Below are 56,405 nucleotides of genomic sequence, written 5' to 3'. Positions count from 1 at the left end.
TCCCTGCCGGGAGAAGTCTCGCCACGCAGCACGGCCAGATGCGCGGCGGCGAGTTCCGGCCCCGGATCCGCGCCGAGTTCGTCGGCGAGCACGCGCCGGGCGTCCTCGAACGCGGTGAGCGCGTCGGCCTGACGGCCCGCCCGGTGCAGTGCGCGGATCAGCAACGCGCGTGGTCGTTCCCGCAGTGGCTGGTCGGCGACGATCTCGCGAAGCTCGGCGAGGACGTCTTCGTGCCGCCCCAGCTTGAGGTCCGCTTCGACGTGGTCCTCGCTCGCCGACGTCTTCAGTTCGGTGAGCCTGGTGACCTGCGGATCCCGGAACGGCGCGTCGGTGATGTCCGCGAACGCCGGACCTCGCCAGAGCGCGAGCGCCTCGCGAAGCAGTTCAGCCGCCTTCGCGGCGTCTCCCGCCGCGAGAGTGCGACGGCCCTCGGCGGCGAGCCGCTCGAACCGGTGCACGTCGACGTCGTCGCGGTCCACGGCCAGCCGGTAACCCGCCGGGCTGAACTCGACGGGTGCGAGGTCCTTCAGCGCGCCGCGCAGCCGCGAGACCTGCGACTGGAGCGCGTTCGCCACGCCTTCCGGCGGCTGCTCGCCGTAAAGACCGTCGATGAGCCGCTCGGCCGGGACGACCCGGCCCGCCTCCAGCGCGAGCAACGCGAGCAGCGTCCGCACCCTCGGCCCGCCGACCGGGACGAGGGTGCCGTCTTCGCGGCGTACCTCAGTCGCACCCAGAACGCCGAATCGCATAAAGGCACCCTAACGGGGTACGCGTATTGACCTGGGCGGATCCAGCCCGCCCGAGATCCGCCGAACGGCGTCTATACACTTCGGCCGGTCCCCACGCAATGGGAGTGGTATGTCTACGCAGGAACCCGTCGTCCTCGGTCAGCCGACCGTCGGCGACGAAGAGCTCGCCGCGGTGGCGGAGGTCTTCCGGTCCGGTTGGCTGGCCGGTGCCGGCCCCGCGTGCCGCCGTTTCGAGGAACGCTTCGCGAAGACCGTCGGCACCGCACACGCCCTGACCACCAGCAACTGTGGCTCCGCACTCTTCCTCGGCCTCCGTGTACTCGGTGTGAAGCCGGGTGACGAGGTCATCGTCGGCGACTACACGTTCCCCGCCACCGGCCACGCCGTGCTCCAGGCGGGCGCGACGCCGGTGTTCGCCGACATTCGCCCGGACGTGTGGAGCGCCGACCCCGCGTCGATCGAAGCGCTGATCACCCCGCGCACCGTCGGAATCCTCGCCGTCGACGTCGCCGGGCAGCCGGGTGACTTCGACGAGTACCGCGCGATCGCCGACAAGCACGGCCTGTGGCTGTTCGAAGACGCCGCCTGCGCCGCGGGCGCGACCTACAAGACCCGTCCGGCGGGCAGCCTCGCCGACCTGGCCGCGTTCTCCTTCCACGGCCGCAAGGGCATCACCGCGGGCGAGGGTGGCGCGCTGGTCTCGGACCGCGAAGACCTCATCGCGCACGCGCGCAAGCTGCACACCTACGGCATCGAGCCCGCCATCACCCGTGAGGGTTCGGGCGCGCTGCCGATCCCGGAGTTCCACGAACTGGGCTACAACTTCCGGCTCTCGGACATCCAGGCCGCGATCATGAACGTCCAGCTGGACCGCCTCCCGGACCTGCTCTCGGCCCGTCGTTCGGTGGCCAAGCGCTACCACGAGGCCTTCGAGAACCTGCCCGGCCTCGACGTCCCCGTGGAACTGCCCGATCGCGAGCACCCGTGGCAGGCCTACATCCTCACGGTGGCCCCGGAGATCGACCGTGACGCGCTCGCGTTGCGGATCCGCGAGCAGGGCGTGCAGTGCAACTTCGGCACCTACGCCTCGCATCTTCAGCCCATCTACGGCAAGACGCAGACCTTGCCGGTTTCGGCGGACCTCTTCGCCCGTCACCTCGCCATCCCCATGCACGCCAACCTCACCGATGCCCAAGTCGACCGGGTCATCGAGACCGTCAGCGTCGCGTGGGCGAGCTAGGAGAGAAATGCCCGACAAGAAGGTCCTCTTCACCGGGGGCGGCGGTTTCATCGCCGCGCACGTCATCCCGATGCTGATCGAAGGCGGCTACACCGTCCGCATCCTCGACAACATGACGCGTGGCGACCGCGCCAGGGTGAACGAGTTCATCGCCACCGGCAAGGTCGAACTCGTCGAGAAGGACGTGCGCTACGGCGGCGCCGTGCGTGAGGCCATGCGTGGCTGCACGCACGTGATCCACTTCGCCACCGTGTCGATCAACAAGTCGGTCGCGGATCCGCACGAGTCCATCGACATCAACATGGTCGGCAACCACAACGTCTTCGCCGCCGCGGCGGACGAGGGTGTCGAGCGGATCGTGTTCGCCTCGACCGCGTCCGTCTACGGCGAACCGAAGCGGCTGCCGATGCACGAGGACGACGAGCTCAAGCCGCTCACGCCGTACTGCATCTCGAAGCGCGCGGGCGAGGACATGCTCGGCTTCTACGAGCGCACCAAGGGCCTTTCCTGGAACGCGCTGCGGTTCTTCAACGTGTACGGCCCCGGCCAGAAGATCGAGGCCTACTACACGTCGGTGATCAACCACTTCATCCAGCGCCTGCGCGCCGGCCAGCCGCCGGTCATCGACGGCCGCGGCGACCAGTCGATGGACTTCGTGCACGTCACCGACCTCGCCCGCTCGGTCGTCGCGGCGCTCGAGTCCGAGCAGGCAGGAGTGCCGATCAACATCGGCACCGGCATCGACACCTCGATCGCCACGCTGGCGAAGATCCTCATCGACGCCGTCGGGGTCGACGTCGAGCCGCTGTTCAACGAGCGTGACGTGCTCGTTTCCCGCCGCGCGGCGGACATCACCCGCGCCCGCGAGATCCTCGGCTGGGAGCCGAAGATCTCGGTGGAAGAGGGCATGCGCGAACTGGTGAAGGCCTCGGAGTGACTGCCGGGCCGGGGGAGAGCCGCGTCATGCGCATCGCGGTCGTGAACAACTTCTTCCCGCCGAGGGTGGGCGGAAGCGCGCATATGGCGGCGTCCCTGGCCGAGCAGTACGCCGCGAGCGGGCACGAGGTGCTCGCGATCACCGCGGCCTACGCCGACGCCCCGGCCGACGAGACGAAGGACGGCTACCGCGTCGTCCGCCTGCCCGCGGTGAAGATGCCGCAGGTGGGCCTGTCGATCGACTTCGACATGAGCTTCGCCTCGCTGCGGCCGGGGAACTGGCGGCGGCTGTGGAAGCTGCTGGACGAGTTCAAACCGGACGCCGTCCACCTGCACGGGCAGTTCTTCGACCTGTCCTGGCTGGCCGGGCTCTACGCGCGGCGGCGGAAGCTGCCGATGCTGCTGACCATCCACACGCTGCTGATCAGCGACAACAAGCTGTACGGCGGGGTCTTCCGGTTCCTGGACACCGTGCTGGTGAACCCGATCCTGCGTTACCTCAAGCCGCGGTACGTCATCCTCGACAAGCTCGGCGTGGACTACTGCGTCGAGCGCTACGGCACGAGCGACGACAACTCGGACTACTTCCCGATCGCCGTCGACACCGGGAATTTCGACAAGCCGTTGACCCTCGACGTACGCGCGGAGCACGAACTGGGTGACGGTCCGGTGATCGTCTCGCTCGGGCACGTGATCCCGCTGCGCAACCGGCTCCCGCTTGTCGAGGCGCTGCCGTCCATTTTGGACAAACATCCCGGTGTGAAGGTGGTCGTCGTCGGCCGCGTGTATCACGACGTCTTCCTGAAGCGGGCGGAAGAACTCGGCGTCGCGGACGCCATCATCGTCACCGGCGCCGTGCCGAAGGCGGACGTCCCCGCGTACTTCGCCGCGGCCGACATCGTCACGCACGACCTCAACGGCGGCTGCGGCACCGCGTCGCTGGAAGCGATGCTCTCGGGGACCGCGACCATCGCTTCGGTAACCGAGGACAACTACCCGGGCATCGAACTGCGCAACGGCGAGAACATCCTGCTGGTGCGGCCGGACGACAGCGAGGCGGTGGCGAACACCGTCATCGAACTGCTTGACAACCCCGAGAAGCGGGCTTTGGTGGCACAGCGGGAAAGCACGATGGTGCGGGCCAACTTCGGCCTCGACGTCGTCGCCGACGAACACCTGCGCACCTTCGAGAAACTGGTGACCGAGGCCGATGTTCTTCGATGACGAGCGTAGCAACCGGCTGCGCCCGCAGATCCTGACCGAACTCGTCTCGCAGTACATGAACGACGCCGAGCGCGCCAAGTTCTACGGACTGCCCGAGTCGACGCGAGTCCGCGAACGGGTCAAGATCATCAGTCCGGAAAATCTGACGATCGGCGAACACTGCTGGATCGGCGAAGGCGCCGCGCTCGACGCGAGCGGCGGGCTGGAGATCGGCGAGCACACCAGCATCGGCCTGAACACGCTGATCTTCACCCATTCCAGCTGGCTCGCGAACATGACACTGCAAAACCATTCCGGCAGCGACCTCATCGAGCGCAAGCCGGTGAAGATCGGCAAGGGCTGCTTCATCGGCGGCCTCGTGGTGATCATGGCGGGGGTGACGATCGGCGATTTCGCCACCGTGCAGCCGAATTCCGTGGTCGCCAAGGACGTCCCGCCGCGCACACTGGTCGCGGGCAACCCGGCACGCGTGTTCCAGCGTTACGACGACGAGTACATCCAGTCCGAAGTGGAGCGGGTGCGCGGCGAGAACGCGCGGCGGCGTGCTTTGGCGGAGGAACGCGGCGAGGCCCCGGGGTCCTGGGGCGCTCCGGCCGGCGATTTCACGGAATGACGAGTCCGCACTACCGATGAGCCAGGTGACCCTCGCCGACTGGGCGTCCATGCCCCGGAACCGAGCCGAAGTGGCCGACGGCGTGCTGGTCATGCCGCCCTCTTTGGGCGCCCGGCACCAATTGGCCGTGACGCGACTCGCGTACTGGCTGGACGGGCGGCTCCCGGCTCTGGCCGCCGTCGAGTTGCTGATCGCCGAGGAACCGTTGACCCTTCGTGTGCCGGACGTCGTCGTCACGAGCCTGACCGACCTGAACGTTCCGAGGGTGTCTCCCGAGGACGTGCGGCTCGTGATCGAGGTGCTCTCCGAAGGCACCGTCCGCACCGACCGGGTCACCAAGTTCTCCGAGTACGCCGAGGTCGGTATCGAGCACTACTGGATCGTCGACCTCGACGCTCCGGTCAGCATGGTCACCTACCGCCTGGTCGACGGCGAGTACGAGAACTTCGGTGAGCACACCGGCAAGGTGTCACTCGACTTCGACGGCGTCCCGCTCACCCTCGATCTCAACGCCCTCACCACCCGCTACGCGCAGCGCCCCTGATCACGCGGTGACGGCGAGGAGCAGGCAGGCGAATCCCCCAGGATCTGTTCATCAGCCGAACCTGGTCCGGCCAGGCCACGGCGTTGTACCGCCGATGAACCGGCACTGAACCACCTCGGCGCACCGTGATTGTCCAGGCCGTGGCCGATCCACGGCCACCGACGAGGGCGGTCAGATGGCAAGCACGGTTTCCAGCGTCCCGCGTGTTCTCGGTCAGGTGACGACCGGCGCGGCGTTCGCTGTTTTCTTCGGGTTGACAGGGGCGGCTGTCGCGCAGGCGAAAGAGAGTCCCGGCGCCGACGTGTGCAAAGCGAGTACGGCGGGGTGCGAAGGCGGTGGCAAGGGCGGCGGTAAGGGGTCGACGGGGGATCGTCCGCTCGGCCTCGCGCCGCAGAACAAGACCCAGCGTATTCCGCAGATCATCAAGCCTGAGGGAAAGAGCGACCTGCAGAAGAAGGGTGAGCAGCTGAAGCCGGTGGAACCGTCGAAGAAACAGGCGGTAAAGCCGCGTAGCCAGGACAAAGACAACGGGAAGAAGACCGGCAAGCCTGAGCAGAAGGACCGCGACGACAACGACGACGGCAAGAAGGACAACAAGGGCAACGACAAGAAGCCTTGGCAGCGGGACCACGACAACGACGACGACGGCAAGAAGGACAACAAGGGCAACGACAAGAAGCCCCGGCAGCGGGACCATGACAACAACGACGACGGCAAGAAGGACAACAAGGGCAACGACAAGAAGCCCCGGCAGCGGGACCACGACAACAACGACGACGGCAACGATCGCAAGTCCGAAAAGGACTATGAATACAGCGAAGGCCGCAAGTCCGGGCATCGCGATCACGACGATGACGAGGGCCGGGAGTCCAAAAAGGACCAGTGGGACCACACTGAGGACTGGAAGAACCGCAAGGCCGAAAAGCCCCGCGACGACCACGACGATGACGACCACGACGATGACGACCACGACGATGACGACAATGACGACAAGGCCGAGAAGCGGGACAAGAAGCCATCCAGGGTGGAGCGGCCCTCGAACATCCGCGCCCGATCCGTCCCCGCGACGTCCGTGCCGACCACTCGCCTGGCGAGCCTGACGGCACCCGCGGATGGCGACGGCGGCATTCCTTGGGGCGACGATGACGACTGGGTCACTCCAGGCTGCAAGCAGGACAACGACGGTTGTGAACTGATAGTGGAAAAGCTGGCCCGGATCGGCAAACCCATCCAGGACGCCATCGGTCGCCTGCTGAAGGTCGAGTCGACCGGTCCTGACGCGGGCTTCAAACCGGAGGGGCCGAACAGGAAGGGGCGCATCTTCTCCGTCGAGGGGTACGCCTACGCCGACCAGGGGCACTGGAGCGCGTTAAACGGGTTGGTCGAGGGGGACTACTCGTTCGGCATCGACGGCAAACTGGAGCTGACCATCACCAAGGAGGGCCCGCAGATCGACCTCGAAGCCTTGCTCGGCGCGAAGGTCACCGGGCCGGAGATGGAGCTGCCGCTCGGGCCGCTGCTGGTCAAGGCCAAGCCCGAGCTGTCGGCGGGGGTGGGCGCGAAGTTCGGGGTGGGTGTCGAATCCGGTGAAGACGGCAAGCGCCGGGTCAAGGTCAAAGGCGGGCTGACCGGGCCGTTCGGCGTCAGCCCGGGGCTGGAGACCGACCTGAACGACGACTACTTCGGCCAGCTACCGGACGGGGGCTACTGACCGGGCCCGAGGAAGGGTACTTGGGGAACCGCGAAGCCCAGGTGACCGACTACTGTCATGCCAGCGAGGAGTGGGGGTATGTCCAGATGAGGTTCAAGCGGTTCGGCGCGTCGCTGCTGGTCACCGGGTTGGCGTTGCTGGGTGCGGCGACGCCGGCGATGGCTCACTCGGAGTTGAAGAGCAGCGACCCGGAGAGGGGCGCTTCGCTGGCGACGCCGCCGACGCAGATCAAGCTGACCTTCACCGGTCCGGTCACTCTCAACGCGGACCCGATCCAGATCACCGGGCCCGAGAACGCGAAGTGGACCGTCGGCCGCGCGGAGGTCGCCGGGGCCGTGATCACCGCGCCGGTCCAGGCCGTGGGGCCCGCGGGTGAGTACACCTTGCGCTACAAGGTGACCTTCGAGGACTCGCACGAGTCCGGCGGAACGGTGAAGTTCAACCTGTCCGCCCCGGTCGCGGCGCCGTCGTCCAGCAATGCCGCGCCCGCTTCACAACCGGCGACCAGCGCGACGCCTGCTCCGCGGGCGGAGGAGACCACTCTCGAAGGCCTGCTGCCGACCTGGGTGTGGATCGTGCTCGCGGTCGCCGTGGTCCTCGCCGGACTCGTCGTCGCGCTCCGCTTCCTTCGCCGCAAGAGCTGAACGGCGCTTTCCCCGCATCGCGGGCGGGGAAAGCGCCCACGTTTTACGCGGGCAAAGTGCCCATCAGCCGTGGCCGACGCCGGTGTTGCCCGCGGGCAGCTGCGTGCCCGAGGCGTCGAAGGCGGCCAGGTCCAGCGGGTCGGAGTCCGAGTCGAACCAGAACACGACGACGTTCGGGTCCACGCTCCACGCGGCCTGGTGCGCGGTCACGGCCTTGTCGTTCACCTTCGCGGTGATCTTCACGGCCGGTCCGGCGTAGTAGCCGAAGGCCGGGATGCCGTTCAGCCCGCCGGACACCGCGTGGAAGCCGGGCGACTTGTCGGAGCCCTCGGACTCGTTGGTCGTGAGGGCCGCGCTGACCTTGCCGTCGGCCGACCGGTGCCCCGCCATGATCCCGAACGTCGTCTGCGGAAGCTGCTCGACGTCGACCTTGACGCCGTAGAACACCAGCTCACCGGCGGCGCTCTGGACGCCGGTGCCGATGACGTCACCCCACGGCGTGTGGTCCGGCTCCTCGGCCTGCTTTGCCGGAGCGGCGAGCGCCTCGACCTGGGCGGCGGGGTCGGGCGCGGGTACCGGAGCGGGGGCCGCGCTGGCGGTCAGCGCACTCGAGACCACGACCGCGAGCCCGGCGGCCACGATTCCGCCGCCCGCCAGCAGTGTCCGCTTCCTGGGTGATTTCATGTGCGGTTCCTCCCAGTGGTCGAAGATCATTCAGAGACTTTTACGAGGAACCGGTAGAAAAGGTTGAAGCAACCTTTCAAGTGGCCAACCGTCGAAGAAATGTGGGAATCAAGGTGGCTCGCGGCGATGACGAGTTCGTCGAGTTCGTGCGGAACTCGTCGAGCCGTCTGCAGCATGCCGCCTACCTGCTGACCAGCGACCGGCACCAGGCCGAGGACGCCGCGCAGACGGCGCTCGCCAAGACGTACGCCGCCTGGTCGCGGGTCCGCCGCAAGGACGCCTACGCGTACGCGCGGCAGGTACTGGTGAACCACATCATCGACGGCTGGCGGCGCCCGATCCGCGAGAACGCCACCGAGCAGATCCCCGAGCGGCCGAGCGGCACGGACGTCGCCGGGGCCGTTGTCCAGCGGAAATGGCTGCTTGACGCGTTGCGTACGCTCACAGACCGGGAGCGGGCCGTCATCGTGCTCCGGCACTTCTTCGACCTGAAGGAGTCCGACGTGGCGGGTGAACTGGGTGTTTCGGTTGGCACCGTGAAGAGCACCAACTCCCGTGCACTGACCAAGCTGCGGATCACCGCGGAGGACGGAACGGAACTGATCGGCGGACTGGGACGATGACCGACCTCGAAACGCTGCGCTCGGCACTGCGCGAAGAGCCTGCCGAGGAGTTCGCCGCGCCCGACATCGCCGCGATCATGACCAAGGGCAAGCGCATCCGGCGGCGTCGCCGTCTGGTGACCGGCGCGGGCGGTGTCGCCGCGACCGTGGTGACGGTGCTGGTCATCGTCGGTGCGGTAGCCCTCCGCGAGCCCGCGCGGCAGCCTGAGGCCCTCCCGCCCGCGGCGAGCGCTTCGTCGCCTTCGCCTTCGTTGTCGCCTTCGTCGTTTCCCGCGTCGACGGCCACCACGGCGCCGCCGTATCCGCGGGCCCAGCCGCTGGGCGACGTGATCCCGCTCGACGTCGAGGGTGAGGGCGACCGGAAGATGGTGCTCTACGCCACCGCGTTCGACGAGCCGACCCTGCAGGACATCCAGTTCGGCCTGAATGTCGCCTACCAGAACGACGACGGAACCTTCGACGGTCTTTACATGACCAACGAGACCCGGGGCTCCGACCGCTCGTTCGGCTTCCACGCCACCGGCGGCGGCACGCTCGTCCGGAACACGTTCATCCCGGTGTTCGGCTATTTCGCCGGTCCGGCGGTGCGGATCACCAGCACCGTCCGGGGAAAGCCGGTCGAGGCGAGGACGGCCGTCTGGAGCGAAGACCCGTCGGTCGTGATCTTCTGGTTCGAAGGCTCCCAGGTGCAGTCTTCGAACGTCCTGACCCCGCTGACCGCCTACGACGCCAAAGGCCAGCGCCTCACCAAATAACGCGATTAGTCCTCTGGTTGCGGTCCTTGCGTGTGCAAGTACCGCAACCAGAGGACTAATTGAGGGCTAGAAGGTCAGGCCGCCTGCGTGAGCACCTGGTCGACGACGACATGCGACGGCAGGATCAGGTCGCGCTCGGTGTCGGCGTCGACCTTGCCTTCGAGCAGTTCAAGGAACCGGTCGAGCTGGGTGGCCAGTGGCTCGCGCGCGGTCACCAGTTCCGGGATCTCGATGACGGTCTGCTGCCGGTAGCCGAGGCCGTCCTCGGTGACAGAGTCGTGCGAGACGTGCCGGTAGATGGTGACGTCGCGGCGGAGCAGGTCGATCTCGATCATCCGGTCCAGTTCGGACACCCAGAGCGAACGGACCTTGCGCTGCCCGAGGCGGGACGCGGAAACCGTGGCGAGCCCGGTCTCGAACGAAAGCACCGTCTCAATGGTGTCTTCGGCGCCCTCGACCGAGTTCGGGTGGAAGTAGCCGGCACCGGAGGCGACCCGCGCCGGGGTCGCGCCGCCGAAGAACTGGATCGCCAGGTCGACGTCGTGCACCAGCAGGTCCCACGCGACACCGGTCTTGATACGCGGCGCGTACGGGCCGTGGCGGCGGGCCATCAGGTGGACCGGCTCGTTGACCAGCGCCCGCGCGGTCATCACGGCCGGGTTGTAGCGCTCCAGGAGCCCGCACATCAGCGGGACGTCCTGCTTCGCCGAAAGCCTGACGATCTCCTTCGAGAATTCGAGGCTGTTGCACACCGGCTTCTCGACCAGCATCGGTTTGCCCTGGCCCAGGACTTCCTGCGCCAGCTCGTAATGTGCCTCGGTGGCCGAAGCGAGCACGACGGCGTCCACATCGGACAGTGAGCCGATTTCGGGCGTCCACTGGGTTTCGTAGCGTTCGGCGACCTTGCGGCCTGCCTCTTCACGCGGGTCGATCACGCGGACGAGGTTCACGTTCTCGTTCGCGGCGAGCACACGGGCGTGCAGTGAACCCATGTTGCCCGTGCCGATGAGGGCGATCTTGTGCGTGGTCATGCGCCGAGCACCTCGCGAACCGTTTCGATGATGGTGTCCAGGTCGGACTCGGAAAGGTGCGGGTGCACCGGCAGCGAAAGCGCCTGCGCGGCGACGGAAGCGGCCACCGGGAAGTCCTCGGCCTTCGCGTCGGGGATCAGCGGGTTGTTCCGGTAGCAGTCGTAGTCGAAGACGATCTTCGGGTAGTAGATCCCGTTGCCGATACCGCGTTCGGTGAGCGCGGCGGCGAGTTCGTCACGCGAGAGGAAGGCGTGCGGTCCGACCAGCACGGTGTACTGGTGCCACACGTGTTCGCGGCCCGGCAGGACCTGCGGGAGGTCGAGACCGGGAGTGCCGGCGAGGCCTTCGGTGAGGCGCTTCGCGTTGGCCTGGCGCGCGGCGGTGAGCTGGTCCAGCTTCTCCAGCTGCGGGATGCCGACGGCGGCGTGCAGATCGGTCATCCGGTAGTTGTGCCCGGCGACCTCGTACTGGTAGCGGGCGCGCATGCCCTGGTTGCGCAGGACGCGCAGCGCGTCGGCCAGCTTGTCGTCATCCGTGGTGATGACGCCGCCCTCGGCGGTGGTGATGTTCTTGGTGGCGTACAAGGAGAAGCAGCCGATCCCGAAGGATCCGGCCTGCCTGCCCTCGAACGACGCGCCGACGGCCTGCGCGGAGTCCTCGATGACCTTGAGGCCGTGCTCGGCCGCCAGCGGCGCGAGCTTGCCCATGTCCGCGGTCTGCCCGTAGAGGTGGACCGGCATGAGGACCTTGGTGCGATCGGTGATCACGGCGCCGACGGCGTCGGAGTCGATCGCGAAGTCGTCGCGCCGGATGTCGGCGAAGCGGACGGTCGCGCCGGCTTCCAGGATCGCGTTCAGCGTCGCCACGAAGGTGAACGGCGAGGTGACGACCTCGTCGCCCGGCTGAAGGTCGAGCGCCTGGATGGCGGCGACCAGCGCGGTGGTGCCGTTGTTGACGGCGATCGCGTGCTTCGTGCCGGAAACGCTCGCGAACGCGTCCTCGAAGCGCTTGACCATCGGTCCCTGTGCGATGGCGCCGGATCGCAGCACCTCGACGACGAGGTCCTCCGCGTCACGGACGTCGACCACGGTAATGGGGATCATCTGCAAGTCTCTCTCGACTGGGCGTTCTGGTGCGTCCGGTACAGTGAGCCGCCGGTTCTGCGCCCGGCCGCCCTCTCTGGCGCGGGCCACACGTTACCGGGACCGCCGAAGCACCCATTACCCCAGGCTGTCTCCCAGCCACGACGAACGGATCTCACGTGGTGAACCGCATCCACCCGACCGCAGTCATCGGTGAGGGTGTCGAGCTCGGTGACGACAACGTCATCGGACCGTTCACCGTCATCGTGGGGCCCACGCGCGTCGGCGACGGCAACTGGATCGGCCCGCACGTGACCATCGGGACCCCGGGTGAGGACCGCGGCCGCGAGCACCCCGCCGCCTGGGAAACCGCGCCGGCCGGTGATCCCGATCACGACGGCCACGGCGTCGTCATCGGCGGCGGCAACCGGATTCGCGAGTACGTCAGCGTCCACCAGGGCACCTGGCGTACGACCACCATCGGTGACGGCGGCTATTTCCTCCGCGGCTCCCACATCGCCCACGACTGCCTGGTCGAAGACGCCGTCACGGTCGCTTCGAACGTCATCACCGGCGGCCACTGCCACATCTGGTCCGGCGCGAACCTCGGCATGGGTGCGATCCTGCACCAGCGGGTCGTGATCGGCCCCGGCGCGATGGTCGGCATGAGCTCCGCGGTCCGCAAGGAAGTGGGCGCGTTCACCATCGCCGTCGGCAACCCCGCGCGGGTGACCGGCGTCAACACCGTGGGCCTGTCCCGCCGGGGGCTGGACGACGCCACCATCGAGGCACTGGGACCGTGGCTGAAGGGTAAGGCCGGTCTCCCTGAGGACGGGCTGGCCGACCGGCTGCCCGGCGACCTCTCTACCTTGGTGAAGGCGTGGGACGCCCGTCCGCGCGAGTGAGTAGGAGTACAACGATGGCGGAAGTCGCCGGCAAGCTGCGTGAGGTCTTCGTCGAGGCGCTGGACCTCGACGGCGAGGTCGATGTCGAGAACCTGAAGTACCGCGACATCGAGGCGTGGGACTCGGTGGGTCACATGGCGCTGGTCGCGGCCATCGAGGACGAGTTCGACGTGGAATTCGACACCGACCAGGTGATCGACATGTCCAGCTTCAAGGTCGCCGTCGACATGGTCACGGACCTCCAGTCCAAATGACGCTGGACGGCAGGGTAGCCCTGGTCACCGGGGGTACGCGGGGCATCGGGCTGGCCACCGCGCGGGTGCTCGCCGAGGCGGGCGCGACCGTGGTGCTGACCGGCCGCGACGAGGCCAAGGCCAAGGAAGCGGCGGCCGCGGCGGGGGCCGCGGACGGCCTCGCGCTCGACGTCACCGACGCCAAGGCCGTGTCGACGCTGGTCCGCGGCGTGGCCAAGGAACACGGCAAACTCGACATCGTGGTCGCCAACGCCGGGATCATGGAGGACGCGCTCCTCGGGATGATCCGCGAGGAACTGGTCGACACCACGCTGAGCACGAACGTCGCCGGCACACTGCACACCGTCCAGGCCGCGGCCAGGGCGATGATGCGCAAGAAAACCGGCGCGATCGTGGTGCTGGCCTCGATCGTCGGCGAGCACGGAAGCGCCGGTCAGACGGTGTACGCGGCCTCGAAGGCGGCGGTGGCGAACATCGCGCGTTCGGCCGCGAAGGAACTCGGCCGCTCCGGGATCCGGGTCAACGCGGTGGCGCCCGGCGTCATCGACACCGACCTCACCTCGGGCCTGAGCGAGGACGCCAAGGCCGAGAACATCGGCAAGACCCCGCTCGGACGGCTCGGGACGCCCGAGGACGTGGCGAACGCGATCCGGTTCCTGGTCAGTGATGACGCCTCGTTCATCACCGGGCAGGTGCTGGGCATCGACGGAGGACTTGTTCTGTAATGACGGCGCGAGGTGCGGCTGCCCACGGCCGGCCGAAGGCCCCGGTGTCGGGGTGGCAGGGCCGCCGGTCGGTGAACCCGGCGGGTGAACGCCCGACCGCCCTGCCGGACCGATCGCGGTCGGAAATCGGTCGGAGGATTGAACTGTAATGACCCTTCTGGGTGTGGGTGCGCGACTGATCGACGTCACGAGCGGTGAAACGCTCGCGGGCGAGGAACTCGGCACCGAGGTCACCCGCGTCGGGGCCGCGTTGTCGCTGCTGCCGCCGGGTGCGTTGTTCGCGCGGATGTCGATGGACCTCGGCAGCGTGCTGAATTACCTCGGCGCGTTCGAGGCCGGCCGCGCGATCGCGCTGATCGACCCGGCGCTCGACGCCGACGTCCTGGCGGGACTCATCGAGCGCTTCCGCCCGGCGGCCGTGCTGTCCGCGCCGGACGCACCCCCACCTGAGGGTTACGGCGTCTCCGATGGACTCGGGTCTGACTGGGTTCGCGAGTCCGCCGAAGGGATCGAGCCGCATCCGCAACTGGCGATCCTCCTGCCGACCAGCGGTTCCACCGGTAACCCGAAGCTGGTCCGGCTCTCGCGTGGCGCGGTGTTCGCCAACGCCGACGCGATCGCCGAAGTGCTTGGCATCGACCGCCACGAGGTCGCGCCGACCAGCCTCCCACTGCACTACAGCTACGGCCTGTCCGTGCTGAATTCGCATCTCGTCCGCGGCGCGACCGTGGTCATCGAGCCCTCCGGCGTGCTCGGGCGCGGGTTCTGGGACGCGGTCAACGAGCACAAGGCGACGTCGCTCGCCGGTGTTCCGTATCACTACGAGATGTTGCGGCGCCTCAAGTTCGACCCGGCGAAGTACCCGACGCTGCGCACGCTGACCCAGGCGGGCGGCAAGCTCCGGGACGACCTCGTCGCCCAGTTCAACGACAAGATCCGCGCGGCCGGCGGCCGGATGTTCGTGATGTACGGGCAGACCGAGGCCGCGCCGCGGATGACCACCGTCCCGGCCGAGCGGCTCGCGGAGAAACTCGGTTCCGCCGGGCCCGCGCTGCCCGGCGGCTCGTTCGCCGTCCGGCGCGAGGACGGCTCCGAGACCACGCACCCGAAGATCGTCGGCGAGGTCATCTACCGCGGGCCCAACGTGATGATGGGCTACGCCGACGACGAGGCCGGGCTGGCCGCGGGCGACGAATGGGGTGGCGTGCTGCCCACCGGCGACCTCGGCTACCTCGACGAAGACGGGTTCCTCTACCTCACCGGACGGCTCAAGCGGATCGGCAAGATCTTCGGAAACCGGGTCAGCCTGGATGATCTGGAGAACGCCGTGCGTTCTGCTTCGGTGGGGATCGACGTCGTGGCCGCCGTCGCGGCCGGGGACAAGGTCGTCCTGTTCGCGGAAGGCGCGGACAAGGATATCTGCAAGGACGCGTCGAAGGCGTTGTCCGAGCGGCTGCACCTGCACACCAGCGGGTTCGACGTCCGCCCTATCGACACCGTGCCGCTGCTGGCCAGCGGCAAGATCGACTACCGGTCGCTGGAGGCCCAGGTATGAGTGTGTTCACGCTTTCGCAGGCGGAGCGCGAGAAGTCGCTGCTGCCGCAGCTGGCCGAGCTGACCGCGCACCACCGGGAGAACTCCGACGGTTACGACCGGATCCTCTCGTCGCTGGGCATCGCGCGGGACGCGTCGTTCGCGTCCATCGCGGATCTGCCGTGGCTGCCGGTGCGGATGTTCAAGACGCACGACCTCAGGTCCATTCCGGAGTCCGAGGTCTTCAAGACGCTGACGTCGTCGGGCACCACCGGCGCGGGCGCGTCGCGGATCTACTTGGACAAGGTCGCCGCGGGCGCGCAGACCAAACAGCTCGGCGCGACGTTGCAGGAGGTCCTCGGCGGCGAGCGGCTGCCGATGCTGATGGTCGACACCGTCGGCATCATCAAGAACCGCCGCTCGTTCTCGGCGCGCGGCGCGGGTGTGCTGGGCATGGCGAACTTCGGCCGCAAGCATACGTACGTGCTGGACGAGAACGACCAGCCGGACGTCGAGGCGGTCAAGACGTTCCTCGCGACCTACGGCGACAAGCCGTTCCTGATCTTCGGCTTCACTTTCATGGTGTGGCAGTACCTCTACGAGGTCGCGCGTGAGCACAAGCTCGATCTGTCCAACGGGATCCTGATCCACTCGGGTGGCTGGAAGAAGCTGATCGACCGCGCGGTCGACAACACCGAGTTCCGCCGTCGCTTCAAAGAGGACACCGGCCTGGAGCGGATCCATAACTACTACGGGATGATCGAGCAGATCGGCACCGTGTTCCTCGAAGGACCGTCCGGGAATTCGTTGTACTGCCCCGATTTCGCCGACGTCGTGATCCGGAACCCGGAGACCTGGGAAGAGCAGCCGGTCGGCGAACCCGGCGTGATCGAGGTCGTCAGCACGCTGCCGCATTCGTATCCGGGCCACGTCCTGCTCACCGAAGACCTCGGTGTCTACAACGGAATCGACGACGGCGACTGGCCGGGCAAGCACTTCTCCGTCATGGGCAGGCTGCCCAAGGCCGAGGCCCGCGGTTGCTCGGACACCTTCCAGGGAGCAGCGGCATGACCCTCAATCAGCGTTTTCCGCTAGCGGACGGCATCGAGGTTTCCTCGTTGGTCGAAGAGCTGCGGGCCGAGCCCGTCGGCGGACGGCTTCGCGTCGGCGACCCGCGTGTCATCGAGTTCCTGACGAAGTTCGCGCGCAAGCTCCTCGCACCCGCGACCGCGCGCCGGTTCCCGGAACTGGCGTCGCTCGGTTTCTTCCTGCGCAAGGGAGAAATCGCCAAAGCACTGTCCACTTTGGAGACTTCGGGTGACGCGCTGCGCTTCCCGCGCGGCCTCGTCTTCCACGTCCCGCCCGCCAACGTCGACACGATCTTCGTGTACTCGTGGGCACTTTCCGCGCTCGCGGGTAATCACAACGTCGTCCGCGTTTCGTCACGTTCGGCCGGTGCCGCCGAGACCGTGCTGGAAGCACTGAACGCCGCACTGTCCGAAGTGGACGCCGATACCGCGGCCGCGATCACCGCGACGCAGCGCATGGTCACCTACGACCGCAGCGACGCGATCAGCGGCGCGCTCTCGGTCGCCGCGGACCTGCGGGTCATCTGGGGTGGCGACGCTTCGGTCGCCGCACTGCGCAAGTACCCGCTGGCGCCGCACGCCCGCGACCTGACCTTCCCGGACCGCTCGTCGTTCGCGGTCGCGTCGGTGCGAGGCTGGCAGAACGCCTCCGATGCCGAGCGCCGCGGTGCGGCCGAGGGCTTCTACAACGACTCGTATTGGTTCGACCAGGCCGCTTGCTCGTCACCGCGTGCGGTGTTCTGGGTCGGCGACGAGGCAGGCGCCAAGGAAGCCGGGCAGGAGTTCCGGAAGCTGCTCGCCGAAGTGCTGGCGACGAAACAGCACGTCACCGAGCCCGCGATGGCCGTCCAGAAGCGGGTTTCGGCCTACGGCGCGGCCGTCGACGGGCTCGTCAACGGGATCGAGTTCCAGGGCAACGGTCTCGCGACACTGGAGCTGGCCGACCCCGCCGTCCTGCCGCGTGAGTGGCTCGGCGCGGGTACCTTCGCCAACGCGCGGGTCGACACGCTTTCCGACCTCGTGCCGATCGTGCTCCGCAAAGATCAAACCGTCGGTCAATTCGGCTTCAGCAAAGACGAATTGACCGAATTCGTGACGGAATTGGCGGGCCGCGGTGTCGACCGTGTCGTTCCGTTCGGATCGGCCCTGACGTTCTCCACGATTTGGGACGGCTACGATCTGCTGACCGAGTTCAGCCGCCTCGTCACCGTACAGGCCTGACCTGCGGCGACAGAGTTTTGTGCGAGGAGGTTCAGTGACGACCGTCGAAACGCCCGAAGGGGAGTCTCCGGTTGCGGTAAAGCAGCCGAAATCCACCAAGGCGAAGATCCTCGACGTCGTCCGCTGGATCGCCATCCTCGCGGTCGTCGGTTTCGCCGCGAAGACCCTGGTCGCCAATTGGGGTGAATTCTGGCGGACGTTGTCCGACGTCGCCTGGGAATCCTCCACGTTGAGCCTGCTCGCGCTGATCGCCGCGATCATGGTGTCGACCCACGGCTGGCAGGTCATGGTCGACGACCTCGGCAAGCCGATCGGCTACGCCAGGGGCGCGCAGATCTGTCTCGTCGGCTCGCTCGGCAAGTACGTGCCGGGTTCGGTGTGGGCGTACCTGCTGCAAATGGAGCTGGGCCGCAAAGCCGGGCTCGCGAGGGCCCGGATCTTCACCGGTTCGCTGATCCAGCTCGGCGTCGGTGTGGTGTCGGCGCTGGTCGTCTCGCTGCTCGCGGCCCCCGCCGTGTTCAGCAACAGCCCGCGCGCGATGTGGTTGTTCGTGCTCATCCCGGTCGGGCTGGCGATGCTGCACCCGCGCGTCCTCACCTGGGGTACGTCGCTGGTGCTGCGGACCCTGCGCCGCCCGCCGCTGGACCACCGGCTGAGCTGGTCGGTCGTCGGCAAGGTGTTCGGCTCGTCGACAGCGGCGTGGGCGCTGCAGGGCGTGCACCTGTGGCTGCTGGCGAACTCCGTCGGCACGCCCGGCTTCAGCGGGTTCGTGCTGTGCGTCGGCGCGATGGCCGTCGCCATGACCGTCGGGACGTTCGCGTTCATCCTGCCCAGCGGGGTCGGTGTCCGCGAGGTCGCGCAGGTCGCCGTCCTCACCGCGTCCGGCCTCACCGTCGGCCAGGCGACGGCTTTCGCCATCGCTTCGCGGGTCATGTTCACCGTCGCCGACCTGATCACCGCCGGCGCGGCCGCCCTCTCCGCGCGCCTCGCCGCTCCCCGCAATTAGTCCTCTAGTTGCGGTAGTTGCACGCGCAAGGACCGCAACCAGAGGACGAAACGCGGTCAGGGCCGTCACGCCGGACGAGAGGGTTACCCGAACGGGTCACATCCCGACGGGGAAAACGGCGGAGTGCTGCCTACTCCGAGCGCATTCGACTCACCCATTCGTGTCAAGTAACTGCGCCGAAAGAAACACCTTAGGGCGGTGATCGATACTTGACCGTAGTCTTTTCGTCAGGGGAGAGGCTCGGCCCGGGAGGGTGGGGATCAGGTGGTGATCGCGGTCGTCGGCGCCTGGTTCGTGGTCGCCGCCTTCGTCCTCCTGGCCTGGCCCAAGATCAGTGCCGACCGGAACTGGCGTGTCGCCGCGCTCACACTGACTCTCGGTTTCTCGCTGATACACCAGCTGTTGTTCATGACCATCGCCGAAGACGCCTACATCACTTTCCGCTACGTGCAGAACATCGCCGACGGCAATGGGCCGGTGTTCAACACCGGCGAACGAGTCGAGGGCTACGCCAATTTCCTCTGGATGATCGCGATCGCGTTGCCGAAGGCCGCTTTCGGGGCCGATATCGAGACGTCCGCGATCGTGCTCGGCATCCTCGCCACCCTCGGCGCCGTCCTGCTCGCGTACGTCACGGTCAACCGGGTGGTCGCGCGAGCGGCCGGCGAACCGCGTCCGGCCTACGGCGTGGCCGCCGCGGTGCTCGTCGCGGGAGCGGGCGGTCTCGCAGCGTACGGCGGCTCCGGCACCGAGACGCCGTTGTTCGTTCTGCTCGTCTTCGGCGTCTTCGCCTCCCTCGCGGGACGGCACCCGGTCGTCGCCGGGGTGCTCGTCGCCTTCGCGATGATGACCCGGCCGTCGGGGCTCCTGCTCGCGGTACTCGTCGGGCTTTGGCTGGTCGCCGCCGCCCTGCGCGGCCGGTACACCTGGTGGTCACCGGCCGGCTGGCTGCTCGGCGGGCTCGTCTTCGCCGTGCCATGGACGGCGTGGCGGCTGACCTATTACAACCACATCCTGCCGACGTCGGTCCTCATCCCCTTCGACATCGATGTCGGTGCCAGATTCGACCGCGGCTGGCAGTACTTGTCGGGGTTCGCGGTGGCGCACCAGGGTTTCCTGCTGCTCGGCCTGGTGTCGGCGGTGGCGCTGCTGCTGCGCCGCCGCAACGGCCGAACACCGCACGAGGCCGAGGCGCGGTCGCTGACCTGGCTGATGCTCCTCACCGCCGCCGGGCTCACCGGCTTCGTGGTCTTCTTCGGCGGCGACCCGGGACCGGCGTGGCGCCTGCTCGCGCCGATTCCGCCGCTGCTTTCGGTGGCGGCGGTGTCGGTCTACGGCGTGCTCACCGCGGTCACCAAGCCGAGCCCGCGGCCAAGGCCGCCGGTGCAGCGCCTGATGCCCGCCGTCGCGATGACGTTGTCCGGGCTCGCTGTGCTGGTCTCGGTGTTCAGCCCGGACATGCTGGCGCGCGTGCGTGCCTGGCACGACCACGGCACGCAGATGGAGGAGATCGGCCGCTGGCTCGACGCCTACCTGCCGCCCGGCTCGATCGTGAGCACCTCCGCACCCGGTGTGCTGTCGTATCACGCTGGGACGCAACTGCAGATCGTCGGCGTCCGCGGCCAGACCGAAGACACCGGAGAGGCCGTCGTCTTCACACGTCGTCCGACGCTCGCCGTCATCACTGACAGCGGCTACTCGGCGAAGCAGTCCTGCGTGATCGACCCGGCGTACGCGTCGAGATACCGCGTCGCGACCTTCCGCCGCGAAGGCACCTCGTCGTGGCTCACCGTTTTCCTGCGGGCGGACGTCGAGCGGTCGGTCATCGCGGCCCTCGACCTGTCACCCGATTTCCGCCACGTACCGTGCCTTTCGTGAGTGTCGACGAACTGAGCCCTGCCGCGCTGGAAGTGACGTCGCGCCGTGGACGCCTGTTCGGCCTCGGCGTGTTCGCCGCCACGCTCACCGTGCTGCTCGTCCGCTTCCTCGTGCCGCGCCCGGTCGGGCTCTCCGACAACGGCGACGGTTTCCGCGTGCTGTGCGGCGCGGGTATCCCGTGGAAGGGCAAGCCGGAGCAGTTCGCGCGGCTGGAGTACACCGTCCCGGCAGGCGAATGCGACGCGACCTATCTGCTGAGCCAGAGCTGGTTCGCGCGGATCGCGCGATCACTCGGCGGGCTGCTCGGCCTGGAATCGACGCTCAGCCTGGTCGTTCTCGGCGTACTTATGAGCGTCCTCGCCGCCGCCGCGGTCGCGCTGATCGTGGTCGGCCTGCCGTACTCGCGCCGCGTCCGCGGCTTCGCGGCCGTGGGGCTGCTCCTGGTCGTCGGAGACTCCGCGTTCTTCGGTTACTTCGCTTCCGTGCTCGGCGAAGGCGCCGCGTTCCTCGGAATTCTGCTCGCCCTCGGAGGCCTGCTGGTGGCCGCGCGGCCGGGCTGGTGGCGCTACGCGGGGTTGGCCGTGCTGCTCTTCGGCGGCATCGTCGCGGTCAACGCCAAGGTTCAGACGCTGATGATCCTGCCGTTGCTCGCGCTCGCGGTCCTGCTCGTCCGCCCGGCCGGGGTCCGCGGCCTGAAGCGGTGGCTTCCACTGGTGTTCGTCATCGGCGCGCTCGCCGGAGGTACGGCCTACGCGCAGCAGACCGTCGAGCCGGCGAAGCTGCCCGACGGCTCGCTCGCCGCACGTCCTGGCGACGATTCACGCGAGATCAACGTGTTCAACACGATCTTCCTGACCATTGTGGACGGTCGGCATGACGCGGTGGCCGACCTCGCCGCGCTGGGACTGCCCGCCTCGTTCGCACAGTACGCGGGCAACGGCTGGTGGCATCAGAAGCCGGCGACGATGGATCCCGAATACCCGAAGTACCGCGAGCAGATCAGCAGGCACAACGTCGTCGGCTACGTCGCCACACATCCCTTGCGCACCCTCGAAATCCTGAACGGCGCGGCAGGCGACCTGCTCACCGCGCGGCCGCCCTACCTCGGCAGTTTCGACCAGTCGGCCGGTTTCGCCCCGGAGGCGCGGGAATTCCGGGTCCCGATCGCGTCGACCAGCACCAACCTGCTGGCGCCACTGGGTTTCTTCGCGTTGCTGCCGATATGGGCCCTGATCGCCTGGCGTGGCTGGAAGACCCGGCGAGACGCGGTGGGCGTCGCGCTGGGCTTCCTGCTCGCCGTCGCCGCCGGGCAGTTCGCGCTGGCGGCACTGGGTGACGGCCTGGAGAACGTCAAACACCAGGTCATCGCGTTGTATTGCACGTTGCTCGCGGTGGTACCGGCGCTGGTGACCTTCGCGCATCAGGAGCGTTCAGAGTCCCTGACGTCGCCGACATCCAACGTCCCTTGATGTGGCCCGAATCCGAGGAAGCCGTTGCCCTGTGCCCAACGCGACTTCGTCGTGAAGGACATCAGTGCGGCGAAGATCAGTAGTGCGACGGCGTCGATCCAGAACACCGCCGCACCGGTGACGAGCCGCAGGTTCACCGCGATGTAGAGGAAGAACAGCGCGCCGACCCAGAGCCGCCGTCCCTCGCTGCGCTGCTGGTCGAGTACGAGTGCGGTGACCGCGACGATCAGCGGCGCCATCATCACGAACACCCGCGGGGTGTCCGTCGCCACCAGTCGCCCGGCCAGGCAGCAGGCGAACAGCCAGACACTGGAGATCAGCAGTTCCGCGCGCAGACCCTGGCGCCGGTACTGCTGGTAGAGGCCGTAGCCGAAGATCAGCCAGAAGAAGTGGAACGTGCTGAACAGTTCGACCTGACCGGTGCCCTTGCTCGCGTTGAGCGCGAACCGGATGTTGTCGAGCAGACCGCTGTTGGACTGCCCGGCGCCGAAGCCGTAGTCGCCGCCGATGAGGTTCTGCGCCCAGAGCCGGTAGCCGGCGTAGGCGCCGAGCGCGACCACGAACACCCCGATGCCCCCCAGGACATCGCGATCGCGGAACGAGCGGCCGCGCGTCCACGCGACCAGCGGGTACAGCGGCGCCAGCAGAAGGGTGGTCTCCTTGTTGATCGCACCGAGCACGATGACGATCGCGAACGGGATCAGCTTGCGCTTGAGGATGAACCAGATCGCCAGCAGATAGAGCAGGTTGTTGAGCGGATCCACCAGCCACGGGTTGCTGAACGCGTAGGGCGCGTACCAGAACGTGCAGGCCAGCGCGATCGACGCGAGGACGGAGGTGAACAACTGCAGCTTCAGGCAGGAGCGCAGGAATTCGAAGAAGACGAGGATCGTGGCGAGCGTGACCACGAAGGTGAAGGCGACCCAGAGGACGTCGAGCGAGAGCCCGGTCAGCAGATTGCCGCGATGAACGATCCACGGGCTCAGCATCCGCAACGCGAACGGGTTTTCCACGGCCGCGCCGGTCTGCTCGGACATGCGGTAGTAGTTCACCGCGTCGCCCCAGGCCTGTTCGTGCGGCTTGGGGAACTTCGGCATGAAGGAGATCAGGTTGATCAGGGAAATCGTGCCCAGCGCGAGATAGGCCCACCAGCGCTGAGCGCCGGGCCTGCCTCTCGGCAGCAAGGAGATTTCGGTGGTTTCGTGCGTCACCAACGCATTTTAGGGTACTGACCTGGGGCGATGACGTGAACGCCCGGATGTGACCTACGCTACCGTAGGTTGGTTACCCTACGGTAGCGTAACCTGGACGAATGGCTGAGCTCGTTTACCCGCCCGTCATCATGGCGGCGAAACTCATGTTCCGGGTGCTGGACAACCGCATCCGGGTGGAGGGCACCGAGCACATCCCCGCCACCGGTGGGGCGGTCATCGCCTGCAACCACGTGAGCTACCTCGACTTCATCTTCTGCGGGCTCGGCGCCCAACCGGCGAAACGCCTGGTCAGGTTCATGGCGAAGAAGGAGATCTTCGGTAACCGCGTCGCCGGTCCGCTCATGCGCGGAATGCACCACATCTCCGTCGACCGCGGTGCGGGTCTCGCGTCGTACCACGAAGCCGTCGAGCGGCTGAAGGGCGGCGAGGTCGTCGGGGTGTTCCCCGAAGCGACGATCAGCCGCTCGTTCACCGTGAAGGACATCAAATCCGGCGCCGTCCGGATGGCCGCCGAAGCGGGCGTCCCGGTCGTGCCGATGGCGCTGTGGGGCACGCAGCGGCTGTGGACCAAGGGTCACCCGAAGGACCTCACCAAACGCCACGTCCCGATCTCAATCCTCGTGGGCGAGCCGATGCACCCGAAGGCCGACGAGGACGCCGAAGTCCTTTCGAAGGACCTTCGCGTGCGGATGTCCGCGCTGGTGGACCGGGTCCAGGCGGATTACCCCGAGAAGCCGTCCTCCGACGACGAGCGCTGGTGGCTGCCCCAGCACCTCGGCGGAACCGCGCCGACGCCGGAAGAGGCCGCCCGGCTCGACCGCGAGCGCCGCTGAGCCGCCAGACACGCCCTCTAGAACCAGCGTTCCAGTACCTGCGCGACGCCGTCTTCGGAGTTCGGCGCGGTCACCTCGTCGGCGACGTCCAGTACGTGGCGGTGCCCGTTGGCCATCGCCACCCCGTGCCCGGCCCAGCCGAGCATCTCGACGTCGTTGGGCATGTCGCCGAACGCGATCACCCGTTCGGCCGGGACGCCCAGCCGCTCGGCGACCTCGGCCAGCCCGGTCGCCTTCGTGATGCCGTGCGCGGCGACCTCGATCAGACCGGAGTTCGTCGAATAGGTGATGTCGACCGAACCGTCGAGCACCTCGCGTGCCGCCAGCGCCATCTCGTCGGAGCTCATACCGCGCCTGCTGATCATCAGCTTGACCGCCGGATGCCCGAGCACCTCGGCCCTCGGTGCCTCCGTGCCCTCGTGGTCGCCCCAGGGATTGTGGTAGTCCGGCTCGATCACGAAGTTGCGCATTTCCGGGTCCAGCGCCGACTCGCCGATCCGCTCCGCGGCGTACCGGCAGCCGGGAAGGGCGTGATCAAGAGCACTCACGGTGTCGTGCAGCAGTGTGGGTTCCAGCATTCCGTGTACCGCCACGATGCGGTCCGTCCCGACCTCGTACAGCACCGCGCCGTTCGCGCAGACCGCGTACCCGGTCAGGTTCAGCGGATTCGCGATCGGTGCGATCCAGCGCGGCGGACGGCCGCTGACCAGCACGAAGGGGACTCCGTCCTCGGTGACCCGCCGGACGATGTCGATCGTGCGTTCGGACAGGGCCTCCATCGGGCCGAGCAGGGTGCCGTCGACGTCGGAGGCGATCAGAAGGGGTTTGTCCACCGGCACATTGTCCCCGAAGATCCGCCTATCGGGCGAAGTGTCGGTCTGGACCAGTACTCCGCCGCCCTCAAGGAGCAGCTTCGCTTCGCGGTACCTTCGCAGGTGTGCGCGTAGGCATCGTGATCCTTCCGGAAGATCGTTGGTGGGCGGCCGAGCCGAAATGGCGGGCCGCCGAGGAATACGGCTTCGACCACGCTTGGACGTACGACCATCTCGGCTGGCGGACTCTCGTCGACGGCCCGTGGTTCAGTGCGATGCCAACGCTGACGGCGGCCGCGATGGTGACGTCGCGGATCAGGCTCGGCACGTTCGTCGCCTCGCCGGTCGCGCGGCACCCCGTGCCGTTCATGCGTGAGCTGACCACCCTCGACGACATCTCCGACGGCCGCTTCATCCTCGGCGTCGGCGCGGGTGTCACACCGGCCCACTACGACGCCGCCGTCCTCGACGGCCCGGAGCTGTCGACGAAGGAGCGCACGGACCGCTTCGCCGAGTTCGTCGAAGCGCTCGACGGGCTCCTGATGACCGACGGGTTCGACTTCGAGGGTGAGTACTACCGCGCCAAGGGTGCGCGGAACCTGCCCGGCTGCGTACAGCGGCCGCGGCTGCCGTTCCTGGTCGCCGCGAACGGCCCCCGCACGATGACGCTCGCCGCACGCTTCGGTGCGGGCTGGGTCACCACCGGGATCAAGGCCGAAACCCAGGACGAGTGGTGGAAGGGCATCGCGGGACTCGTGAAGACCTTCGACGAGCGAGTCGAGGCCGTCGGCCGCGACAAGGCGAGCGTGCAGCGCTTCCTGAGCCTCGACTCGGCGCCGGTCTTCTCACTCTCCAGCGTCGGAGCGTTCACCGACGCCGCCGGCCGGGCCGGTGAACTCGGCTTCACCGACATCGTCACGCACTGGCCGCGCTCCGGCGATTACTACGTCGGCCGCGAGTCGACGCTCGAAGAGGTCGCCAGTGACGTACTCCCGGTACTCCAAGGAAAGACCTCTTAGGCCCCTACGCTCCGGCGCCGCCCTGCCCGCCGGAAGTACAGGAAGGCCCCCTTCCTTGCGCTAGGCGCAAGGAAGGGGGCCTTCATGTACTGCGAAGGTCGAGTTCCCTCGGCTCAGCCGAGGGAAGGGGGCCTTCACGCGCCGTCGCCGTGGCTGACGTCCTTCACGGACCGGGCCCCACCCGCCGTACTCAACGCACGTCCCAAAGCACGCACGAGCAAGTGACGCGGGTCTCACCCCACTCAAGTGGACACTCGGCTTCCGGCGGCTCAAGGTGGAGGAACTGGGCGGCACGCTGGAGTGCGTCCGGGACGGAGGTCACCATGGAGCCGTTGCCCGAAGACGGCGAACGGGACTGGGCCGAACCAGGCGTCTACACGGTTTCGCCGGGGGTCCATCGGATCCCGCTGCCCTTGCCCCACGACGCGTTGCGCGCGGTCAACGTCTACGTCGTCACTGACGGCACCCGCCTGGTCCTCGTCGACTCGGGCTGGGCGCTGGAGTCGGCACGCGAGCGGCTTTCGCGCGGACTGAAGGCGCTCGGCGCCGACCTCGGCGACATCGACGAGTTCCTGATCACCCACGTCCACCGCGACCACTACACGCTGGCCGTCGAGCTGCGTCGCGAGTTCGGCGGGAAAGTCGGGCTCGGGAAGCTGGAAGAGCCGTCGCTGACGCGCTCGGGTGATCCGGACCGGTTCCCGATGGAGGCGCAGGTCGATCTGCTCAACCGCTGCGGCGCGGCGCCCGTGGTCGAAGAACTCGCCAAGGCGTTCGGCGGCGTCCGGCATACCGAGGCGCATCTGTGGGAGCAGCCGGACGAGTGGCTCATCCCCGGCAGGCGTGAGATCGTGCCCGGCCGCAAGTTCGACATCGTGCATACGCCGGGGCACACCGCCGGACACGTCGTCTTCGCCGACGACGAGGCCGGTCTGCTGTTCTCCGGCGACCACGTGCTGCCGCACATCACGCCGTCGATCGGGTTCCAGCCGGTGCCCGCCGACCTGCCGCTAAGCGACTACCTCGACTCGTTGCGCCTGGTGCGTGAGATGCCGGACAGGCGCATGCTCCCCGCTCACGGCCGCGTGACCGACAGCGTCCACGCCCGGGTGGACGAACTGCTGGAGCACCACCGTGACCGGCTCGAAGTCATGGGCGCGGAGATCACCCCGGACGTCACGACGGCGTACGAAGTCGCCATCCGGCTTGGCTGGACGCGCAGGCTGCGGAAGCTTCCCGAGATGGACCCGTTCAACCAGATGCTCGCCGTCCTCGAAACCGGTTCGCATCTGGATCTGCTGGTGGCCCAAGGGAAACTCACCGCGACCGAGACCGACGGGGTGCGACACTACGCCTCATGATCATCCGTCCAGCCCGCCAGGAAGACGTCGCGGCGATCGTCGGCATGCTCGCCGACGACCAGATCGGCAGCACACGTGATTCCGCCGACGACCTCACGCCGTACCTCAAGGCCTTCGAAGAGATCGACGCCGATCCGGCGCAACTGCTGGTCGTCGCCGACGACGCCGGGGAGACCGTCGGCACGCTGCAGCTCACGATCATTCCGGGGCTGGCGCGGAAAGGCGCGCTGCGCGGGCAGATCGAGGCCGTCCGGGTGCGGGCGAGCCATCGTGGTTCCGGGCTCGGCGGCGAACTGATGGCGTGGGCGATCGAGGAGTCACGGCGGCGGGGCTGCGCGCTCGTCCAGCTGACGTCCGACGTGAAACGCGTGGACGCGCACCGGTTCTACGAACGCCTCGGCTTCGAGGCAAGCCACACCGGCTTCAAACTGAAGTTCTGACCCTCACCCGCGTGTCGCTGTCCGCGGCTTTATAGACATATCCGCGGTCACGCCAGGCTTGACAGTCGCACGCGCAAGGACCGCAACCAGAGGACTAATTGCGGAGGGGGTCAGCGGGTGCCGGAGATCTTCGCGCTGCCGAGGACGAGGTCGCCTTCGGCGGCATCGGTGCGATACAGCACGACGACCTGGCCGGGTGCGACACCGGTCAGCGGCTCCCGCAGCTGCACGGTCACCTCGTCGCCCTCGACCTCGGCGACGGCCTCGACGATCCCGCCGTGCGCGCGCACCTGGACGACGCATTCGGTGGGCCCGTCCAGCGGCCGTTCGCTCGGCCAGATCGGGCGGTCCGCCTCAATCACGTTCACGCCGAGGTCCCGCGCCGAACCGACCTTCACGGTGCCCGAAACCGGCTCCAGCGAAAGCACGTAGCGCGGACGGCCGTCCGGCGCGGGCGCCTCGATGCCGAGGCCCTTGCGCTGGCCGATGGTGAAGCCGTGCACGCCGGTGTGCTCACCGAGCACGGCGCCGGTCTCGGCGTCGACGAGCTGACCGGGACGCTGGCCGAGCCGCTTCTCCAGGAAGTTCTTGGTGTCGCCGTCCGGGATGAAGCAGATGTCGTGACTGTCCGGCTTGTTCGCCACCGAAAGGCCGCGGCTCTCGGCCTCGGCGCGGACGTCGGTCTTCCACGAATCGCCCAGCGGGAACAGCGAATGCCGCAGCTGCTCCGGGGTCAGCGACGCCAGCACGTATGACTGGTCCTTGCCGGAGTCGACACTGCGCCGCAGCTCCGGTACACCGTCCACAAGGGACAGGCGAGCGTAGTGCCCGGTGGCGACGGCGTCGAAACCGAGCGCCATCGCCTTGTCCAGCAACGCTTCGAACTTGATTTTCTCATTGCAGGTGACGCACGGGTTCGGCGTGCGGCCGGCGGCGTACTCGCCGACGAAGGTCTCGATGACCTCTTCGGTGAACCGCTCGGCGAAGTCCCAGATGTAGAAGGGGATGCCGAGGATGTCGGCCGCGCGTCGCGCGTCTCCCGAATCCTCGATCGTGCAGCAGCCGCGGGAGCCGGTGCGCAGCGTGCCGGGCTTCGCCGACAGCGCCAGGTGCACGCCGACGACCTCGTGCCCGGCGTCCACGGCGCGTGCGGCGGCCACCGCCGAGTCCACTCCCCCGCTCATCGCGGCCAGTACGCGCATTTCCCTCACACCTCTTGCTTCTGCGTCTGCTTGCGCATTCCCGCGAGCCCCGCCTGCCTCGCCCTGTCGACGACGCCGGAGATCTCCCTCGAAACCGCTTCAACGTCTTCCGGCACCGAGGTATGCCCGAGCGAGAACCGCAGCGACCCGCGCGCGGCCGCCGGTTCGGCACCCATGGCCAGCAGCACGTGGCTCGGCTGCGCGACACCCGCCGTGCACGCCGATCCAGTGGAACATTCGATGCCCTTGGCGTCCAACAGCATTAACAGGCTGTCACCCGCGCAACCGGGGAAGGTGAAGTGGGCGTGCCCCGGCAGGCGCTCGCCCTCGCCGCCGTTGAGCACCGCGTCCGGCACCTCGCGTCGGACGGCCTCGATCAGGTCGTCGCGCAGTTCGGTGACGCGTTTGGCGTACTCCTCACGGCCTTCGACGGTCGCCTTCACGGCCGTCGCGAACGCGATCACCGCGGGGACGTCGAGCGTGCCCGAACGCACACTGCGTTCTTGCCCACCACCATGCAGCACCGGGACGCACGCCGTGTCGCGCCCGAGCAGCAGCGCGCCGACGCCGTACGGGCCGCCCAGCTTGTGCGCGGTCAGGGTCAGCGCGGCGGCACCGCTCTCCGCGAAACCGACCGGCACCGCACCGACGGCCTGGACGGCGTCGGTGTGCAGCGGGATCGCGTGCTCGGCGCAGACGGCGGCGAGTTCGGCGATCGGGTTGACCGTGCCGACCTCGTTGTTCGCCCACATCACGGTGGCCAGCGCGACCGTCTCGGGGCTGTCCCCGATGGCTTCACGCAAGGTCTCCGGCAGGACGCGGCCCGCTTCGTCGACCTCGACCCAGACGATCTCGGCGCCCGCGTGCTGCTCCAGCCATTCGACGGAATCGAGGACGGCGTGGTGCTCGACGGCACTGCAGAGCACCCGGCGGCGCTTCGGATCCTCGTCGTTGCGGGCCCAGAAGATGCCCTTGACCGCGAGGTTGTCGCTCTCCGTGCCGCCACTGGTGAAGATCACCTCGGACGGCCGGGCACCCAGCGCCTCGGCGATCACCTCACGGGCTTCTTCGACCCGGCGGCGGGCCTGGCGCCCCGAGGAATGCAGCGCGGAGGCGTTGCCCACTGTGGACAGCGCCTCGGACATCGCCGCTACGGCTTCGGGCAACATCGGGGTGGTCGCCGCGTGGTCGAGATAGGTCATCGCATCCACCAGGGTAGACCGCTCCGGGCCGTGACCAAGCCCACCCTCGTCACCGGGTGGCGGCGCTCATATCCGACGGCCACCGGCCGGTCAGCCGGACCCCGAGCAGGGCGAGGCCGGTCAGCAGCACCGACAGCACCAAGATCGCGACCGAAGGCTCCTTCGCGGAGGCCAGCGAAGCGAGCAGGACGCCACCCAAACCAATGGTCAGGGCCGAGCCGACCCAGTCATCGAGCTGCATCGCCGAGGTGTTGAACCCGCGTTCGGCCTCCGGCGAGTAACGCAGCAGCAGCACCGAGATCGCGGGCATCGCGATCCCCATCCCGGCGCCGCCGATCGCGGACGCGACGAACGCCATCCAGCCGGGGAACGAGGGCAACGGTACGACGGCGAAGATCGCCAAACTGGTCGCGACCAGCGCGAACCCGGCCCTCAGCGACGCTTCGCGCGACCAGTCGAGGAAGCGGCCCTGCAGCATCGACCCCGCCGACCAGCCGAGTGCGGTCACCGTCAGCGGCAGCCCGGCGAACGCGGGGCTGTAGCCGTGGACCTCGCTCATCGTGAGCGGCAGATAGGCCTCCATCCCGGCGTACGCGCCGGCGATCAGCGCGCGGGAGGCGATCACTGTCGGCAACCCCGGCCGCGACGTCAGCGTGCCGGCGGGCAGGAGTTTGCGGAGCGCGTACGCCAGTGCGACGAGCCCCGCGACGCCGTACGCCAGCGCCACCAGCGACGGATGCTGCGCCGCCCAGGTGAGCGCGGCGACGCCGAGCGCGGCGATCACCGCGGGCACCACCCCGGCGCGGACGGCGGACTCGCCGGGTACGTGGACCGGCAGCTTGCCCGCGACGACGACCAGCAACGCGAGCCCGATCCCGGTCAGCGGGATCAGGCCGAGGAACACCCAGCGCCAGCCGACGCTCACGGTCACCACCCCCGCGATCGAGGGCCCGATCACCGCGGGCAGCACCCACGCGGCGGCGTTGGCGGCGTAGATCACCGGGCGTTCGCGGTCGCTGAAGGTGAGTGCGATCAGCAGGGACACCGAGACCATCAGCAGACCGGAACCGAAACCCTGCAATCCCCGGCCGAGCAGGAGCAGCGCCATATCCTGCGCGAGCCCGGCCACCAGCAGCCCGACGGCGAACAACGCGGTACCGGCCAGCAACGCGGGCGCCGGACCCTTGCGATCACCGAGGCGTCCGGAAAGGACGGTCGCGACCACGCTCGCGACCAGGAAAGTGGTGAAGGGCCAGGCGTACAGCGCCAGGCCGTCGAGGTCGGCCACCATCGTCGGCATCGCGGTGGCGACACCCATGCTCTCGAACGCGATGAGCGTGACCATGAGCAGCAGCCCGATCGTGGGCACGCGGTGCTCCGGTGTCCAGAGCACGCCCTTCGGCTTGGTTTCGTCCCCAGTGATCGTCATACGAGAAGCGTGCGACCTCCACTCAGGTGGAGGTCAAGCCGCCGGTCAGGACACGGACTCCAGCCGCAGCTCCCGCGCCACCACGGCGGCCTCGCCGCGCGACGTGACCTCGAGTTTCCCGAGGATCTTCCGCACGTGGAACTTCACCGTGTGCTCGGTCAGCTGCAGCTCTTCGGCGATCTGCCGGTTCCGCTTGCCGCGTGCGATCCCGGCGAGAACCTCGAGTTCGCGTGAGTTCAGCTTGTCCAGCGGGCGCGGTTCCGGCATTTCCTGGACACCCAGCGGCAGGACCGCGGTGATCGTGGCACCCCAGCCGGGCACGGCGTCGACTTCCCAGCGGCCGCCGAGCGGGGTGATCCGCTCGGTGAGACCGGCGGCGGGCACCGCACGGGCGATGTCCGGGCCGTCGTCGCGGACGGTGATCCGGAGGAACCGGTCGTCGATCCGCCAGGACGCCCGGACGCGGGTGCTGCCGCGCTCCAGCGCCGCGGCGAGCACCAGCCCGCGGGTGACAGTGCGGGCGGTGTGCGCGATGTCCTGCGGGAGTGGCCGGTCGTCGCCGGGCCCGGCGAGGTCGACGGTGACGTCGTCGTGCCGCAGGAAGGGTTCGAGCTGCGTCGAGAGGAGGTCGAACGCCGCGGACGCCGGTTCCGCCGAGAGCAGCTGATCACGATCGGCGACCGAGCGCAGGTCCACGAGCGCGGCCGCGGCGAGGTCGATCGCGGTCTGCCGGGCGGCGGCGTCGCCGAGCTGGCGGGAGCGCAGCACCGAAAGCAACGACGCCAGCGTCGTCGCGTGAGTCTGCCCCAGATCGGTGATCGTCCGCGCCCGCGCGGTCGCGGCGGCGATATTGCTCTCCAGTACCGCCGGTTCGGGATCGGTGGCGCGCTGGGCGGCGTTGACGCTGACGATGTCCCACAGCTTGGCGGCGACCCCGAGCGGACCCGCCCCCGGCTCGGGATCGGTGAGGACGAGCGCGATGGCCGCGCCCTTGCCGACCACCGGCGCCGAAGTCAGGATGACCAGCTTCCGCTGTTCCCCGCCGAGCGCCGCGTCGGCCACGACGGCCTCGCCGGGTACGCCGAGCAGGGCGAGCCGCTGGAGTTCCGCACTGGTCACCCGCGCCGGTGATCGCCGGGTCGCCGTCGACCTTGACCGGCAGACGGGCGCAGTCGCCGGTCTCCATGGCGGCGGCCCGGTGCGGCAAGACGGCCGCGACCGTCGCGGAGAACCGCGACAGGAGTTCGGGGCGCGGGGCGGCGAGCATGTGCTCGACCTGGCCCAGCACGTACAGCGGATCCGACCACTCGTCCATGAGTCCACAGTAGGCGCGCGCCGAGGCGGGGGCGCTGCTCTCCCGGCTAGTGAACACTGCTCGTCCGACTGGTTCGGGCGACATGCGGGCGGCGGTTGACTGATCGCGACGAAGAAATCCCGAAGGAGTCGAAAATGCGAGCGATCACCATCACCCAATACGGCGAACCGGACGTCCTGCGCTTGGCGGAGGTCCCGGCGCCGGAACCCGGCCCGGGTCAGGTGCGGGTCGCGGTCAAGGCGGCGGGCGTCAACCCGATCGACTGGAAGCTTCGCTCCGGTGCCATGGCGGAGGCCCGGCCGCTGGAATTCCCGCATATCCTCGGCCTGGAACTGGCCGGTGTGGTGGACGCGGTGGGCGAGGGCACGGAATTCGCCGTCGGGGACGAGGTCTTCGGCTGGTCCGACACCGGGGCGTACGCGGAGTACGCACTGGCTACCAACGTCATCCGCAAGCCCGCCGGGCTTTCGTGGTCCGAGGCCGCCGCGCTGCCCATCGCCGGCGAGACGGCGTTGCGGGTGCTGGGCGAACTCGAGGTCAAGCCGGGCGAGACGATCGTGATCCACGGGGCGAGCGGGCAGGTCGGCCGAGTGGCGACGCAAGCCGCCGTCGCGCTGGGGGCCACCGTCGTCGGACTCGCCGGAGCCTCGTCTCTCGACGAGGTCAAGGCGCTGGGCGCGCTGCCGGTCCAGTACGGCGACGGCTGGGTGTCGCGAGTCCGCTCGGTGGCCCCGGGCGGGGTGGACGCGGTGTTCGACGCGGCCGGATTCGGCGTACTGGGTGATTCCGTCGACCTGCTCGGCTCATCCGACCGGCTGATCACCATCGCCGACCCGGCCGCGTTCGCGCAGGGACTGCGGTTCTCGGCCTCGGGCTCGGAAACCGCTGCGGTGCTCGAGGATCTCGTCTCGCGGGAGCTGAAGATCAAGCTGGGGTCAAGCTACGGGCTCGCCGATGTCGCCGAAGTCGCCGAGGCGCACCGGGAAAGCGTGACCGGGCACGCGGGCGGGAAGATCACGCTGGTCACCAACTGAGCCGACGCGCTGCGGTCGCCCCCCGTCGCGTCCGGTCCTCCGTCGCGTCCGGTCCCCCGTCGCGTCCGGCCGCCCCGGTCGCCCCCGGTCGCAGGGTCGTGAGTGGCGATTCTGGTTCTCTCGATGGGTAGACCGGCCTGCTTGCCGGGTTCGCAGCCAACACTGAACCCGTAACTCGCGTGCTTAAGCACGTAACTCACGTGCCTGAATGCCGAACTCGGTGTGCGGAGTCTGAGCACGCGAGTTACGTCTCTAAGCACGCGAGTTACGTCTCTGAGCACGCGAGATGCGTCTTCAAGCACGCGAGTTACGTCTCCAAGCACGCGAGTGCGGTGCCGCGCCACTCAGGCACCATCTCGCCCGAAGGCGCCACCGTTTGCCCTACCCTCAAGAGCACGAATCGCCACTCGTGACTCCCGAAGACCCCCTCGTCTCAGTTCGGCCGGTCGGGTGCGCCGCCGCGTTTGCGCGGGGATCTGCACCCGGCCGAGCGCCGCCTGCACGGCGGATTCCGCCAGCGAAGCCAGTTCCCGCCGGTCCGAAGCCTTACCGGGCGCGATTTCCGGGCACACGTGCACTTCCAGCACGAGACCGCGCAAGGCCGCGACCCGCCGCAGCGAAGCGATGAGCGACTCCGTCCCGATGAACGCCGGTTGCGTCGTCTCCCGCCCGTCGGCGAGCCGGAACCGCAGGGCCAGGGGCCGCACCGGGACACCGCCGTCGATCGCGGCCTGGAACGTCGCGGAGCGGAACCGTCCCGATGCCAGGCCACACCAGGTGGTGCCTTCCGGCGTCACACTGACGAGTGATCCGCCGCGCATCGCGTCGGCGAGTTCGCCCATTGTCGCGGGCAGGCCGCGCAGGTTCTCGCGGTCGAGGAAGATGCTGCCACCACGACGCACCAGCAGGCCGAGCACCGGCCAGGCGCCGACCTCCTTCTTCGCCAGCGCCCGCATCGGCTGGATGGCGTTGACCGCGATGATGTCCAGCCACGAGATGTGGTTGTTCACCACCAGCGCGCCGCGGCCGGGCACGGCGCGGAAACGGTCGTCGCCGCGCACCACAAGTCGTACCCCGAACGAGCGCAGGATGCCGACGGACAGCAGGCGCACCAACCGTTCCCGGGGCATGCCTCGCAGCACGAGCACCAGCGGCGCGCTCAGGAAGGCGCCGAAGAGGACGCCGATCGCCGCGCCGAAGCGCAGGACACGCCGCGGGAACGCCACCGTGGGCGCCCCGTCGGTCAGGCATCCGTCGCCGCACGGCGACTTCGGCATCCAGCCGTGGGTCATCCCTGCTCTCCCAGGAAGAACTTGAGATACCGCTCGTCGACGTTGTGCAGATCCAGCAGGACGAAGAAGTCCGCGACACCGAAATCCGCGTCGAGCGCGGGCGGGCCGTAGGTCTTCGCACCCAGGCGCGTGTAGCCCTTGATGAGCGGCGGCAGGATCGCCCGCGGCGGCCGCTCGACGCCCTCGGTCCGCCACGGGTTCAGCGGCGTGACGCGGAGCGACTCGTCCGCGTAGTGCTTGGTGCGCAGGAGATCCCAGACGCCGGCCGCGGAGCCGCCGCCGTCGGCCAGCGGCACGGACGCGCAGCCCGCGAGGTACCGGTGGCCCGCCAGCAGCATGTACCGGCCGATCCCCGCCCACACGAGGCTCACGACGGCGCCGCTGCGGTGGTCGGGATGCACGCATGAGCGACCCGTCTCGACCAGCGAAGGACGCAGCGAGCCGAGCGCCGTGAGATCGAATTCGCTGTCGGAGTACAACTTCCCGGCCCGCACCGCCCGATCGGGCGGCAACATGCGGTACGTACCCACGATCTCGCCGGTGTTGTCGTCCCGCACCACGAGGTGATCGCAGAACTCGTCGAAGTAGTCGACGTCGAGACCGGGTACGGGAGAATTGAGCTTCGCCCCCATTTCCTCGGCGAACACCTGATAGCGAAGTCGTTGCGCCGCAACGACTTCCTCGTTTCCATTGGCGACGAGGAGTGAATAACGCGGCGCGTCGGCCGGGAGTTCGACACCTGCCTGGTCAGTACTGACGAGGAGCTGTGACGTCGTCATGAACAAGGTCTACCCCTCACGGGGTACCAACGAAAATGCGCCCGATGGCCGAATAGTGCACGTTCAGTTAATTGCGGGTTCTCAGGCTTCTCTCAGGCTCCGAAGATCACTTTCGGGTCACAGAAAAGGGGCCGCCCGGGACGATCCCGGGCGGCCCCTCTTCAGGATGAAGCTCAGCCCTTGCGCTTCTTGACCTCTTCGGTCAGCTGCGGCGCGACGTTGAACAGGTCGCCCACCACACCGAAGTCGGCGATTTCGAAGATCGGCGCCTCGGCGTCCTTGTTGACCGCGATGATGGTCTTCGAGGTCTGCATACCGGCGCGGTGCTGGATCGCGCCGGAGATGCCCAGCGCGATGTACAGCTGCGGCGAGACCGTCTTACCGGTCTGGCCGACCTGGAACTGCGCCGGGTAGTAGCCCGAGTCGACGGCGGCGCGGGAAGCGCCGACGGCGGCACCGAGCGAATCGGCGAGCGCCTCGACGACGTCGAACTTGTCGGCAGAGCCGACACCGCGGCCACCGGAGACGACGACCGAGGCCTCGGTCAGCTCCGGCCGGTCGCCGCCGACGATCGGCTCGACACCGGTGATCTTGGCGGACTTCGCCGGGTCGCCGGCGGGGACCTCGACGGTCTCCTCGGCGGCCGCGCCGTCGGCCTGGGTCGCCTCGACCGCGCCGGGGCGGACCGAGATGACCGGGACGCCCTTGGTGGCCTTGGCCTTGATGGAGAACGCGCCACCGAAGATGGACTGGTCGACCGAGCCGTCGCTGTTCACACCGACGGCGTCGTAGAGCAGACCGGAGCCGAGGCGGACCGCGACGCGAGCGGACACCTCCTTGCCCTCGGCGGTGGCCGCGACGAGCACGGCGGCCGGGGAGGTCCGCTCCGCCAGCGCGGCGAGGACGTCCACCTTCGGGGTGACCAGGAAGCCGGTGGCGTTGTCGCCCTCGGCGACGTACACCTTCGCGGCGCCGTGCGCGGCGAGGGCTTCCTTCGCCTTGGCGGCGGTGCCGGTCGGGCCGACGACGACCGCGGACGGCTCACCCAGTTCGCGAGCGGCGGTCAGCAGCTCGAGCGTGACCTTTTTGACTTCACCGTCGACGTGGTCGACGAGGACGAGTACTTCAGCCATTTCCCTATTCCTCCTCGAACCTGTCTCAGACGAGCTTCTGCGCGACCAGGTAGGCGGCGACCTTGCTGCCGCCGTCACCCTCGTCCTCGACGCGCTCACCGGCGGTGCGCGGCGGCTTCGGGGAGGCTTCGAGCACCGACGACCAGGCGTTGCCGAGGCCGACCTCGCTCGCGTCCAGGCCCAGGTCCGCGACGGTCAGCGTCTCGACCGGCTTCTTCTTCGCGGCCATGATCCCCTTGAAGGAGGGGTAACGCGGCTCGTTGATCTTCTCGCCGACGCTCACCACCGCGGGCAGGCTCGCTTCGAGGTGCGTGACGCCGTCCTCGGTGTAGCGGTCGGCCTTGATCGAGGTGCCGTCGACGGTCAGCTCGTTCACGTGGGTCAGCTGCGGCAGGCCGAGCAGCTCGGCGATGATCGCCGGCACGGCGCCACCGCGGCCATCGGAGGCCTCGTTACCGGTGATGACCAGGTCGAAGCCTTCGACCTTCGCGATCGCGGCGGCCAGAACCTTGGCGGTGGCGATCGCGTCGGAGCCGTGGAGCGCGGCGTCGGAGACGTGGATGGCCTTGTCGGCACCCATGGACAAAGCCTTGCGGATCGCGTCGGTCGCGCGGTCGGGACCCACCGAGACGACGGTGACCTCGCCCTCGCCGGCTTCCTTGATCTTCAGGGCTTCTTCGACGGCCTTCTCGTTGATCTCGTCGAGCACGGCGTCGGCGGATTCGCGGTCAAGAGTGTTGTCGGCACCGGAGAGCTTCCGCTCCGAGTAGGTGTCCGGTACCTGCTTGACCAGGACAACGATGTTCGTCATGGGTCTACTTCGACCTCCCGTTGGTGGCCGGCGTCGGCCACGGGGCAACAGCTCTACTGGCCGGTAGATTAGGGCCATTTCCACGCCGTGGCCCGGTGAGGTGACCTCATTCACCTGGATGCACGCTTTAATGGGACCATCGTCCAGGTTTTTCACCCGGAAGTGAATGTGACATGGCGACTAAGCCGAACGGCCGTACTCGGGGGTACTCCTGGCGGGGGAGACGGGTTAACCTGCCGCACCATGCGTTCCATGCCCGGCCCTGTCGCCGTGATCACGGACTCGACCGCCTGCCTCCCCCCGTCGGTCGCCGAACGCTGGGGAATCGGCGTCGTTCAGGTCCAATTGCAGGTCGGAGACCAGTTCGACGAAGAGAACCGCTACGACCGCGACGAAGTCATCGGCGAACTGCGCGCCGGTACCCCGGTGAAAACCGCGCCACCCGAGGTCGGGGCGTTCTTCTGGGCGTTCCAGGAGGCCGCGAGCAAGGGTGCCTCGGCCATCGTGAGCATCCACATCTCCGGCCGGATGTCGGAAACCGTGAACGCCGCCCGCGAGGCCGCGCAGCAGGTGAGCGTCCCGGTGCACGTCCTCGACAGCGGGACCACCGGGATGAGCCTCGGTTTCGCGGCGACCTCGGCGGCCAAGGTCGCCGCGGCGGGCGGGCAGGCCACCCGGGTCATCGACGCGGCCGAACGCCGGTTCCGCGCCAGCCGGGAAATCCTCTACGTCGACACGCTGGAGTTCCTGCGGCGCGGTGGCCGGATCGGCGCGGCGCAGGCCTTCCTCGGCTCGGCGTTCTCGATCAAACCCCTGCTGACGCTGAAGAACGGCGAGGTCTCACCGCTGACCCGCGTGCCGGGGCAGCGCCGGGCGATCACCAAACTCGTCGACCTCGCGGTGGACTGCGCGGGTGATCAGGACGTCGAGATCGCCATCACCCGCTTCGGCGCGGGCGAACGCGACCTCGAAATCGGCGGACGGCTGCGGGCACGGCTGCCTCATCTGGTCGACAGCACCCTGGCCGACGCGAGCATGATCCTCGGCGCCCACCTCGGCCCGGGTGCCATCGGCATCACGGTGTCGCCGGTGTAGTTCGCTTCCCGGGGATCAGGACGAGTAGCACGGGAAGCACCGCGCCCAGCGCCGTCGTCGCGACGATGAGCACCTGGTCCACCGGCTCGAAATGCGAGATGTGGCCAAGGTGGTAGAGGAAATGCGGGAGTCCGAAGAGGAAGGTCGCGAGCGCCGCGAGCCTCGCCACGGCGGTCGTCCCGATCACGGCGGCACCGATCAGGAGGGCGGAAAGGGCCAGGTTGAGCCCACCGAAGTCGCGGAGCAGGTGCTCGTTGAAGGGGCCGTCCATGGCGACCCAGCCGGTGCGGAACCCGGGGAAGTCCCGGTAGAAGCCGTCCGGGCTGAGCAGCGGCCACAGGCCGACCGGCAGTTCGATGAGACCGAAGAGGGCGAGCAGTACGCGGGTGATTGTCCGTTGCATGCCCTCTGGACTGTGCGGCGCCGCGAAACGTGACACCGCCGCGCGGCGCGCGTGCTTCGAAGATCTGGTCTGCGATTATGTTGGTTATGACCAAGGATCTCGCCGAACTGCTGGGTACCCAGGAGACGGTCAACCTGGAGTTCAAGCAGTCCGGCAAGGATCGGGACGTGCTTCGGAAGGCGATCTGCGCGCTGGCCAACGACCTCGCGCAGAAGCGCGTCGGGCACCTGCTCATCGGAGTCGACAAGCACGGGGCACCTGTCGACGACGTCGATACAAGTGACGCCGAGCTTCTGCGCTACACCGACCTTCGCGAGGACGGTCAGATCCTGGACCGCCCGTCGATGACCATCGAAGCCGCCGAGTACGGCGGCAAGCCGATCGTGCACATCAAGGTGCGAGCCTCAGCGACTCCGCCCGTCCGGTACAAAGGCATCACCTGGGTCCGCCCGGGTCCCACGACTCGCAAGGCAACGCGGGACGACGAGCGAGTCCTCAGCGAACGCCGCCGGGCCACCGACCTTCCCTACGACAGCCGCCCGGTCGACATCGCCAAGTTGGACGATCTCGACCTGCCGCTCTTCCGTTCCGACTACCTCCCCTCGATAGTCGCGCCGGAAGTAATCGACGAGAACGGCCGTACTCCGGAACAGCAACTGGCCTCGCTGCGGCTCGCCGATCTTCAAGGCACCCCGACAGTCCTGGGTCTCCTGGTACTGGGGCTCGACCCCAGCGGCTTCGTCCCTGGCGCATATGTGCAATTCGTCCGCTATCGCGGGCTCGATCTGGACGCGGCGATCGCGGATGACCAGGAAATGCGGGCGAATTTGATCGGCACCGCCACACGACTGGGAGCCGTCCTCCGTGGCCATCTCCATACTCGTTTGGCAGAGGGGCCCGGGTTCCGGGAAGAACAGAAGCCGGACTATCCCTTCGATGCGCTGCGCGAGGTCTGCATGAACGCGATCATGCATCGCAACTACGAGAGTTCCCATGCGCCGGTCCGAGTGGCCTGGTTCGATGACCGTATCGAAGTCACCAACCCAGGAGGACCTTTCGGCCAGGTACGCGCGGACAACTTCGACCGGGTCAACGACTACCGGAACCCGTCACTGGCGGCCGCGATGAAATCACTCGGTTACGTCAACCGTTTCGGGCGCGGAATCGGGCGAATTCGCACCGCCCTCGCCCGGAATGGAAATCCGGCCCCCGAGTTCGCGGTGGACTCTTCATCCTGGTCGGTCACCCTGCGGAGGGCCTCATGACCTCGGTGGCCATGTTCAACAACAAGGGTGGCGTCGGAAAGACCACTCTGACCTATCACTTGGCCCATATGCTCCAGCGGCTAGGCCGGCGAGTGCTGGCCGTGGACCTCGACCCTCAGTCGAATCTGACCGCGGAGTTTCTCGAAGAGGACGATCTCGCGATTCTGTGGGACGAACCGCAGAGCCCGGCTTGGCCCGCTGTCACCGACACACAGGCCAAATTATTCGGACCGGTAACGTCTGATTCCGGCACTATCGCGACCGCGCTGGCCCCCATTCGGGAGGGCTTGGGTGACATAGCGCATCAGAGCCCGGTCCAGATCAAGGACAACCTCTGGTTGATGCCAGGGGACCTGGAACTCAGCGGTTTCGAAGACAAGCTCTCGGAGAGCTGGTTCAGATGCTTTGAAGGTGACAACGCGGCTTTACGGGTAATGACCGCGTTCCACCGACTGATCGAGAGCACCCGGGAGAACGTACAAGCAGATATCGTTCTCATCGATGTCGGCCCGAACCTGGGCGCGATCAACCGCGCCGCGTTGCTCTCGGCCGATACTGTACTGACCCCCTTGTCAGCCGATCTGTTCTCCCTTAGAGGACTGCACAACCTCGGCCCCACGCTGCGTGGTTGGCGGAGAAGCTGGCAACGCAACATCAAGCCGCACATCCCGGCGAACATCTCGGCTCCCAGCGGCAGCATGACCCCGCTGGGCTACGTGATCATGCAACCTGTGATGCGCCTGGACCGACCTGTCAAGGCGTACCGGCGCTGGCTGGACCGCATCCCTGGCGTCTACGACACGCAAGTGATCGGTGACAACGCGTCGACCGGCGAACAGTACGAGATAGCAACGCTCAGGAACTATCAAAGCCTGATGCCCTTGGCCCACGACGCGCGGAAGCCGATGTTCGATCTGCGCTCGGCGGACGGCGCGCTCGGTAGCACCCAGACTTTGGTGCAGCGATGCCATCAAGAGTTCAAGAGCCTGGCGATCACGCTCCTTGACAGGCTGGAAGCCCCTTCGAAAACCGACACCCACTAGGGACAACGGTGAAACATGCGGTGACACTGGCCCCACTACGGGTTCACCTCGCTCATCCGCAAGTGACCGGCCGGTAGGGTCGCGGCGTGACCACCCCAGCCACCAGGGCCGAAGCACTGCATCTCACCGGTGAGCGCACCGTGCCCGGCATCGCCGAGGAGAATTACTGGTACCGCCGCCATGAGGCCGCGTACCACCGGCTCCTGCCGCTGTGCGCGGGCAAGGTCGTCCTGGAGGCCGGCTGCGGCGAGGGCTACGGCGCCGGGCTCATCGCCACCGTCGCCGAGCGGGTGCTCGCCCTCGACTACGACGTCCCCACCATCGAGCACGTCGCCCGCCGCTATCCCGGCATCGGCGTGGCAAGGGCGAACCTGGTGTTCCTGCCGCTGCGGGACGCCTCTGTCGAGGTCGTCGCCAACTTCCAGGTGATCGAACACCTCTGGGACCAGGCCGCGTTCCTCGCCGAATGCCGCCGTGTGCTCGCGCCCGGCGGGCGGCTGATCGTCACCACGCCCAACAGGCTGACCTTCACCCCGGACAGCGACACCCCGCTCAACCCGTACCACACCAGGGAACTCGCACCGTCCGAATTGGACGGGATGCTGCGTGACGCCGGGTTCGAGGTCGAGACGCTGCACGGCCTCCACCACGGTGAGGGCGTCGCGAAACTCGACGCGAAGTACGGCGGTTCGATCATCGACGCCCAGCTCGACGTCGTGATGGGGCAACTGCCCGGCCAGGCGACCTGGCCACCGGAACTGCTCGCCGACGTCGAAGGCATTCAAGCCGCGGATTTCGCGATCCACGGCGAAGACCTCGACGCCGGCCTCGATCTGGTCGCCGTGGCGGTGCGCCGATGAGCGAGCTCGCGAGCGGATCATTCAGCACAGTGCGCCTGCTCATGCGACGCGAAGCGACCCACTACGAGGAGCAGGCATGAGCGAGTACGAGGGCACGTTTTGCCTCGTCGTGCACAGCCACCTGCCGTGGCTGCCGCATCACGGGTCCTGGCCGGTCGGCGAAGAGTGGCTGTACCAGGCGTGGGCGCATTCGTACCTGCCGATGGTCGACCTCCTGCGCCGCTTCGCCGACGAAGGTCGCGAGGACGTCCTCACGCTCGGCATGACGCCGATCCTCGCCGCGCAACTCGACGACCCTTACTGCATCGACGCCTTCCACGACTGGCTCGGCCACTGGCAGTTGCGTTCCTGGCACGCCTCGACGCTCTGGCGCGGCGACCCGCTGCTGCGCGATCTCGCCGCGCGTGAGTACCGGACCGCAGTCAAGGCGTCGGAGGAACTCGAAACCCGCTGGCGGCACGGCTTCTCGCCGATCCTGCGGTCCTTTGTGGACAACGGCACGATCGAACTGCTCGGCGGCCCGCTGGCGCATCCGTTCCAGCCGCTGCTCGACCCGGCGGTCCGCGACTTCATGCTGCGTGGCGGTCTCGCCGACACCGCGCTGAGGATCGGGCGGCGACCCGAAGGCATTTGGGCACCGGAATGCGGCTACAACCCCGGCATGGAAGCGGGTTACGCGGCCGCGGGCGTCCAGCGCTTCCTGGTCGACGGCCCGTCACTGCACGGTGACACGTCGGCCGCGCGGACGGTCGGCGATTCCGACGTCGTCTGCTTCGGCCGCGATCTCGAAGTCACGTACCGGGTTTGGTCGCCGAAGGCGGGCTACCCCGGCCACGCCGCCTACCGCGACTTCCACACTTGGGCGCACGAGGTCGGCCTCAAGCCGTCCCGGGTGACCGGCAAGACCATCGAACCGCCGGACAAGGCGCCGTACGACCCGGCGTTGGCGGCGGGCACGCTCGGCGGCCACGTCCAGGACTTCGTCGACACCATCGTCGCTCGGCTGCGTTCACTCAAGGCCGAGCACGGCCGCGAGTCGCTGGTCGTCGCCGCGTACGACACGGAACTGTTCGGGCACTGGTGGCACGAGGGACCGGCCTGGCTCGAAGGCGTCCTGCGCGCGCTGCCCGAAGCCGGCGTCCGCGTCACCACGCTCAAGGGCGCGCTCGAAGCCGGGCATCTCGGCGGGCGGGTCGATCTCCCGGCGTCGTCGTGGGGTTCGGGCAAGGACTGGCGGGTCTGGGACGGCGAGCAGGTCGCCGACATGGTGCGGGACAACACCGCGTTGCAGCACCGGATGCTCGACCTCGTCACCGGAATGGACACGACGACTCGCGACGCCGTCCGCGACCAGGCCGTCTCCGAGGCGATGCTGGCGCTTTCGAGCGACTGGGCGTTCATGGTCACCAAGGATTCCGCCGCCGACTACGCACGGCGGCGGGCGAGGGTGCACACCGAGCGGTTCGACAAGCTCGCCGGGTTGCTCCGGGAAGGCGCGCACGAGCGGGCACGGGAGACCGCGGCCGCGTTCCGCCGCGACGACGGCCCGTTCGGCCATGTCGACGCACGTGACCTGCTGAGGAAATGACGAAAGGGGAATCATGGGGATCCACGACATTCCACTGAAGACGCTCGCGGGCGAGGACACCACGCTCGGCGCGCTCGAAGGCAAGACGCTGCTGGTGGTGAACGTGGCGTCGAAATGCGGCCTGACGCCGCAGTACACCGGGCTGGAGAAGCTGCAGGAACGCTACGCGGACAAGGGTTTCTCCGTCGTCGGGTTCCCGTGCAACCAGTTCGCGGGTCAGGAGCCGGGCACCGCCGAGGAGATCCAGACCTTCTGCTCGACGACGTACGGTGTTTCGTTCCCGCTGTTCGAGAAGCTGGACGTCAACGGGGAAAGCCGCCACCCGCTCTACACCGAACTGATCAAGGCCGCCGACGCGGAAGGCGCCGCCGGCGACGTGCAGTGGAACTTCGAGAAATTCCTCGTCGCCCCGTCCGGTGAAGTGGTGGGACGATTCCGCCCGCGCACCGAGCCAGAGGACGGCGAGATCACCAAGGCGATCGAGGCCACTGTCGGCGCTTGATTTTTTCGGCGCGGGCGGTTTTCCGGAGCAATCCGGGAAACCGCCCGTTTCTTTTTCCGCACCGGAAGGGACCAAAGTCCTCGAAACGCCTCGCCATTTCGCGCGATGGCCGGTTGGTCGATCACAAAACCTTGCGGGACAAGGGAAATCCTGACATCCGCAGGTGAACCGGTGTACCCGATTCCCTCGCGAGCGTACAGGCGTCACTGCTCGACCGGCAGAACGTCGTGAGCGTCGCGCTCGGCACGAAGTGGTCGAACGGGGTCGACACCGAAGAAAAGGCGATCACCGTTCTGGTCGACACCAAAATGCCGCACGAAATGCTCCGCGAAGCCGAAGGCCAGTTTCACGACCTCGACCGGCGGATCTTCTGGGTCGGCGACCTCAAGAGCACCAATGTCGCGCCCGGCGTCGGCACCATCGTGCAGAAGACCGGCCGGACCACCAACTGGACGACCGGGCGGATCACGAACATCAACGCCACCGTGGACGTCAACTACGGCGGCGGCCGGGTGGCCAGGTTCGCGCAGCAGCTGCTGACCACCGACATGTCGGCCGATGGCGACTCGGGCAGCCTCGTGGCGGATCTGAACGAGAACGCCGCCGGCCTGCTGTTCGCCGGTTCGCCGGTGGTCACCGTGATCAACACGGCCTGGTCGAGGCTCAGCCGGGTTGACCCGCCGGGGTGATCACCCCGTCCGGGGAAGACCGACTGACGAGTAACCTCCACCCATGCGCGTGCTGATGTTGTCGTGGGAGTACCCACCAGTGGTCGTCGGCGGACTCGCACGGCACGTCCACGCCCTGGCCAGGCACCTCGCCGGGCAAGGACACGACGTCGTCGTCCTGTGCCGCCACGCGGCGGGTACCGACGCCGAGACCCATCCGCGGACCGATCGGGTGGTCGAGGGCGTGCGGATCATCCGGGTCGCCGAGGACCCGATGCACGTGACCTTCGAACGCGACCTCGTCGCGTGGACGCTGGCCATGGGGCACGCCATGGTCCGCGCCGCGACCGACCTGCTGCGCGGCTGGCAGCCGGAGGTCGTCCACGCGCACGATTGGCTGGTCACGCACCCCGCGATCGCGATCGCCGAGGCCGCGCGGGTGCCGCTGGTCGGCACCATCCACGCCACCGAGGCCGGACGGCATTCCGGCTGGCTCTCGCATCCACTGAACCAGCAGGTTCACTCGGTCGAATGGTGGCTCGCGAACCGCTCGGACGCGCTGATCACCTGTTCGCAGGCCATGCGCCGCGAGGTGGCGCATTTGTTCGAGGTCGACGGCGACACCGTCACCGTCATCCACAACGGCATCGAGGAACGCACCTGGCAGGTGCCCGCCGAAGAGGTCGCGCACACTCGCGAGGTCTACAGCCCGTCCGGTGCGCCGCTGCTGCTGTACTTCGGACGGCTGGAATGGGAGAAGGGCGTGCAGGACCTGCTCGCCGCGCTCCCCCGGATCCGCCGCGCGAAACCCGGCACCCGGCTGGTCGTCGCCGGAAAAGGACGGCATCTGGAGGAACTGGTCGAGCAGGCGCGCAAGCTGCGCGTACGCCGGGCGGTGGACTTCGTCGGGCACCTGTCCGACCGTGAACTGCGCGCCGTACTGGCCGCGGCCGACGCCGTCGTCCTGCCAAGCCGGTACGAACCGTTCGGGATCGTCGCACTGGAAGCCGCCGCCGCGAAGGCGCCGCTCGTGGCGTCCACCGCGGGCGGGCTCGGCGAGGTCGTCGTCGACGGTGAAACGGGCCTGGCGTTCAGCCCCGGCGACGTCGACGCGCTCGGGGACGCCGTCGAAGCGGTACTGGACGACGAGGTCGCCGCCGCGCGGCGGGCGCTGACCGCGCAGTCTCGGCTGGCCGCGGACTTCGACTGGGGACGGATCGCCGAGGCGACCGTCGCCGTCTACCGGCGGGCCCGGACCGGCGAGCCGGTGGAACTGGGCCGCCCGAAGATCGCGACGGGCAACGCCTTCGAGCCGTGATCGCGCTTTCCTCCGTGGTACGGGGCTTGTCTGTGAAGGATTTGGGACACTCAACGTCCCAGATCCTTCATGGACGCGGAGATCGCAACACCCGAGCGGGGCACCGACTATCCACCACGCCACCTTTGACTTACCCCTCAAATAGTGGGGTGGACGGGGGATCCGGAACGTCGGGGTTCCCGGATCCCCCCTCCACGAAGGTGGGCGCCGGGGGCCGCGAGGGGCGCGACCCCCAGTGCTGCTCTAGGTGACGAAGATCAGAAGTGGCAGGGCCGGATACAGTCCGGCCGCGCCGCGACCGTCGCCGAGACGGATACCGCCGGTGCGGCGAGGACGACGGCGAGGATGGCGAAGGTCGCGGCCAAGACGGTCCTCAACTGCTTCTTCATGGTGGCTCCTCGGGAATTCGGGCGGAAAGTGCACCCGGGGCCGAGCATCCGCGCGACGCGGCACGGAAACAACGGGGGTTTCAGTAGGTACCCCTACCTATTCGCGGTCCGTGACCGATTCGTCCCTGTGGCCACCCTTCACGGACCTTCGTGGCCAGAGACGTCCAACAACGTCATGAGGGGTCCCCATAGGACGAAAAGTGTCCTATGGGGACCCCTCATGACATCCGGGCCACGCCGGGCCACGCCGGGCCGGGCAGGGCAGGGCAGGGCAGGGCAGGGCAGGGACGAGACCCGAAGCTAGGAAAGGACCCCGTCCAGCAGGCGCACCCGCCGGTCCGCGATCCGGTGCACCTCGTCGTCGTGCGTCGCCACGATGACCGCGGCGCCCTCCTGGGCACATCGCCGCAGCAGCCGCAGCACCCGCGGGGTGCTCCCGGCGTCCAGATGCGCTGTCGGCTCGTCGGTGAGCAGCACCCGCGGCCGCCCGCTGACCGCCCTGGCGAGCGCGACCCGTTGCTGCTGCCCGAACGAGACCTCCAGCGGATAGCGGTCGCCGAGATCGCCGATCCCGAGCTCTTCCAACAGTTCCGCTACCCGCGCGTGGATGTTCTTCGCGCTCGGCTTGGGGATGTCGGACCGCAGCCGCAACGGCAGCGCGACGTTCTCCGCGATCGTCAGTTCGTTCGCCAGGCCGAGCGCCTGGGGCAGGACGGCGCAGGTGTGCCAAGGCGGCGCGCCCGCTATCGGGACGCCGTCGAGCAGGACGCTGCCGGAATCGGGCGAGTCGAAACCGCACAGCAGGGCCAACAGCGCGCTCTTGCCCGAACCGGACCGGCCCGAGACGGTGACGAGTTCGCCCGCGGCCACCTGGAGTTCGAGTCCACGCAGGACTTCGACGTCTCCGCTGGGGTGGGGGAACCGGCGGCGCAGCCCGACGGCCTCGAGGGCGGGTTCCGCCATCACGGCACGATCTCCTGTTCTTCCACGTTCTCCAGTGTGCCCTTGTGCATCCGCGCGATCCGGCTGCCGAGCTCGATGAGCCGGTCGTCGTGTGAGGCGACGATGACGGCGAAATCCTGATCCGCCAAGTATTTCAGCGTGTCGAGGACCAGGTCGGCCGATCCCTCGTCCAGCTGCGACGTCGGTTCGTCGGCGAGGACGACGGTCGAGCGGCGGGCCAGGGTGCAGCCGAAGGCCAGTCGTTGCTGCTGCCCGCCCGAGAGCGCGGAGATCCGCCAGCCGCCGGTCCCGCCGAGCCCCAATTGGTCGAGGATGTCGTCCGGCAGGCATTCCGTCCCCGCCGATTCGGCCGCCGCGCGGAGATTGTCGGCGACGCTCAGGTACGCGAGCAGGTTGTCGGTCGGGTTCTGGAACACCAGACCGAGGTGATCGCGGCGCAGTGCCCGCCGGTCGCGGTGCCGCAGCTTGCCGGTTTCGGTTCCCTGGAAGGAGATCGTGCCTCGCGCGGGCTGCTCGAACAGGCCGAGTGTCCGCAGCAGCGTGGACTTGCCGGAGCCGGACGGCCCGGCCAGCACGGTGATCCCCGTGGCGGGAATGTCGATGGTGACGTCGTCGACGCCGGTGACGGTGCCGGCCGGGGTCTGGTAGTCGACGCCGATGCCGGTCAGCCGGAAGATCGGTTTCTCAGGCACGGATCAGCTCCGCGGTCCGGGCGGTGCGCACCGAGCGCATCGCGATCCAACCGGCCAGCGCCACGACGAGCACACCGACGGCCAGCACGGTCAGGGCGAACGGGGTCGGGTTGGGCAACGCCGAACGCGGCGCGAGGAAGGTCGCGGGATCGAATCGCGGCACCGAAAGACCGGCGACCGAGACACCGCAGGCGACCCCGATGACCACGGCGAGCCCGCTGAGCGCGCCCAGCTCCATCAGATGACTCGCCAGCAGCGCCCGTGGCCGCATACCCATCCGCAGGACAAGCGCCCCGGCCAGCGCGTTCTGCCGTCGCCGGACTTCGACCGCGACCAGCAGCGAAAGCACCGCCACCACTCCGAGTACCGCGCCGAGCAGGGCCATGAACGAGAACGTCCAGGACACGACGTAGAACGGGAGCGCGTCGAGTGCCGACTCCCGCGTGATGCGGTTGGGCTGCGTAATCCCGGCGGCGGTGAGCGCCTCGGTCAGCTGCGCCACCGGCGACGCCGAGAGGAGGCTCCACTTGGGCACGGCGGTCAGCTGCGCGGCGCTGAGCGACTGCCGCGAGATCACGTACCCGGCCTTGGTGCCGATGATGGGGAACATCGGCAGTTCGCCGATCGTCCGCGCCTCGCCGAGGCCCGCGGGCAGCGCGGGTTTCTGGGCGGCGTCGTTCCCGATCCGGATCGCCGGGACACCCGTGCCAGGACTGGACAACTCGCCCAGCATCCGGTCGACGTCGGCACCGGGGAGCGTGCCGAGCGCGGCGCCCTGCCGGAAGGTCTGCGGATCCACGACCAGCACGACACTGCCCGTTCCGGTCAGCTCACCGACGACCGTGGTGGTACCGCTGATCTGGGGCGGCAACGGCAGTTTGCCGGTGCCGATGACACTTTCGGTGTCCACGCGGGTTTCGGCGCCGACGAAGATCGCCGACTTGGTGTGCAACGCCTCTTCCTGCCCGCGTGCGATGCCGATCCCGGTCGCGAGCGTCCCGATGGCGAGCGTGCCGATCACGAGTACGCCGGTGACCGGTGCGCGGGCGCTGGCGAGCCGCCGGATCGCCAGCTGCAGTGCCGGCCGCGACCACAGCCGCGCGCGATGCGAGGCGTGCAGCGCCAGCCAGGCCAGCCGTGCGGCGAGCAGGCCGACGGTGAGCACGACGAACACCGGGTAGGTGAGTGCGAGTGGATCGACCTGGGGGAGCGGATTGCCGACCCTGGAGGCCTTGCCGTAGTCGACGAGCTGGTTCCAGCCGAGCAGCGCGACACCGGCGGTGATCAGCTCCCAGGGGAAGATCGTCAGGAGTTTCAGCCCTTTACGCCGTCCCGCGCGGACCCGGCCCAGTTCGAACTCCCGGTGCGTGCGGATGGCGATCACCCCGGCCAGCAGGGCGAGCGAGGCGAGCAGGATGACGGCCGCGACGAGCGAACCGGTCAGCTGCGCGCCGCCGTCCGGTTCACCTGGTGGTCCGTAGACGCCGAGAAGCAGCCGGGCGAGCACCGCGCCGGCCACTCCTCCCACGACTATCGGCAGCCCGAGTTCGGCGACCGCGAGCAGCCCGAGCCCCACTGGACCGGTGCCCCGGGACGACAACAGCCGCAGCTGCGCGTGGCGCCGCTGGTTCCACTGCAGCGCGACCGTCCCGATCCCGGCACAGCCCACCAGGACACTGATCGCGGCGAGCGGAAGGATCGAGACGAAGACGTTCGATTCGGCCTGGTTGCTGATCATGACCGAGCGCTCGAACGGCAGCGACCCGACGATCGCGTCCCCGAGACCGCGGGTACCGAGATCCGCCCGCACGTCCGCGATCAGTGCCTTCGACCGGTCCAGCAGGTCTTCGGCTTCGCTGACCGTCTTGGGCGGCTGCTCGTAGAACGACAGGTACAGGGTCCTGAACGCGGGCAGGCCCAGCGTGCGGACCGCGTCGTCGAAGGTCTTGCCGTCGGTGGCGAACATGACCGAGTCGAGCGGGTCGTTGGCGAGCCGGTCGACGACGGCGTTGCGCTGCTGCGAGCACCACCAGCGCGGCGCCGGGTCGGGCAGGTCGCGATACAGCCCGGTCACCGGGGGAAGCGCGGCGCCCTTGACCTTCGGCGTGGCGCCGACGCCGATCTTTTCCGCGCTCGCCACGACGGTGCCGAGCAACAGGCCCGCGTCACGTGTCCCGGCGGCCAGATCGAGGTTGTTCAACCCGGCTTGATCCCGATGACCGAGGGTGACCTTGTAGTGCGGGTCGCCATTGAATTCGGTACCTTGGATGACCGGCGTGTACCGGGAGGTCACCGGCGGGGAGAACCCGTGGGCCGGGGCGTGCCGCTGGACCGCGGAGATCACCTCGGGTGCGTCGGAGACGGGGACGTTGCCCTTGCTGAAGACCGGGCCGTAACTGTCCGGGCACGCGATCCCGGTCTGGTACGTGACGGCCGCGCCGCCCGCGGCGGAGGCCTGCAGGACCGCTGCGGTACCGAGGAAACAGGCGAGCAACGCGGTCACCGCCGCGATGATCAAAGTCAGAGGACTCGTCAGTGCCGCTTTCGGAGCCGCTCGCCACGGCATCGTCACTCTGGGCCCGCCGGGAGCCCCCCACCTCACCCGCATGGATATGCACGCTACCGGTTAGGTAGCTCGAAATCACCCTTTGTTGCCGACGTGAAGTAAAGCCATGGTCCATTGCGGTGGCGGGTGTACGTGGCTATTGACTCTCCGTGACCAACTGGTCGATCGGGGTGGCCGCTCCGGCCGTCACCTCCTCGGAGAATACGTTTTCTCCGAGCGCCGTGAGGATGACGCCGGTGATCCGGTCGACGTCCCCGCGTTCGGCCTTCGGCAGGGGAGCACCCGCCGACTCCCGGGAAGCCGCCGCGGCACCCAGCAACCGCGCGGCCAGGCGATACGCGCCGTCGGCGGCCTCCGCTCCGGCGAGCCCCTCCAAACCGAGTGCGATCGCGCGAGGATCCCCGCCGCGGCGGGCGATCGCGAGACCGTCCGACTGGAGCTTCTTCGCCTTGACCACGTCGCCGCGCTGCTCGGCGATGAACCCGAGCTCGGCGAGGGCCAGTGTGCTGCCCATTTCGGACGCCACCCGGCGGTGCCAGTCCAGAATGGACAGCAGGTGTACCTCGGCCTCGTCGAACCGGCCCTGGCGCCGCGCGCCGAGGGCAAGCCCGGTTTCGGCGTAGACCTCGCCGGGTTTGAAACTGTGCTCGACGGCCAGTGCCCTTGCCCGCTCATGGAACTCCCTGCCGCCCTCGAAATCGCCGGTGAGCAGCGCCGTCCTGCCGAGCCATGACAGTTTGTAGGAGACCTCCGGCCACAATTCCAGTTCTTCCGCGCGGCGCAGGCTTTCCCGGTGGACACGGGCGGCGTGGTCGTAGTCCCCGGCGATCGAGGCCAGCATGCCGATCACGAACGACGCCTGCAGCCAGCCCCAGCGTTCGCCGAGGCCGTCGAAGATGGCGGCGCTCTGGGCCGCGACCCGGCCACCGCCGGTGAGATCGCCGCCCGAGATGAGGTGGCTCGCCCGGTCGCTCAGCGCGGCCGCGGCACTCCAGTCGTCACCGGCGTCGCGGGCCGTTTCGAGTGCGCCGAGGGTGAGCTTCTCCCCACGGCACAGGTCCCCGATCGTGGACCACGCGTACCCGAGGAACCACAGCATCCGGGCCCGGATCACCGGATCGACGATGTCCCAGACCGTTCCCTCCGCCGCGCCCTCGGTGCAGGTGCCGTCGAGAACGGCGATACCGGTGCACCAGCCCAGGGCCTGCGCGCGCTCGTCACCGGTCTCGATATCCGTCTCGAGCACGAGATTCAGCGAGCGCCGGGCCTCGGTGAGCCGTCCGCGCAGGAACCAGAACCACACCGTCGCGTTCACCAGCCGCAGCGCGAGCCGCGTTTCGCCTTGCCGCAGCAGGGTTTCCAGCGCACGACGGGTGTTGGCACCCTCGGCGTCGAGGCGGTCCAGCCAGCGCCGCTGTTCCTTGCCACGCAGGCCCGTATCACCGCGTTCGGCCAGTTCGACGTGGAAACGGGCGTGCTTCAAGTGCAGATCGTCGAGCTCGCCCGCCTGCTTCGCGTGCTCCAAGGCGTAGGCCGACACCGACTCCAGCAGCCGGAACCGCGGCTCGCCGGTCTTCGCGGGCCTGCTGACCACCAAGGACCTGTCGACGAGCCGGGAGAGCAGGTCCAGGACATCGGCGGCCGCGATCTCGCCGCCCGCGCAGATCGCTTCGGCGGCGTCGAGACCGCAGCCCTCGGCGTGGACGGCGAGACGGCGCAGCACGATCTGCTCCGGCTCACTCAGCAGGCTCCAGCTCCAGTCGATCATCGCGCGCAGGGTCAGCTGACGGCGCGGCCCGCCCCGCCTGCCCGAGGAGAGCAGGCCGAACCGGTCGTCAAGGCGAGCGAGGAGTTCGTGCACCCCGAGCGTCCGTACCCGGGTGGCGGCGAGTTCGAGGGCGAGCGGGATCCCGTCGAGCGTGCGGCAGATCCGGGCGACCACGGCCGCGTTCTCCGCGTCGAGCACGAACCCCGGCGCGGCGGCCGCGGCACGGGCGGTGAACAACCGGACCGCGCTCGCTTCCCGCACGGCGGCGAAATCGGCCTGCTCGGGCAGATCGAGTGGCGGCACCGCCCAGACGTTCTCCCCAGGCAGCCCGAGCGGTTCCTGGCTGGTGGCGAGCACGCGCAGGCGGGGCACGGCCGCCAGCAGCCGCTCCACCAGCGCCGCGACCGGTTCGACGAGGTGCTCGCAGTTGTCAAGGACGAGCAGGATCTCCTTGTCGCGCAAGGCATCGGCCAGTGAGTGGGTCACCGATTTCGCCGAAGTGGGCTCCTCGCGGAGATCCAGTGCCGCCGTGAGCACGACGGCGACCAGCTCTTCCGGCGGACAGGTCGGGCAGGCGACGTTGTCCAGGCCTGCCAGCTCGACCAGCCAGGTGCCGTCGGCCATCGCGAGCCTCGACGCGGCTTCGATGGCGAGCCGGGTCTTGCCGACCCCGCCGGGACCGGTGAGCGTGACCAGCCGCGTGTCGGTGACCAGCGCGCCGACCTCCTTGACCGCGATGGTCCGGCCGACCAGTTCGGTCAACGCCTCCGGCAGGTTCCCGCGCACCGGCCCGGCGGCGCGGACCGGCTCGAGGTCCGGGCTGCGCGTGAGGATCGCCTGGTGCAGGGCGGCCAGTTCGGAGCCGGGTTCGAGACCGGACTCGTCCCGCAGCCGTGACCGCAATTCGGCATAGGTTTCGAGCGCCTCGCTGTGCCTGCCTGCGGCGTACAGGGCACGCATCAGAAGGCCACGGAGCCGCTCCCGGAGTGGAGACCGCGAGACCAGATCGGCGAGTTCGCCGGTGAGGGCGCCGTATTCGCCGAGCGCCAGCCGCGCTTCCGCTCGCTCCTCCTCGGCGAGCAGCCGTTCCTCCTCCAACCGCTGGGCCGCGGCCACGGCGAACGGTTCGTCCTCGAACCCGGCGTAGGCCGGGCCACGCCACAACGCCAGCGCGTCCGCCAGCAGGGCCGCGCGGGCGCGCGGATCCACCGTGTCCCGTGCGCGTGCGGTGAGCGTCCGGAACCGGTGGACGTCCAGATCGCCGGGTTCGACGGCGAGGACGTAACCGGCGGGCTGGTGCGTCACGAGTTCGCGGGTGCCCGGTTCGGCGCGTTCGAGGGTGCGGCGCAGCTGGGAGACCTTGGTCTGGAGAGTGTTGGCCGGGTTGCCCGGCGGATGCTCGCCCCACAGGTCGTCGGTCAGCGACGACACCGACGCCGCCCTGCCCTCCCGGTTCAGGAGCCCGGCGAGCAGCAGCCGGACCTTGGCCTCGGGCACGACGACGGGCTCGCCGGCGGTCGTCCACACGGCGAGTGGCCCCAGCACTCCGAAACGCACGAAACCGACATTAGCGCGGACCACCGACAAGTTCGTGCGGCGATCCGTGCGCGGAACCGCAGCGATCCGTGCGCGGGCGGCGTCACGGTGGTCCCATGACCGAACAGGGAAAGACCCCGGTGACGGTACTGGGGCTGGGCGCGATGGGAACCGCGCTCGTGGAGGCGTTGCTGGCCGCGGGACATCCGGTCACCGGGTGGAACCGGACGGCGGGCCGCGCCGAGGTGGTGGCCGCGAAGGGGGCTTCGGTCGCTTCGACCGTGTCCGAGGCTCTCGCGGCGAACAAGATCGTGATCGCCTGCCTGCTCGACTACGACTCGGTGCACGAGGTCCTGGACCCGGTCGCGGCCGGGCTCAAGGGGCGGCAGCTGATCAACCTGACCAACGGCACCCCCGGCCAGGCACGCGAGATGAGCGCGTGGGCCGAGGAACTGGGCGCGGAGTACCTGGACGGCGGGATCATGGCCGTCCCGCCGATGATCGGCTCGCCTGCCGCGTTCATCTTCTACAGCGGCTCGGGCACCGTCCTGGGCCGGGCACGCACCGCACTCGACACCTTCGGCGGCGTCAACTACCTCGGCGCCGATCCCGGACTGGCGCCGCTGTACGACATCGCGCTGCTCAGCGGGATGTACGGGAACTTCATCGGCGTCATCCAGGCCTTCGCCCTGGTCGGCTCCGCCGGAGTCAAAGCGAAGGAGTTCGCTCCACTGCTTCGCGGCTGGATGGACGCGATGAGCGGCTTCACGGAGCGCGCGGCCGAGCAGATCGACAGCGGCGACTACGTGACCGATGTCGTGTCGAACCTCGCGATGCAGGCCGGGGCCTACCCGAACCTGGCGAAGGCCGCCGAGGAACAGGGCGTCAGCGCCGAACTGCTCACGCCGCTCCAGTCACTGATGGACAAGCGGGTCGCGGCCGGGCACGGCGCCGAGGACCTGATCGGCGTCATCGAACTGCTCAAGAAGTAAAACCACTACACAGCAAGGAAAACATGATGATCACCATGATCGGGCTCGGCCCGATGGGACAGGCCATGGTCCGCGTACTGCTGGAGAACGGCCACGGCGTGACAGTCTGGAACCGCACCGCGAGCCGCGCGGACGGCGTCGTCTCGGCGGGTGCCGTGCGGGCCGAGACGGTGGCGGACGCGGTGTCGGCGTCGGACCTGGTGCTGCTGAGCCTCACCGACTACGCGGCCATGTACGACATCCTTGGCAAGGCAGAGGAAACGCTGGCGGGCAAGGTGGTCGTCAACCTCAGCTCGGACACCCCGGAGAAGACCCGCGAAGCCGCCGACTGGGTCAAGGCCCGCGGCGGGCAGTTCATCGCGGGCGGTGTGATGGTGCCGGCCCAACTGGTGGGCAAGAACGAGGCATACGTCTTCTACAGCGGTCCCACCGAGGTTTTCGAGAAGTACCGCGAGGTGCTGGCCCTGATCGGGCGGCCGGACCACCTCGGCGAGGACGTCCGGCTGGCGCAGCTGTTCTACCAGGCACAGCTGGACATCTTCCTGAACGCGCTTTCGGTGTTCCTGCACGCGAGCGCGCTGGTCCGCTCGGCAAACGTGCCCCTCGCGAAGTTCCTCCCGTACGCCAAAGAGAACTTCGCGATGATGGGCTTCTACCTGGATTCCGCGGTGGAAGCGCTCGAAAAGGCCGAATACCCTGGCGACGAGGCCGACGTGGTGATGATGGGCGCGAGCGCCGACCACATCGTGCGGTCCAGCCGGGACGCCGGGATCGACGTCGTCCTGCCGGAGGCGATCAAGTCGCACTACGACCGGGCGATCGCCGCCGGGCACGGACGTAGCTCGTGGACCAGCCTCTACGAGATCATCAAGGCAGGCTGAGTCTCCGTCTGACACCTTCGCCCTTCGGCCCCACCAAGGGCGGCCGCGATGTCTTGAAGGGCCCCTTTGAGACGATCAACGTCTC

At 68.5% G+C, this 56,405-nt stretch carries 53 protein-coding genes (1 of these 53 running past the window's edge); 33 read left to right on the top strand and 20 right to left on the bottom strand.

Annotated features, from left to right (window positions below):
- On the bottom strand, positions 1-749 hold the 5' end (the start) of the coding sequence (locus AB0M65_RS14745) for a BTAD domain-containing putative transcriptional regulator (protein WP_364026936.1). The gene continues 2,383 nt to the left of window position 1, outside the view; 749 of the gene's 3,132 nt are visible here — the first part of the coding sequence; its start codon is at positions 747-749; its stop codon lies beyond the left edge, outside the window.
- 109 nt (positions 750-858) lie between these two features.
- Here AB0M65_RS14745 and AB0M65_RS14740 point away from each other — a divergent pair, with 109 nt between their 5' ends.
- From AB0M65_RS14740 to AB0M65_RS14710, 7 genes are all read left to right on the top strand, one after another.
- Complete coding sequence (locus AB0M65_RS14740) at positions 859-1,989, top strand: DegT/DnrJ/EryC1/StrS family aminotransferase (RefSeq protein ID WP_364026933.1); 1,131 nt, start codon at positions 859-861, stop codon at positions 1,987-1,989.
- Positions 1,990-1,996: 7 nt separating this feature from the next.
- A complete protein-coding gene (locus AB0M65_RS14735; protein WP_364026930.1) occupies positions 1,997-2,926 on the top strand; it encodes an NAD-dependent epimerase/dehydratase family protein in 930 nt (309 codons plus the stop codon).
- A gap of 26 nt (positions 2,927-2,952) precedes the next feature.
- Positions 2,953-4,149: a glycosyltransferase family 4 protein gene (locus tag AB0M65_RS14730; protein ID WP_364026927.1), complete on the top strand. Its 1,197-nt coding sequence runs from the start codon at positions 2,953-2,955 to the stop codon at positions 4,147-4,149.
- Complete coding sequence (locus AB0M65_RS14725; RefSeq protein WP_364026924.1) at positions 4,136-4,762, top strand: acyltransferase; 627 nt, start codon at positions 4,136-4,138, stop codon at positions 4,760-4,762. The genes AB0M65_RS14730 and AB0M65_RS14725 overlap by 14 nt, the downstream gene beginning before the upstream one ends.
- Positions 4,763-4,778: 16 nt before the next feature.
- Positions 4,779-5,306, top strand: coding sequence for a Uma2 family endonuclease (locus AB0M65_RS14720; protein ID WP_364026921.1), 528 nt, complete (start codon positions 4,779-4,781; stop codon positions 5,304-5,306).
- A gap of 175 nt (positions 5,307-5,481) precedes the next feature.
- On the top strand, positions 5,482-7,017 hold the full coding sequence (locus AB0M65_RS14715; protein WP_364026918.1) for a hypothetical protein: 1,536 nt from the start codon (positions 5,482-5,484) through the stop codon (positions 7,015-7,017).
- An 86-nt stretch (positions 7,018-7,103) separates the two neighbouring features.
- On the top strand, positions 7,104-7,661 hold the full coding sequence (locus AB0M65_RS14710) for a copper resistance CopC family protein (RefSeq protein WP_364026915.1): 558 nt from the start codon (positions 7,104-7,106) through the stop codon (positions 7,659-7,661).
- A 63-nt stretch (positions 7,662-7,724) separates the two neighbouring features.
- Here AB0M65_RS14710 and AB0M65_RS14705 read toward each other — a convergent pair whose 3' ends face one another.
- On the bottom strand, positions 7,725-8,345 hold the full coding sequence (locus tag AB0M65_RS14705) for a hypothetical protein (RefSeq protein ID WP_364026912.1): 621 nt from the start codon (positions 8,343-8,345) through the stop codon (positions 7,725-7,727).
- A 113-nt stretch (positions 8,346-8,458) separates the two neighbouring features.
- On the opposite strand from AB0M65_RS14705, the gene AB0M65_RS14700 reads away from it, so the two are divergent.
- Complete coding sequence (locus tag AB0M65_RS14700) at positions 8,459-8,968, top strand: SigE family RNA polymerase sigma factor (RefSeq protein ID WP_364026909.1); 510 nt, start codon at positions 8,459-8,461, stop codon at positions 8,966-8,968.
- On the top strand, positions 8,965-9,723 hold the full coding sequence (locus AB0M65_RS14695) for a hypothetical protein (protein ID WP_364026906.1): 759 nt from the start codon (positions 8,965-8,967) through the stop codon (positions 9,721-9,723). The genes AB0M65_RS14700 and AB0M65_RS14695 overlap by 4 nt, the downstream gene beginning before the upstream one ends.
- Before the next feature lie 74 nt (positions 9,724-9,797).
- Here AB0M65_RS14695 and AB0M65_RS14690 read toward each other — a convergent pair whose 3' ends face one another.
- Together AB0M65_RS14690 and AB0M65_RS14685 are read right to left on the bottom strand one after the other, a co-directional pair.
- The gene (locus AB0M65_RS14690) at positions 9,798-10,754 is read right to left on the bottom strand and encodes a Gfo/Idh/MocA family oxidoreductase (RefSeq protein WP_364026903.1); all 957 of its coding nucleotides are present in this window, start codon (positions 10,752-10,754) and stop codon (positions 9,798-9,800) included.
- Positions 10,751-11,857, bottom strand: a complete 1,107-nt coding sequence (locus AB0M65_RS14685; RefSeq protein WP_364026900.1) for a DegT/DnrJ/EryC1/StrS family aminotransferase — start codon at positions 11,855-11,857, stop codon at positions 10,751-10,753. The genes AB0M65_RS14690 and AB0M65_RS14685 overlap by 4 nt, the downstream gene beginning before the upstream one ends.
- Before the next feature lie 158 nt (positions 11,858-12,015).
- Here AB0M65_RS14685 and AB0M65_RS14680 point away from each other — a divergent pair, with 158 nt between their 5' ends.
- The 9 genes from AB0M65_RS14680 to AB0M65_RS14640 all read left to right on the top strand — a co-directional run bounded on the left by AB0M65_RS14680 (position 12,016) and on the right by AB0M65_RS14640 (position 21,915).
- A complete protein-coding gene (locus AB0M65_RS14680; RefSeq protein ID WP_364026897.1) occupies positions 12,016-12,741 on the top strand; it encodes a UDP-N-acetylglucosamine acyltransferase in 726 nt (241 codons plus the stop codon).
- Between the two features lie 14 nt (positions 12,742-12,755).
- Entirely contained in the window at positions 12,756-12,995 is a 240-nt protein-coding gene (locus AB0M65_RS14675; RefSeq protein WP_005149592.1) for an acyl carrier protein, read from the top strand.
- Complete coding sequence (locus AB0M65_RS14670) at positions 12,992-13,720, top strand: SDR family NAD(P)-dependent oxidoreductase (protein ID WP_364026893.1); 729 nt, start codon at positions 12,992-12,994, stop codon at positions 13,718-13,720. Before AB0M65_RS14675 ends, AB0M65_RS14670 begins: the two co-directional genes overlap by 4 nt.
- A gap of 148 nt (positions 13,721-13,868) precedes the next feature.
- Positions 13,869-15,275, top strand: a complete 1,407-nt coding sequence (locus tag AB0M65_RS14665) for an AMP-binding protein (protein WP_364026890.1) — start codon at positions 13,869-13,871, stop codon at positions 15,273-15,275.
- On the top strand, positions 15,272-16,324 hold the full coding sequence (locus AB0M65_RS14660) for an acyl-protein synthetase (protein WP_364026887.1): 1,053 nt from the start codon (positions 15,272-15,274) through the stop codon (positions 16,322-16,324). Before AB0M65_RS14665 ends, AB0M65_RS14660 begins: the two co-directional genes overlap by 4 nt.
- Positions 16,321-17,562 carry an acyl-CoA reductase gene (locus tag AB0M65_RS14655; RefSeq protein WP_364026884.1) on the top strand — a complete coding sequence of 414 codons (1,242 nt, stop codon included), beginning with the start codon at positions 16,321-16,323 and terminating at the stop codon, positions 17,560-17,562. The genes AB0M65_RS14660 and AB0M65_RS14655 overlap by 4 nt, the downstream gene beginning before the upstream one ends.
- Positions 17,563-17,596: 34 nt before the next feature.
- On the top strand, positions 17,597-18,568 hold the full coding sequence (locus AB0M65_RS14650) for a lysylphosphatidylglycerol synthase transmembrane domain-containing protein (protein ID WP_364026881.1): 972 nt from the start codon (positions 17,597-17,599) through the stop codon (positions 18,566-18,568).
- A gap of 264 nt (positions 18,569-18,832) precedes the next feature.
- Complete coding sequence (locus AB0M65_RS14645) at positions 18,833-20,446, top strand: hypothetical protein (protein ID WP_364026878.1); 1,614 nt, start codon at positions 18,833-18,835, stop codon at positions 20,444-20,446.
- Positions 20,443-21,915, top strand: a complete 1,473-nt coding sequence (locus AB0M65_RS14640) for a hypothetical protein (protein WP_364026875.1) — start codon at positions 20,443-20,445, stop codon at positions 21,913-21,915. Before AB0M65_RS14645 ends, AB0M65_RS14640 begins: the two co-directional genes overlap by 4 nt.
- Here AB0M65_RS14640 and AB0M65_RS14635 read toward each other — a convergent pair.
- The gene (locus AB0M65_RS14635) at positions 21,867-23,126 is read right to left on the bottom strand and encodes a hypothetical protein (RefSeq protein WP_364026872.1); all 1,260 of its coding nucleotides are present in this window, start codon (positions 23,124-23,126) and stop codon (positions 21,867-21,869) included. The genes AB0M65_RS14640 and AB0M65_RS14635 overlap by 49 nt on opposite strands.
- A gap of 101 nt (positions 23,127-23,227) precedes the next feature.
- Between AB0M65_RS14635 and AB0M65_RS14630 the strand changes: the two genes are divergently transcribed.
- Entirely contained in the window at positions 23,228-23,962 is a 735-nt protein-coding gene (locus AB0M65_RS14630) for a lysophospholipid acyltransferase family protein (protein ID WP_364026869.1), read from the top strand.
- A 17-nt stretch (positions 23,963-23,979) separates the two neighbouring features.
- On the opposite strand, the gene AB0M65_RS14625 is transcribed toward AB0M65_RS14630, so the two are convergent.
- Complete coding sequence (locus tag AB0M65_RS14625; RefSeq protein WP_364026950.1) at positions 23,980-24,780, bottom strand: HAD family hydrolase; 801 nt, start codon at positions 24,778-24,780, stop codon at positions 23,980-23,982.
- Positions 24,781-24,899: 119 nt separating this feature from the next.
- Here AB0M65_RS14625 and AB0M65_RS14620 point away from each other — a divergent pair, with 119 nt between their 5' ends.
- The 3 genes from AB0M65_RS14620 to AB0M65_RS14610 all read left to right on the top strand — a co-directional run bounded on the left by AB0M65_RS14620 (position 24,900) and on the right by AB0M65_RS14610 (position 27,594).
- Complete coding sequence (locus AB0M65_RS14620) at positions 24,900-25,793, top strand: LLM class flavin-dependent oxidoreductase (protein WP_364026866.1); 894 nt, start codon at positions 24,900-24,902, stop codon at positions 25,791-25,793.
- A 323-nt stretch (positions 25,794-26,116) separates the two neighbouring features.
- Complete coding sequence (locus AB0M65_RS14615; RefSeq protein WP_364026863.1) at positions 26,117-27,154, top strand: MBL fold metallo-hydrolase; 1,038 nt, start codon at positions 26,117-26,119, stop codon at positions 27,152-27,154.
- Positions 27,151-27,594: a GNAT family N-acetyltransferase gene (locus AB0M65_RS14610; protein WP_364026860.1), complete on the top strand. Its 444-nt coding sequence runs from the start codon at positions 27,151-27,153 to the stop codon at positions 27,592-27,594. Before AB0M65_RS14615 ends, AB0M65_RS14610 begins: the two co-directional genes overlap by 4 nt.
- A 110-nt stretch (positions 27,595-27,704) precedes the next feature.
- On the opposite strand, the gene mnmA is transcribed toward AB0M65_RS14610, so the two are convergent.
- From mnmA to AB0M65_RS14590, 4 genes are read right to left on the bottom strand one after another with little or no spacing between them, the layout of a single operon-like run.
- Positions 27,705-28,796 (bottom strand): tRNA 2-thiouridine(34) synthase MnmA, encoded by a 1,092-nt coding sequence (gene mnmA / locus AB0M65_RS14605; RefSeq protein ID WP_364026857.1) that lies wholly within the window; start codon positions 28,794-28,796, stop codon positions 27,705-27,707.
- 5 nt (positions 28,797-28,801) lie between these two features.
- Positions 28,802-29,998 (bottom strand): cysteine desulfurase family protein, encoded by a 1,197-nt coding sequence (locus tag AB0M65_RS14600; RefSeq protein WP_364026854.1) that lies wholly within the window; start codon positions 29,996-29,998, stop codon positions 28,802-28,804.
- Positions 29,999-30,047: 49 nt separating this feature from the next.
- Complete coding sequence (locus tag AB0M65_RS14595) at positions 30,048-31,427, bottom strand: MFS transporter (protein ID WP_364026852.1); 1,380 nt, start codon at positions 31,425-31,427, stop codon at positions 30,048-30,050.
- A gap of 45 nt (positions 31,428-31,472) precedes the next feature.
- Positions 31,473-32,546, bottom strand: coding sequence for a LuxR C-terminal-related transcriptional regulator (locus tag AB0M65_RS14590; RefSeq protein ID WP_364026849.1), 1,074 nt, complete (start codon positions 32,544-32,546; stop codon positions 31,473-31,475).
- Between the two features lie 330 nt (positions 32,547-32,876).
- Here AB0M65_RS14590 and AB0M65_RS14585 point away from each other — a divergent pair, with 330 nt between their 5' ends.
- Positions 32,877-33,776: an NADP-dependent oxidoreductase gene (locus tag AB0M65_RS14585; protein WP_364026846.1), complete on the top strand. Its 900-nt coding sequence runs from the start codon at positions 32,877-32,879 to the stop codon at positions 33,774-33,776.
- Between the two features lie 344 nt (positions 33,777-34,120).
- Here the strand turns inward: AB0M65_RS14585 and AB0M65_RS14580 are convergent, their stop codons facing one another.
- From AB0M65_RS14580 to AB0M65_RS14565, 4 genes are all read right to left on the bottom strand, one after another.
- Positions 34,121-35,068 carry a lysophospholipid acyltransferase family protein gene (locus AB0M65_RS14580; RefSeq protein ID WP_364026844.1) on the bottom strand — a complete coding sequence of 316 codons (948 nt, stop codon included), beginning with the start codon at positions 35,066-35,068 and terminating at the stop codon, positions 34,121-34,123.
- The gene (locus tag AB0M65_RS14575) at positions 35,065-35,847 is read right to left on the bottom strand and encodes a GNAT family N-acyltransferase (protein WP_364026841.1); all 783 of its coding nucleotides are present in this window, start codon (positions 35,845-35,847) and stop codon (positions 35,065-35,067) included. The genes AB0M65_RS14580 and AB0M65_RS14575 overlap by 4 nt, the downstream gene beginning before the upstream one ends.
- A 173-nt stretch (positions 35,848-36,020) precedes the next feature.
- Positions 36,021-36,980, bottom strand: coding sequence for an electron transfer flavoprotein subunit alpha/FixB family protein (locus AB0M65_RS14570; RefSeq protein ID WP_364026838.1), 960 nt, complete (start codon positions 36,978-36,980; stop codon positions 36,021-36,023).
- Between the two features lie 25 nt (positions 36,981-37,005).
- Positions 37,006-37,791 (bottom strand): electron transfer flavoprotein subunit beta/FixA family protein, encoded by a 786-nt coding sequence (locus tag AB0M65_RS14565; protein WP_364026835.1) that lies wholly within the window; start codon positions 37,789-37,791, stop codon positions 37,006-37,008.
- A gap of 243 nt (positions 37,792-38,034) precedes the next feature.
- Here AB0M65_RS14565 and AB0M65_RS14560 point away from each other — a divergent pair, with 243 nt between their 5' ends.
- On the top strand, positions 38,035-38,886 hold the full coding sequence (locus AB0M65_RS14560) for a DegV family protein (RefSeq protein WP_364026832.1): 852 nt from the start codon (positions 38,035-38,037) through the stop codon (positions 38,884-38,886).
- Here the strand turns inward: AB0M65_RS14560 and AB0M65_RS14555 are convergent.
- Entirely contained in the window at positions 38,867-39,289 is a 423-nt protein-coding gene (locus tag AB0M65_RS14555) for a hypothetical protein (RefSeq protein WP_364026829.1), read from the bottom strand. The two genes, AB0M65_RS14560 and AB0M65_RS14555, sit on opposite strands and share 20 nt — an antisense overlap.
- Before the next feature lie 86 nt (positions 39,290-39,375).
- On the opposite strand from AB0M65_RS14555, the gene AB0M65_RS14550 reads away from it, so the two are divergent.
- The 7 genes from AB0M65_RS14550 (at position 39,376) to AB0M65_RS14520 (ending at position 46,533) form a co-directional block, all read left to right on the top strand.
- Positions 39,376-40,554 (top strand): ATP-binding protein, encoded by a 1,179-nt coding sequence (locus AB0M65_RS14550; protein WP_364026826.1) that lies wholly within the window; start codon positions 39,376-39,378, stop codon positions 40,552-40,554.
- Positions 40,551-41,597, top strand: a complete 1,047-nt coding sequence (locus AB0M65_RS14545; RefSeq protein ID WP_364026824.1) for an AAA family ATPase — start codon at positions 40,551-40,553, stop codon at positions 41,595-41,597. Before AB0M65_RS14550 ends, AB0M65_RS14545 begins: the two co-directional genes overlap by 4 nt.
- 86 nt (positions 41,598-41,683) lie before the next feature.
- Positions 41,684-42,457, top strand: coding sequence for a methyltransferase domain-containing protein (locus AB0M65_RS14540; protein WP_364026821.1), 774 nt, complete (start codon positions 41,684-41,686; stop codon positions 42,455-42,457).
- Between the two features lie 76 nt (positions 42,458-42,533).
- Positions 42,534-44,045 carry a glycoside hydrolase family 57 protein gene (locus AB0M65_RS14535; protein WP_364026818.1) on the top strand — a complete coding sequence of 504 codons (1,512 nt, stop codon included), beginning with the start codon at positions 42,534-42,536 and terminating at the stop codon, positions 44,043-44,045.
- A gap of 13 nt (positions 44,046-44,058) precedes the next feature.
- Positions 44,059-44,547 (top strand): glutathione peroxidase, encoded by a 489-nt coding sequence (locus AB0M65_RS14530; protein ID WP_364026815.1) that lies wholly within the window; start codon positions 44,059-44,061, stop codon positions 44,545-44,547.
- A gap of 227 nt (positions 44,548-44,774) precedes the next feature.
- Positions 44,775-45,236: a hypothetical protein gene (locus AB0M65_RS14525; protein WP_364026812.1), complete on the top strand. Its 462-nt coding sequence runs from the start codon at positions 44,775-44,777 to the stop codon at positions 45,234-45,236.
- A gap of 43 nt (positions 45,237-45,279) precedes the next feature.
- A complete protein-coding gene (locus tag AB0M65_RS14520) occupies positions 45,280-46,533 on the top strand; it encodes a glycosyltransferase family 4 protein (RefSeq protein ID WP_364026809.1) in 1,254 nt (417 codons plus the stop codon).
- A gap of 257 nt (positions 46,534-46,790) precedes the next feature.
- Here AB0M65_RS14520 and AB0M65_RS14515 read toward each other — a convergent pair whose 3' ends face one another.
- From AB0M65_RS14515 to AB0M65_RS14495, 5 genes are all read right to left on the bottom strand, one after another.
- Positions 46,791-46,922: a hypothetical protein gene (locus AB0M65_RS14515; RefSeq protein WP_364026806.1), complete on the bottom strand. Its 132-nt coding sequence runs from the start codon at positions 46,920-46,922 to the stop codon at positions 46,791-46,793.
- Between the two features lie 300 nt (positions 46,923-47,222).
- On the bottom strand, positions 47,223-47,885 hold the full coding sequence (locus AB0M65_RS14510; protein WP_364026803.1) for an ATP-binding cassette domain-containing protein: 663 nt from the start codon (positions 47,883-47,885) through the stop codon (positions 47,223-47,225).
- Positions 47,885-48,577, bottom strand: a complete 693-nt coding sequence (locus AB0M65_RS14505; protein WP_364026800.1) for an ATP-binding cassette domain-containing protein — start codon at positions 48,575-48,577, stop codon at positions 47,885-47,887. The genes AB0M65_RS14510 and AB0M65_RS14505 overlap by 1 nt, the downstream gene beginning before the upstream one ends.
- Positions 48,570-51,143, bottom strand: a complete 2,574-nt coding sequence (locus AB0M65_RS14500) for an FtsX-like permease family protein (protein WP_364026948.1) — start codon at positions 51,141-51,143, stop codon at positions 48,570-48,572. Before AB0M65_RS14500 ends, AB0M65_RS14505 begins: the two co-directional genes overlap by 8 nt.
- A 136-nt stretch (positions 51,144-51,279) precedes the next feature.
- On the bottom strand, positions 51,280-54,468 hold the full coding sequence (locus AB0M65_RS14495) for a BTAD domain-containing putative transcriptional regulator (protein ID WP_364026797.1): 3,189 nt from the start codon (positions 54,466-54,468) through the stop codon (positions 51,280-51,282).
- Positions 54,469-54,563: 95 nt separating this feature from the next.
- On the opposite strand from AB0M65_RS14495, the gene AB0M65_RS14490 reads away from it, so the two are divergent.
- A complete protein-coding gene (locus AB0M65_RS14490) occupies positions 54,564-55,439 on the top strand; it encodes an NAD(P)-binding domain-containing protein (RefSeq protein WP_364026794.1) in 876 nt (291 codons plus the stop codon).
- A gap of 26 nt (positions 55,440-55,465) precedes the next feature.
- Positions 55,466-56,320 carry an NAD(P)-binding domain-containing protein gene (locus AB0M65_RS14485; RefSeq protein ID WP_364026945.1) on the top strand — a complete coding sequence of 285 codons (855 nt, stop codon included), beginning with the start codon at positions 55,466-55,468 and terminating at the stop codon, positions 56,318-56,320.
- Positions 56,321-56,405: the final 85 nt, after the last annotated feature.

It is taken from the genome of Amycolatopsis sp. NPDC051071 (assembly GCF_040682875.1).
In the GTDB taxonomy this organism is placed as follows: Bacteria; Actinomycetota; Actinomycetes; order Mycobacteriales; family Pseudonocardiaceae; genus Amycolatopsis.
Note: the sequence above shows the minus strand (reverse complement) of the source record. Positions and strands in the feature narration are given on the sequence as shown.

Coding starts and splice junctions, on each gene's coding strand:
- AB0M65_RS14740 (WP_364026933.1), top strand. CDS start 859: ATGTCTACGCAGGAACCCGTCGTCCTCGGTCAGCCGACCGTCGGCGAC.
- AB0M65_RS14735 (WP_364026930.1), top strand. CDS start 1,997: ATGCCCGACAAGAAGGTCCTCTTCACCGGGGGCGGCGGTTTCATCGCC.
- AB0M65_RS14730 (WP_364026927.1), top strand. CDS start 2,953: ATGCGCATCGCGGTCGTGAACAACTTCTTCCCGCCGAGGGTGGGCGGA.
- AB0M65_RS14725 (WP_364026924.1), top strand. CDS start 4,136: ATGTTCTTCGATGACGAGCGTAGCAACCGGCTGCGCCCGCAGATCCTG.
- AB0M65_RS14720 (WP_364026921.1), top strand. CDS start 4,779: ATGAGCCAGGTGACCCTCGCCGACTGGGCGTCCATGCCCCGGAACCGA.
- AB0M65_RS14715 (WP_364026918.1), top strand. CDS start 5,482: ATGGCAAGCACGGTTTCCAGCGTCCCGCGTGTTCTCGGTCAGGTGACG.
- AB0M65_RS14710 (WP_364026915.1), top strand. CDS start 7,104: ATGAGGTTCAAGCGGTTCGGCGCGTCGCTGCTGGTCACCGGGTTGGCG.
- AB0M65_RS14705 (WP_364026912.1), bottom strand. CDS start 8,345: ATGAAATCACCCAGGAAGCGGACACTGCTGGCGGGCGGCGGAATCGTG.
- AB0M65_RS14695 (WP_364026906.1), top strand. CDS start 8,965: ATGACCGACCTCGAAACGCTGCGCTCGGCACTGCGCGAAGAGCCTGCC.
- AB0M65_RS14690 (WP_364026903.1), bottom strand. CDS start 10,754: ATGACCACGCACAAGATCGCCCTCATCGGCACGGGCAACATGGGTTCA.
- AB0M65_RS14685 (WP_364026900.1), bottom strand. CDS start 11,857: ATGATCCCCATTACCGTGGTCGACGTCCGTGACGCGGAGGACCTCGTC.
- AB0M65_RS14675 (WP_005149592.1), top strand. CDS start 12,756: ATGGCGGAAGTCGCCGGCAAGCTGCGTGAGGTCTTCGTCGAGGCGCTG.
- AB0M65_RS14670 (WP_364026893.1), top strand. CDS start 12,992: ATGACGCTGGACGGCAGGGTAGCCCTGGTCACCGGGGGTACGCGGGGC.
- AB0M65_RS14665 (WP_364026890.1), top strand. CDS start 13,869: ATGACCCTTCTGGGTGTGGGTGCGCGACTGATCGACGTCACGAGCGGT.
- AB0M65_RS14660 (WP_364026887.1), top strand. CDS start 15,272: ATGAGTGTGTTCACGCTTTCGCAGGCGGAGCGCGAGAAGTCGCTGCTG.
- AB0M65_RS14655 (WP_364026884.1), top strand. CDS start 16,321: ATGACCCTCAATCAGCGTTTTCCGCTAGCGGACGGCATCGAGGTTTCC.
- AB0M65_RS14630 (WP_364026869.1), top strand. CDS start 23,228: ATGGCTGAGCTCGTTTACCCGCCCGTCATCATGGCGGCGAAACTCATG.
- AB0M65_RS14615 (WP_364026863.1), top strand. CDS start 26,117: ATGGAGCCGTTGCCCGAAGACGGCGAACGGGACTGGGCCGAACCAGGC.
- AB0M65_RS14610 (WP_364026860.1), top strand. CDS start 27,151: ATGATCATCCGTCCAGCCCGCCAGGAAGACGTCGCGGCGATCGTCGGC.
- mnmA (WP_364026857.1), bottom strand. CDS start 28,796: ATGCGCGTACTGGCCGCGATGAGCGGGGGAGTGGACTCGGCGGTGGCC.
- AB0M65_RS14600 (WP_364026854.1), bottom strand. CDS start 29,998: ATGACCTATCTCGACCACGCGGCGACCACCCCGATGTTGCCCGAAGCC.
- AB0M65_RS14595 (WP_364026852.1), bottom strand. CDS start 31,427: ATGACGATCACTGGGGACGAAACCAAGCCGAAGGGCGTGCTCTGGACA.
- AB0M65_RS14585 (WP_364026846.1), top strand. CDS start 32,877: ATGCGAGCGATCACCATCACCCAATACGGCGAACCGGACGTCCTGCGC.
- AB0M65_RS14580 (WP_364026844.1), bottom strand. CDS start 35,068: ATGACCCACGGCTGGATGCCGAAGTCGCCGTGCGGCGACGGATGCCTG.
- AB0M65_RS14575 (WP_364026841.1), bottom strand. CDS start 35,847: ATGACGACGTCACAGCTCCTCGTCAGTACTGACCAGGCAGGTGTCGAA.
- AB0M65_RS14570 (WP_364026838.1), bottom strand. CDS start 36,980: ATGGCTGAAGTACTCGTCCTCGTCGACCACGTCGACGGTGAAGTCAAA.
- AB0M65_RS14565 (WP_364026835.1), bottom strand. CDS start 37,791: ATGACGAACATCGTTGTCCTGGTCAAGCAGGTACCGGACACCTACTCG.
- AB0M65_RS14560 (WP_364026832.1), top strand. CDS start 38,035: ATGCGTTCCATGCCCGGCCCTGTCGCCGTGATCACGGACTCGACCGCC.
- AB0M65_RS14555 (WP_364026829.1), bottom strand. CDS start 39,289: ATGCAACGGACAATCACCCGCGTACTGCTCGCCCTCTTCGGTCTCATC.
- AB0M65_RS14550 (WP_364026826.1), top strand. CDS start 39,376: ATGACCAAGGATCTCGCCGAACTGCTGGGTACCCAGGAGACGGTCAAC.
- AB0M65_RS14545 (WP_364026824.1), top strand. CDS start 40,551: ATGACCTCGGTGGCCATGTTCAACAACAAGGGTGGCGTCGGAAAGACC.
- AB0M65_RS14535 (WP_364026818.1), top strand. CDS start 42,534: ATGAGCGAGTACGAGGGCACGTTTTGCCTCGTCGTGCACAGCCACCTG.
- AB0M65_RS14530 (WP_364026815.1), top strand. CDS start 44,059: ATGGGGATCCACGACATTCCACTGAAGACGCTCGCGGGCGAGGACACC.
- AB0M65_RS14520 (WP_364026809.1), top strand. CDS start 45,280: ATGCGCGTGCTGATGTTGTCGTGGGAGTACCCACCAGTGGTCGTCGGC.
- AB0M65_RS14515 (WP_364026806.1), bottom strand. CDS start 46,922: ATGAAGAAGCAGTTGAGGACCGTCTTGGCCGCGACCTTCGCCATCCTC.
- AB0M65_RS14510 (WP_364026803.1), bottom strand. CDS start 47,885: ATGGCGGAACCCGCCCTCGAGGCCGTCGGGCTGCGCCGCCGGTTCCCC.
- AB0M65_RS14500 (WP_364026948.1), bottom strand. CDS start 51,143: ATGCCGTGGCGAGCGGCTCCGAAAGCGGCACTGACGAGTCCTCTGACT.
- AB0M65_RS14490 (WP_364026794.1), top strand. CDS start 54,564: ATGACCGAACAGGGAAAGACCCCGGTGACGGTACTGGGGCTGGGCGCG.
- AB0M65_RS14485 (WP_364026945.1), top strand. CDS start 55,466: ATGATCACCATGATCGGGCTCGGCCCGATGGGACAGGCCATGGTCCGC.